This is a genomic window from Algoriphagus sp., from assembly GCF_029254265.1.
Taxonomy (GTDB): Bacteria; Bacteroidota; Bacteroidia; order Cytophagales; family Cyclobacteriaceae; genus Algoriphagus.
The window spans coordinates 1-44,801 of record NZ_JAQWXX010000024.1; the positions used below are offsets into that span (position 1 = coordinate 1).

Annotated in this window: 36 protein-coding genes and 1 pseudogene; 20 read left to right on the forward strand and 17 right to left on the reverse strand. The window is 39.5% G+C overall.

Features of this window, described 5'->3' with window-relative positions:
• Positions 1 to 132 precede the first annotated feature (132 nt).
• The 4 genes from P8O16_RS02410 to P8O16_RS02425 form a co-directional block, all read right to left on the reverse strand.
• Positions 133 to 1,230 (reverse strand): lipase family protein, encoded by a 1,098-nt coding sequence (locus P8O16_RS02410; protein WP_300310490.1) that lies wholly within the window; start codon positions 1,228 to 1,230, stop codon positions 133 to 135.
• A gap of 63 nt (positions 1,231 to 1,293) precedes the next feature.
• Positions 1,294 to 2,385, reverse strand: coding sequence for a formylglycine-generating enzyme family protein (locus tag P8O16_RS02415; protein ID WP_300310492.1), 1,092 nt, complete (start codon positions 2,383 to 2,385; stop codon positions 1,294 to 1,296).
• A gap of 121 nt (positions 2,386 to 2,506) precedes the next feature.
• Complete coding sequence (locus P8O16_RS02420; RefSeq protein WP_300310494.1) at positions 2,507 to 3,046, reverse strand: ferritin; 540 nt, start codon at positions 3,044 to 3,046, stop codon at positions 2,507 to 2,509.
• Positions 3,047 to 3,242: 196 nt separating this feature from the next.
• Positions 3,243 to 4,589, reverse strand: a complete 1,347-nt coding sequence (locus P8O16_RS02425; RefSeq protein ID WP_300310496.1) for a M20/M25/M40 family metallo-hydrolase — start codon at positions 4,587 to 4,589, stop codon at positions 3,243 to 3,245.
• Positions 4,590 to 4,657: 68 nt separating this feature from the next.
• Between P8O16_RS02425 and P8O16_RS02430 the strand changes: the two genes are divergently transcribed.
• The 4 genes from P8O16_RS02430 (at position 4,658) to P8O16_RS02445 (ending at position 8,250) form a co-directional block, all read left to right on the forward strand.
• Positions 4,658 to 5,173: a DinB family protein gene (locus P8O16_RS02430; protein ID WP_300310498.1), complete on the forward strand. Its 516-nt coding sequence runs from the start codon at positions 4,658 to 4,660 to the stop codon at positions 5,171 to 5,173.
• 2 nt (positions 5,174 to 5,175) lie between these two features.
• The gene (locus P8O16_RS02435; protein WP_300310500.1) at positions 5,176 to 5,970 is read left to right on the forward strand and encodes a PhzF family phenazine biosynthesis protein; all 795 of its coding nucleotides are present in this window, start codon (positions 5,176 to 5,178) and stop codon (positions 5,968 to 5,970) included.
• 9 nt (positions 5,971 to 5,979) lie between these two features.
• Positions 5,980 to 6,696: a potassium channel family protein gene (locus P8O16_RS02440; RefSeq protein WP_300310502.1), complete on the forward strand. Its 717-nt coding sequence runs from the start codon at positions 5,980 to 5,982 to the stop codon at positions 6,694 to 6,696.
• 75 nt (positions 6,697 to 6,771) lie between these two features.
• Positions 6,772 to 8,250, forward strand: a complete 1,479-nt coding sequence (locus P8O16_RS02445; protein WP_300310505.1) for a carboxypeptidase — start codon at positions 6,772 to 6,774, stop codon at positions 8,248 to 8,250.
• A gap of 75 nt (positions 8,251 to 8,325) precedes the next feature.
• Here P8O16_RS02445 and P8O16_RS02450 read toward each other — a convergent pair whose 3' ends face one another.
• Positions 8,326 to 9,213: a glutamate--tRNA ligase family protein gene (locus P8O16_RS02450; protein WP_300310507.1), complete on the reverse strand. Its 888-nt coding sequence runs from the start codon at positions 9,211 to 9,213 to the stop codon at positions 8,326 to 8,328.
• A gap of 36 nt (positions 9,214 to 9,249) precedes the next feature.
• Between P8O16_RS02450 and P8O16_RS02455 the strand changes: the two genes are divergently transcribed.
• The gene (locus tag P8O16_RS02455; RefSeq protein WP_300310509.1) at positions 9,250 to 9,909 is read left to right on the forward strand and encodes a DUF6503 family protein; all 660 of its coding nucleotides are present in this window, start codon (positions 9,250 to 9,252) and stop codon (positions 9,907 to 9,909) included.
• Between the two features lie 79 nt (positions 9,910 to 9,988).
• Positions 9,989 to 10,720 carry a carboxypeptidase-like regulatory domain-containing protein gene (locus P8O16_RS02460; RefSeq protein WP_300310511.1) on the forward strand — a complete coding sequence of 244 codons (732 nt, stop codon included), beginning with the start codon at positions 9,989 to 9,991 and terminating at the stop codon, positions 10,718 to 10,720.
• On the opposite strand, the gene P8O16_RS02465 is transcribed toward P8O16_RS02460, so the two are convergent.
• Positions 10,717 to 11,223 carry a DUF4442 domain-containing protein gene (locus P8O16_RS02465; protein ID WP_300310513.1) on the reverse strand — a complete coding sequence of 169 codons (507 nt, stop codon included), beginning with the start codon at positions 11,221 to 11,223 and terminating at the stop codon, positions 10,717 to 10,719. The two genes, P8O16_RS02460 and P8O16_RS02465, sit on opposite strands and share 4 nt — an antisense overlap.
• 80 nt (positions 11,224 to 11,303) lie before the next feature.
• On the opposite strand from P8O16_RS02465, the gene P8O16_RS02470 reads away from it, so the two are divergent.
• Positions 11,304 to 12,098 carry a M48 family metallopeptidase gene (locus tag P8O16_RS02470; RefSeq protein ID WP_300310515.1) on the forward strand — a complete coding sequence of 265 codons (795 nt, stop codon included), beginning with the start codon at positions 11,304 to 11,306 and terminating at the stop codon, positions 12,096 to 12,098.
• Positions 12,099 to 12,351: 253 nt separating this feature from the next.
• On the opposite strand, the gene P8O16_RS02475 is transcribed toward P8O16_RS02470, so the two are convergent.
• Together P8O16_RS02475 and murC are read right to left on the reverse strand one after the other, a co-directional pair.
• Positions 12,352 to 13,155: a 3'-5' exonuclease gene (locus P8O16_RS02475; protein WP_300310517.1), complete on the reverse strand. Its 804-nt coding sequence runs from the start codon at positions 13,153 to 13,155 to the stop codon at positions 12,352 to 12,354.
• A gap of 2 nt (positions 13,156 to 13,157) precedes the next feature.
• Positions 13,158 to 14,513 carry a Mur ligase domain-containing protein gene (murC, locus tag P8O16_RS02480; RefSeq protein ID WP_300310518.1) on the reverse strand — a complete coding sequence of 452 codons (1,356 nt, stop codon included), beginning with the start codon at positions 14,511 to 14,513 and terminating at the stop codon, positions 13,158 to 13,160.
• Positions 14,514 to 14,649: 136 nt separating this feature from the next.
• Between murC and P8O16_RS02485 the strand changes: the two genes are divergently transcribed.
• The 3 genes from P8O16_RS02485 (at position 14,650) to P8O16_RS02495 (ending at position 18,021) form a co-directional block, all read left to right on the forward strand.
• Positions 14,650 to 15,333 carry a lycopene cyclase domain-containing protein gene (locus P8O16_RS02485; RefSeq protein WP_300310520.1) on the forward strand — a complete coding sequence of 228 codons (684 nt, stop codon included), beginning with the start codon at positions 14,650 to 14,652 and terminating at the stop codon, positions 15,331 to 15,333.
• 96 nt (positions 15,334 to 15,429) lie between these two features.
• Positions 15,430 to 17,007, forward strand: a complete 1,578-nt coding sequence (dnaB, locus tag P8O16_RS02490) for a replicative DNA helicase (RefSeq protein ID WP_300310522.1) — start codon at positions 15,430 to 15,432, stop codon at positions 17,005 to 17,007.
• Between the two features lie 6 nt (positions 17,008 to 17,013).
• Entirely contained in the window at positions 17,014 to 18,021 is a 1,008-nt protein-coding gene (locus tag P8O16_RS02495) for a zinc-binding dehydrogenase (RefSeq protein WP_300310524.1), read from the forward strand.
• Here the strand turns inward: P8O16_RS02495 and P8O16_RS02500 are convergent.
• Together P8O16_RS02500 and P8O16_RS02505 are read right to left on the reverse strand one after the other, a co-directional pair.
• On the reverse strand, positions 18,009 to 18,494 hold the full coding sequence (locus P8O16_RS02500) for a hypothetical protein (protein WP_300310526.1): 486 nt from the start codon (positions 18,492 to 18,494) through the stop codon (positions 18,009 to 18,011). The genes P8O16_RS02495 and P8O16_RS02500 overlap by 13 nt on opposite strands.
• Before the next feature lie 87 nt (positions 18,495 to 18,581).
• Complete coding sequence (locus P8O16_RS02505) at positions 18,582 to 18,917, reverse strand: tetratricopeptide repeat protein (protein WP_300310528.1); 336 nt, start codon at positions 18,915 to 18,917, stop codon at positions 18,582 to 18,584.
• A 74-nt stretch (positions 18,918 to 18,991) separates the two neighbouring features.
• Between P8O16_RS02505 and P8O16_RS02510 the strand changes: the two genes are divergently transcribed.
• The 4 genes from P8O16_RS02510 (at position 18,992) to P8O16_RS02525 (ending at position 22,708) form a co-directional block, all read left to right on the forward strand.
• Positions 18,992 to 19,729 (forward strand): electron transfer flavoprotein subunit beta/FixA family protein, encoded by a 738-nt coding sequence (locus P8O16_RS02510; protein WP_300310530.1) that lies wholly within the window; start codon positions 18,992 to 18,994, stop codon positions 19,727 to 19,729.
• Positions 19,730 to 19,764: 35 nt separating this feature from the next.
• Positions 19,765 to 20,733, forward strand: a complete 969-nt coding sequence (locus P8O16_RS02515) for an electron transfer flavoprotein subunit alpha/FixB family protein (protein WP_300310532.1) — start codon at positions 19,765 to 19,767, stop codon at positions 20,731 to 20,733.
• Positions 20,734 to 20,739: 6 nt separating this feature from the next.
• Positions 20,740 to 21,336: a bifunctional nuclease family protein gene (locus P8O16_RS02520; protein WP_300310534.1), complete on the forward strand. Its 597-nt coding sequence runs from the start codon at positions 20,740 to 20,742 to the stop codon at positions 21,334 to 21,336.
• Between the two features lie 85 nt (positions 21,337 to 21,421).
• Positions 21,422 to 22,708, forward strand: coding sequence for a nucleoside transporter C-terminal domain-containing protein (locus P8O16_RS02525; RefSeq protein ID WP_300310536.1), 1,287 nt, complete (start codon positions 21,422 to 21,424; stop codon positions 22,706 to 22,708).
• An 81-nt stretch (positions 22,709 to 22,789) separates the two neighbouring features.
• Here the strand turns inward: P8O16_RS02525 and P8O16_RS02530 are convergent, their stop codons facing one another.
• The 5 genes from P8O16_RS02530 to P8O16_RS02550 form a co-directional block, all read right to left on the reverse strand.
• Complete coding sequence (locus tag P8O16_RS02530; protein ID WP_300310537.1) at positions 22,790 to 24,262, reverse strand: M28 family peptidase; 1,473 nt, start codon at positions 24,260 to 24,262, stop codon at positions 22,790 to 22,792.
• 189 nt (positions 24,263 to 24,451) lie between these two features.
• Complete coding sequence (locus tag P8O16_RS02535; protein ID WP_300310539.1) at positions 24,452 to 25,138, reverse strand: pseudouridine synthase; 687 nt, start codon at positions 25,136 to 25,138, stop codon at positions 24,452 to 24,454.
• Positions 25,139 to 25,195: 57 nt separating this feature from the next.
• On the reverse strand, positions 25,196 to 26,407 hold the full coding sequence (gene mnmA / locus P8O16_RS02540) for a tRNA 2-thiouridine(34) synthase MnmA (RefSeq protein ID WP_300310541.1): 1,212 nt from the start codon (positions 26,405 to 26,407) through the stop codon (positions 25,196 to 25,198).
• 122 nt (positions 26,408 to 26,529) lie between these two features.
• A complete protein-coding gene (locus P8O16_RS02545) occupies positions 26,530 to 28,188 on the reverse strand; it encodes a M1 family metallopeptidase (RefSeq protein ID WP_300310543.1) in 1,659 nt (552 codons plus the stop codon).
• A gap of 35 nt (positions 28,189 to 28,223) precedes the next feature.
• Positions 28,224 to 28,883, reverse strand: a complete 660-nt coding sequence (locus P8O16_RS02550) for an ROK family protein (RefSeq protein ID WP_300310545.1) — start codon at positions 28,881 to 28,883, stop codon at positions 28,224 to 28,226.
• A gap of 389 nt (positions 28,884 to 29,272) precedes the next feature.
• On the opposite strand from P8O16_RS02550, the gene P8O16_RS02555 reads away from it, so the two are divergent.
• From P8O16_RS02555 to pfkA, 6 genes are all read left to right on the forward strand, one after another.
• Positions 29,273 to 31,261, forward strand: coding sequence for a M1 family metallopeptidase (locus P8O16_RS02555; RefSeq protein ID WP_300310547.1), 1,989 nt, complete (start codon positions 29,273 to 29,275; stop codon positions 31,259 to 31,261).
• 220 nt (positions 31,262 to 31,481) lie between these two features.
• A complete protein-coding gene (locus P8O16_RS02560; RefSeq protein ID WP_300310549.1) occupies positions 31,482 to 31,805 on the forward strand; it encodes an AraC family transcriptional regulator in 324 nt (107 codons plus the stop codon).
• A gap of 303 nt (positions 31,806 to 32,108) precedes the next feature.
• Positions 32,109 to 33,182, forward strand: coding sequence for a class I fructose-bisphosphate aldolase (locus P8O16_RS02565; RefSeq protein WP_300310551.1), 1,074 nt, complete (start codon positions 32,109 to 32,111; stop codon positions 33,180 to 33,182).
• A gap of 19 nt (positions 33,183 to 33,201) precedes the next feature.
• Positions 33,202 to 33,954 (forward strand): polyphosphate kinase 2, encoded by a 753-nt coding sequence (gene ppk2, locus P8O16_RS02570; RefSeq protein WP_300310552.1) that lies wholly within the window; start codon positions 33,202 to 33,204, stop codon positions 33,952 to 33,954.
• A 14-nt stretch (positions 33,955 to 33,968) separates the two neighbouring features.
• Positions 33,969 to 34,409, forward strand: a complete 441-nt coding sequence (locus P8O16_RS02575) for a hypothetical protein (RefSeq protein WP_300310554.1) — start codon at positions 33,969 to 33,971, stop codon at positions 34,407 to 34,409.
• Between the two features lie 222 nt (positions 34,410 to 34,631).
• A complete protein-coding gene (gene pfkA / locus P8O16_RS02580; RefSeq protein WP_300310558.1) occupies positions 34,632 to 35,603 on the forward strand; it encodes a 6-phosphofructokinase in 972 nt (323 codons plus the stop codon).
• A 63-nt stretch (positions 35,604 to 35,666) separates the two neighbouring features.
• On the opposite strand, the gene P8O16_RS02585 is transcribed toward pfkA, so the two are convergent.
• Positions 35,667 to 44,366, reverse strand: coding sequence for a glucoamylase family protein (locus tag P8O16_RS02585; protein WP_300310556.1), 8,700 nt, complete (start codon positions 44,364 to 44,366; stop codon positions 35,667 to 35,669).
• 337 nt (positions 44,367 to 44,703) lie between these two features.
• Positions 44,704 to 44,801 (reverse strand): annotated as a pseudogene (locus P8O16_RS02590) (IS1595 family transposase); the annotation flags it as partial.

Sequence of the window (44,801 nt, forward strand, 5' to 3'; positions counted from 1 at the left end):
TGCAGTCAAGTTCAGTTTGGAAGCTTTTACTGAACTCTATGACTCCTTGACCTTTAAATATATCCATTTTGAGCGTTTGAAAAGCTATAAATATATGCAATTAAAAGGACACCTCTAAATCTTTATATGTTATTATTCAAAAAACTGCTTCTTAAATAAGTAATAATAAGGCTGCAGCATATGATGCTGGAAGATTTTTTCTTTGAGATCTGGAAAGCGTTTTTTGTATTCTTGATCAGGTTGTAGTACAATGAAAGTTCCTGCTCGAGAGTAATGATTACTTTCAACAAATTGAGGGGCTTGGAATTCAGGAATGGTTTTTAAAACCTGCTTTCCTGCCATTTCCCCTAGGTATTTTTCAAAATTCTGCTGTGATTTTTTTGTTGGTTTATCCAGCTTGTTGTAAACTTTCTTGAAGACAATGTTTTTGGGAAATTTTTGTTGTTTAATAAATCCAGAAACATCTGAAAATGGGTTGGTTTCAGAGAAATCATTTACAGTTTGAATAGAAAAAGGAACTTCAGGGACCCAATCCGCCGCATTTACTACATTGAAAGCCCAGCCACCCATTGTCCGGTTTTCATAGTCGTATGCAAAATTCAAGTTACCTGGCTTAGGTGCTGCAGATGCATATACTTTAATTCGAAGTTTTTCACCCCAAGCTCCAGCATCATTCAATTCCATGAGCATAGCTGCCATTAAATAAGTGATGGCGCCACCTTGACTATGTCCTGTGATAATAAAATCACGATATCCCATTTGAGTGAGCTCTTCCATTTTAGGTAAAAGGGATTCAGCCAAAGCTCCTGTAGAAAGCGTCCAACCCACATGAACATAAGCTTTTGGGTCTTTTGAAAAGTTATATTCAAATGTGTAATCTGTTCGAAATTTCATCTTACCCTGAGCGGGTATCATTGCTGAATAAAAATTAGCAAGCCAGGAAGTAGGATTAGGAATAGTACCACGAATAGAAAAAACTGCAAGTTTTTCTGTCTTATTAACCCAGAGATACCATTTGTTTTCTAATCCTACAGTTGGAGATTCAGATTCCTTGATTAGAGTTTTTGGTTTAGGAATTCCTTTTGAAAAACTGGAATCTGTAATGCTGTGTGCGAATATTCCGAGTATTTCTTCGTATTCATTTGGTTCAAATCCCTCTTTTAATTGGGCCTTTGAAGTGGTAGTAAATAGGAATATTAAGACGATAAAGAGGAAGCCGTATTTTTTCATTTTTTGGCAAAAGAAAAAGCGACATTTTGTAAGAGATGTCGCTTGATTTGGTTTTTTTATTCATCACTTCATACTAATGGATTTTTTTCCAGCGTCTTTCACTAGCCGGAAACCAACATTAGAAGTCCCGCTGTCAAATGATTGACCTTGGCGGGCAGAAGGTCGGTAATTCACGCAATAATTGTCAGCACAAAGGTAAGATCCTCCCTTGATGACACGTTCTTTTGCATAAGGGTTGTCAGGGTTATAGCATGGATTCATTCCTACATCGAGCTTGGGAGCCTGACCAGCGAGTCTTGCATATTTCAATGCATCATACCAGTCATCAGTCAATTCCCAGACATTTCCAATCATATCATAAAGTCCAAAGCTGTTTGGAGCAAAGGACTTCACAGGGGAAGTACCTACAAAGCCATCCATTCCCAAATTTTCATTTGGAAAATTACCTTGAAATGTATTTGCAAGGAATTGTCCATTTGGAGTCAGTTCATCACCCCAAGCGAATCGCTTTCCATTTGCTCCACCTCGGGCTGCAAATTCCCATTCAATTTCAGTTGGAAGGCGTTTGCCAGCCCATTCCGCATAGGCTTTGGCATCATCATAGGAAATATGCACGACAGGATGATTTTCTCTTCCTTCAATCGAACTTCCAGGACCTTCAGGATGCCTCCAGTTAGCACCAGCTACCCAACTCCACCACAACGAAATATCTTGTGTCGGTACGGCGTAAGGGGGAGGAGTAAAGACCATAGAGCCCGCAATAAGTACCGAGTCATCAGGTTTTGGTGTTCCTGGAGGAAGTTGCTGCTTTAAAAGTTCCCAATCTGGTTTTACCTCCGCAAGCGTCACATAACCTGTTTCTTCCACAAATTTCGCATATTCAGCGTTAGTCACTTCATGAACGTCCATCCAAAATCCTGAGACGGTAAGATCCACGGCAGGTTTTTCTGCGGCATACGCATCCATTTCATTGGTTCCCATTACAAATTCACCTCCTGGAATCCAAATCATCCCTTCTTCTTTTTCAGCAGGTTCTTCCTTAGAAGCTATAATCATCTTTTCCTCGTTCAATACCTCAGACTTTTGCTTTGAGTCGCAGGAGATGATCATTAAACTTAGAAATAGAACTGCAAGAATAGAATTTGATTTGGACATGATTTGGTACTTGTTTCTCTAAAAGTAAGTCATTCTTTCAAATTTTTGAAATTTGAGGTTCTGGATACGAATGGGAGTAAAAGAATTTTTGGCAAAAAAAAAGCGGCCTAGACCGCTTTAATTAACCTTCTGCAGCTGCAGCCGCAGCATGAAGTTTTCCAAGTTCCTGATCAATAGTCCAAAGACCGATTCCCTCTTCACCGATAATCTCGAATAATTCGAGAGCTCTCCTCGACATAGTCTCTTCTTCTCGCTGCTCAGTTACATACCACTGCATAAAGCTGAATGTAGCAAAGTCCTTTGCAGAAAAAGCATGATCTACAATGTTATTGATAGATTTGGTCACCTTGATTTCATGCTCCAAAATGAGTTCAAAGATTTCTCTCAAGGAATTGAAATTATGTCTGATTCCTGTAATCTCCGGCTGAATTGCATGTCCTCCAGCCTCATTGATGTAGTGGAATATTTTCATCATGTGCATCCGCTCCTCATCAGCATGAGTATAGAGATATTTAGATGCATTTTCATAGCCCATCATATGACACCAGGAGGCCATCGATAAATAGTAGGCTGAAGATTTTCCCTCCATTTCTACCTGTTGGTTGAGTAGACTTTCTGTATCCTCTAAAAGAGAGCGCTGAAGCGTTACAATTTCTTTCATCTGTTTATAATTTGATTTTTATGGGTCATATGGAATCTCGCATGTGATCCCGATAGCTATCGGGTTCCTCTGTGGATCGATTACAACATGCTCGATTTCATATTATTTCAATTTTGAATTAATTAAACTAAATATAGAGCTTATGGTTCCATCTTGTGCTGAATTAATTCAATTTGGAATTGATTTAATTAAAATTCTATCTCGAAAGCGGTGATGGGAAAACTGCCATACTTTCTTCTCCATCTTCCGCCACAGACTGAACAGCAAAGAAATAATTGTCTTTTGAATAAGGAAGTGTCAAAGTAGCTTCGGTAGTAAAAAACTTGCGTTCCCACATCGGAGAAGAGGTCTCACGCATTAACACATAGTAACCTTTTACTTTTCCGATCTTAGGTGCTTTCCAAAGTAAAATAGACTTGTTTGTTAAACCTCTTACGTCAATCTGTACTTCTTCAGGTACTCCTGCAGAATTTGCCAAAGAACTTAAAGACGCCAAGTTTACTGCTGACACTTTTCTTAAATATTCAAAGTCCATGAATTCCGGCAAGTCTCCGTACTGAATTCCGTTTTCTACCCGAACATTTTCGTGTTGGTGGTAAAAATTCTCATTCATTTCAGACATTCTCACTGCTGTAAAACCATTTCTGGCAAATGCAGTTTGATCTCCACCTCTCAAGAATCGATCGCTTCGATAGATTAATTTCACCTCGAATTGATCTACATAACGCTCTCCAACTTCCTTGATGTATCTGGCTAGTTGTCGTGATTTACTGTCATTTTCTGCGTTGGTGTAGGCTCTTTGTCTTGACATTTGCTCTGTTTCAAAAGCTGGGATCGTCTCGGAGAAAACCCGCATCTTGAGATTGTCACTTATCAAAGTCTCAGATGAATTACTGTTTCCAATAATGTCATTATTCAATACTCCGGCGATATTCCAACCCATTTCTTTGGCTTTGTCTGCTAAATAGGTGGCGCCTTTAAGTCCTTCTTCCTCACCTGTAAAAGTAACGAAAAGAATCGTAGCAGAAAATTCCTTTTTGGCTAAAACTCGAGCTAATTCAATAACAGCAGCTGTACCACTTCCATCGTCGTTTGCTCCGGGAGCAATGCCATCAGCGTCCATCACATTTTTATTCCTGGAATCCATATGACCCGATATCACAAAAATCCGGTCATCTGCGGGATTAGTGCCTTTCAAAGTAGCGATTACATTTGCAGCAGGAGAATCTTCTGTAATTCTACGTCCATCAGCTGGAATCGTGAAATTCTCAATTTCCGCTGTCATTCTTCCTCCGGATTGCTTCGCAAATTCATTGAATTTATTCAGGACATATCGTTGAGCAGCAGGCATTCCATTTTTTTCATCTCTATTCAAGGTGTGTCTTGAGGTGAATGAAGCCAAAGTCCTTACATAGTTTTCAAGCGAATCTGAAGATACTTCAGAAACTAATTGTGCGATCTCAGGATTTCGTTGCGTGATCGTCTGCGCAAAAAGCGATGGCGATGCTACCGCTAATAGAAGAGTAAGTAATTTTTTATACATCGTAGGGTCTGATTTATTCGATTGGCTTAAATTTATGGCATATAGTTAAGAGCTAAATCAAATTTTACATGAATAACATTCAAAAGCCCAGAGAAGGTGAATACGCAAATTATTTTAAAGGATATTTGGCATTGAATTCCACTGAACCCTATCAAAAACAGCTGATGACCCAAATTGAATCTTGTTTTTCATTGTTTGAAACAAAGGGTGAAGAATGGGCAAATAAAGCTTATGCAGAAGGTAAATGGACTCCTAAAGAAGTATTGGGACATATAATCGATACCGAAAGAATTATGACTTTTAGAGCGCTTTGCTTTGCAAGGGGGGAAAAGTCTTCTTTACCAGGATTTGAGCAGGATGAGTACGTGGCAAATGCTGAATTTAATCAAGTTCACTTTCAGGATTTGTTGGAAGATTTTAAAAATCAACGACTTGCTCTGCTGTCATTAATTAAAACACTTCCCGAAGACTCATTGTCAAATTTGGGTTTGGCAAGTGGCAACTCAATTTCACCAAGAGCATTGTTTTGGATAATTCCCGGGCATTTTGCGCATCACTTTTCTATTTTAAAAGAAAGATATTAATCATGAAAATTAAAATTGCTACTGTTGATGCCTTTGCATCTAAAGCATTTTCTGGAAACCCAGCTGCAGTTTGTCTTTTAGAAAACCCTCTTTCTAAATCAGAAATGCAGTCCATAGCTATGGAAATGAATCTCTCTGAGACAGCCTTTGTGGAACGTACCGAAACTCCCGGAGTATTTGGTTTAAGATGGTTTACGCCGACTCTTGAAATTGATCTTTGTGGTCATGCCACATTAGCTTCTGCATTTTGGATGTTTGAATCCGGCTGGGCCCAACCAGATCATTCCATTCGATTCGAGACTCTCAGTGGTGAATTGATTGTAAAGAAAACCGAAGATCAGCTGGAAATGGATTTTCCTTTGATCCCTACTTTCGAGGAAGTCCATCCATTTTTTAAAGAGTCATTTATGGGGAAGAGAATTTTCAGATCGGCTCAATTACGAAAAAATTGGATTTTTGAGTTGGAGAGTGCCGATGAGGTGGAAAATCTAAAGCCTGACTTTGATTTGATTGCGAAAAATAGTGAAGAAGGGATAATTGTCACAGCAACAGGAAAAGATTCTTTTGATATTTACAGTAGGTTTTTTGGACCTAATGTGGGAGTTCCTGAAGATCCGGTTACGGGTTTTGCTCATTGTGCATTGATGGACTACTGGAGTCGACATACCGGAAAGTTCCAATTGAAAGCTTACCAAGCGAGCAAAAGAGGAGGAGAACTCCATTTGGAAAAACATGATGATCGAGTAATCCTCAAGGGAAATGCGGTAAAAGTGCTTTTTGGAAGCCTTGAATTTTAAAAAAAGAAAATGGTAGAACCACTCTTAAATAAGCGAAAAAAAATAAGATATGCATTCCGCAACTTTACCAACTATTGGTTGACAGATGCCAGCTTTGGAGTGCTTTTATTGCTTTTGATTTTCACGGTTTTTGTACTTCCAATTCTAATTGAATACGGCCACGTACATTCAATTTTTGTGAATACAGTTTTCCTCTTTCTGTTTTTTACAGGTATTTGGTCTTCTAAAAACAATTCATTTATATTAATTACATCAATACTTTTTTTCGCTCAACTTGCACTTAGAATTCTTAGGTTTTCAGACTGGGAATTTGAATTTTATTTATCGGAAAGAATAGTCGGAATTATGAATATGATTGTTTTTATATTCCTGAATATTAGACTTTTATTTCGCGATTTTGAAGTAAATGTTTACCGAGTAATAGGGGCAATAAATGTCTATCTTCTTGTGGCTATTCTTGGAGCATTTGTTTTTGAGATTATTCACTTGATGACCGGATCCAGTATTTCTGGTGGTCCAAATCTGGCTGGAATAGATGAGGATTATGCCTATTATATTTATTTTAGTCTAGTATCACTTACTACTGTGGGTTTTGGGGATTTATATCCTGTCCAAATCATGGCCAAAATGCTCTCTGTCTTCCTTTCGACTATTGGCATTCTATACCCCGCAGTGGTCATAGCAAAACTTGTGGGCTCTAGTGGGCATGGGCAAAAAACTCCATAACTCCATTAGTGTAAATCTAGGTTTAGATTATTACTATGACTTGTAGATTTCAACTTAAGAATAAACCAAACAACCATGAAAAAACTAAATATTGCATTTCTATTGTTTTTGAGCATAAGCATTGCTTTTGCCCAGACTGAAAGACAAATCGAGATTGAATCCAAAGTAGAAACTACCCATGAGACGACAATCAAGGGTAAAAAAGTCCCATACAAAGCCACTGCCGGAACTCAACCGGTGTGGAACGAAGCAGGAAAGCCAATTGCTTCTCTTTTTTATACTTTTTATGAGCGTACAGATATAAGTGACAAGACGACGCGTCCTTTGGTTATTTCATTCAACGGTGGACCAGGTTCCGCTTCGATTTGGATGCATTTGGCTTATACAGGACCAGTTGTTTTGAAAATCGATGATGAAGGATATCCTGTACAGCCTTATGGAACCAAATCCAATCCCCATTCCATCTTGGATGTAGCGGATATTGTTTATGTTGATCCGGTAAATACCGGATATTCCAGAATCGTGGACCCTGAGGTTCCTAGATCCACTTTTTTCGGAATCAATCCTGATATCAAATATCTCGCAGATTGGGTGAATACTTTTGTGACTCGCCAAAATCGCTGGGCATCCCCAAAGTATTTGATTGGTGAAAGCTATGGTACTACAAGGGTAGCTGGTTTGGTTTCTCAGCTTCAAAATGCACATTGGATGTATTTCAACGGAGTAATTCTTGTTTCTCCTACCGATATGGGAATTGACCGTGATGGTCCAGTGAAAATGGCAAACTATCTTCCTTATTACACTGCTACAGCATGGTACCATAAGCAATTACCATCAGACCTTCAGAGCAAAGATTTAGATCAGATTTTGCCGGAGGCTGAAGCTTTTGCTGTCAATGAATTACTTCCTGCCATGGTGAAAGGCGGTAGTCTTTCTGATTCTGATCGCGATGCAATTGCTGCGAAAATGTCTCGCTATTCGGGAATCAGCAAAGAATCGATTTTATCTTATAATTTGATGGTACCGACCAGTTTCTTCTGGAAGGAATTGCTTCGAAAAGATGGATTGACTGTTGGTCGACTTGACTCTCGATATCGTGGAGTCGATCGAATGGATGCAGGAGATCGATATGATTTTGATCCAGCACTTACTTCTTGGAATCATGCTTTTGCGCCAGCTTTCAACATTTATGCAAAGAATGTCTTGAATTTTCAGACGGAATTAACATACAATTTATTCGGTCCAGTTTCTCCTTGGGATCGATCAAATGAAACTACTGGATACGACTTGGGAACTGCTATGCGTCAAAATCCATATTTACATTTGATGGTTCAGTCTGGATATTTTGATGGAGGTACTGATTTTTTCAATGCGAAATATAGCCTTCAGCATATTGATCCTACAGGAAAAATGAAAGATCGAACTTTCTTTAAAGGCTATCGAAGCGGACATATGATGTACTTGAGAGCTGAGGATTTGGCTACTTCAAATGAGGATATCCGACAGTTTATTGAGAATTCAAAAGTTGCTCCGGGAATGCCTGCTAAGTATTAGAATTAAGGAGCAAGATATCAGAATCAAGAAACTAGATATTTGAGAGCCAAGGATATAAATTATCCTTGGCTCTAATTATTTTATCCTGTTCATGAAATAATTCCGGAAGGTTGGGTAGTCCTCAATAGACTGCTCGCCTACGTATTCCCCCAATAGTGCATAAATGTCCGCTGGTTTTTTGCCGGATTTTCTTAGCGTTTGGATCGCTGCTGCTCCTTCAGATTTTGAAAGTTTTTTCTTTTTTGGGCCTTTTAGTAGCTGATGATGATAAAATGTAGTATCTAAAAACTCAGCTTTTGAAAGCTTTTCTGCAAGGGCAAGTTGTGCAAGGGTAGAACTGTAAAGGTCTTGTCCTCTTACAATCAGATCCACTCCAAAATGAAGATCATCAATCAAAGAAGTCAATTGGTAGGTAGGTTGATGGTCTTTCTTTCGAAGTAGAAAGAAAGCAATATCCGAAGGTAAAATCAATGAATTATCAAGTTGATTTGGATAGGATTTAAGTGAAACAAAATCTGTTTCCAATGCATTATATCTCCAAGTAACTTCTTTTCGATCTAAAGGTATTCGCCGGTCCTGGCAATGTCCCAAGTAATAGCCACTTGAATCCATCTCTTGGATTTTTTTTCGGGAACAGTCACAAGCGAATACGAGTTTTTTCTCTCGTATTTCTTCAAGAGCGTCTTGATAAAGAGAAGCACGGTGGGTTTGTGACCAATTACCTTCAAATTCATTCAAATTTCTGGGGCCCAAATCATATTCAAGCTCCAAGAAATCTAAGGTTTCAAAAATATCCTGAACATATTCTTCTCGATAGCGCTCCCGATCCAAATCATCAATTCGTAAGAGAATTTTTGCACTATGCTTTTCTGCTAATACTTTGGTTGCCAAAAAAGAATACAGATTTCCTAAGTGAAGAAAGCCGCTGGGTGTGGGAGCAAAGCGAGTGAGATTAAAATTCATTTCTCGAAAATAGTTAGATTCAGGAAAATAAGAACCATGAATAAAATCTACCTTTTATTTATTGCCGCAGTTATTTCAAGTTGTTCGACTCCATCTGATCAATTATCAGGACCGGAATTGATTCAGAAATCAATCGAATTTCACGATCCAAATCAATCATGGCCTAAGCTAAAAGCGACTTTCGAGTTTACAGATAGTTTACCAGCTCCAAGAGAGTCCAGATCATATTCTGTCAGTTTTGAGAATAATCTCTCCAAAATGGTTTACAGGAATCCTACTTTGAATTATATCGTTTGGAATGATTCAGTTCAGGTTTTTGAAGGTGAAATTGAAAATGAGCAGGCGATCCGTATGCGTAATTACTACACTTACCTCTGGGGTCTTCCGATGAAATTGAATGACCCAGCAACTCAAATCGATCAGGAGGTAAACAGGGAAGAATTGAACGGTAAAAGCTACCTCGTAGCACGAGTACCCTATGAAAAAGACATTTGGTATTTCTACATAGATCCAAATTCCTATCGATTGGAAGCCTATAAATTCTATCAAGATGAGCCTAATCAAAAAGGGGAGATAATCTATTTAGAGGGAGTAAAGGAATTCAAAGGATTGAAAATCCCCGCTAATCGAACATGGTATAGAACAGAGACTCCAGAGTTTTTAGGTACAGACAAGTTGATTGAAATCAAAGAATAGTGCCCTCAATTCTGACTATTAAGTTTCTTTAACTGATATAATTTTCTTTGAAAGTATAAAGCCCATAATTTTCGCCTTGATGAAAAAATGGGTTTTAGGCTTTTTCTTTTTACTGCATGCCAGTCTTGCTTTTGGGCAGTTATCCTATTCGGGAAATGTATTGGATTCCAATGATAAAAAATACCTTGAAGGTGTCTATCTCACGGTTTTGGGCACTTCAGCAAGTGATTCTACTAACGAGCGAGGCTATTTTAATTTGAAAGCAATCCCCGGTGATACGCTTTTGGTTAGTTTTCCTGGCTTTTTGGATCAGAAAATCCCGCTTACTGAAGACCGTTACCTGCAAATTCAAATTCAGGATAGAGCAAGATTTCTTCCAACTTTTGAGGTGAAATCAGAACCTTATGCTTTTCGATTCAAGGATGGTAAACTAACGGTCATCGATCCAAATGAAGTAATAGAAAAATCTCCCAAAGGACAAGTAACAGCCGGACCTTCAGGCTCTCCAAATGGTGGGTTTGCAGTCTATGGAGCGATTTCTTATTTCACCAAAAAGGCTAAACAAGCCCGGGAATATGAAAAAAAGAAGGAGTGGGATAGAAGGAGGGAAGGCTATTACGCAATTATTGAATCAGATTCAGTTAGGAGAAATCTGATGATAAAATATCAGTTAGATCGATCCCAGTGGGATAAAATCGTGATTCGATACAATGAAGGAAATGTGCATCATGAATTTTTGGATTGGCCAAAAGATCGAGTTTATGCACACTTTAATTCTTTTATAAGCAGAGAAAAAGACTGGATTTATTAAGTTTTTCGCTTGAAAGACCAGGTTACATAAAATCTGGCAACTTCTTCTCCTTTCGGATTTTTACCGCTTGAAACCATCATTAATTGTTCTGTGCCATTGACATCCATGCTATCGATGAGTTCGAATAATTCGATTCCCTGGTTGCAGGTGAAGGTGATCTTCTCGTTTGCTTTTTTGAAGTATTCAGCTCTAAAACCAACCACCAACATCGAAAATTTCCCTTTTCCTGCTAGTGCCAATTGGCAAAGTGCTCCCGTGCTAAGCTCGGCCGCACCAGCTAAAGCTGCGAAATAAATGGATTTAAAAGGGTTTTGTGAGCGCCAGAAATAGGGTATGGTTACTTCACATTTTTCTGTGGATAGACTTTTGATTTTAAAACGCCAAAAAACTGCCGAGGGAAGTTTGGCAAGCATAGCAAACCAAAATACTAGGGGATTGACCATTTTCTTTTGATAATCCAGCGCTTGGCTATTTAAAGAGATTTGCGTTTTTTGAGCTTCCATAAAATTCATTTTACCCTTAAAGTAAAGAAAAAAATATTCTGGTACTTAATTTGAATCTTACATTAATAAAATCAATCACGATGAAAAAAATTATCACTTTTATAGCATTAGGATTTGTGCTCTATGCCTGTTCTAAAGTTCCTTTAACAGGGAGAGCCAGACTCGATGCTGTTTCTGATGCTGAGATTATGCCCTTAGTCAATGAACAATACAGTCAAGTGTTGAAAGAAGAAAAAGTTGTCACCAATACCTCTCAAGGACAAGCTGTAGTCCGAGTTGGAAAGCGAATGGCAGCAGCAGTAGAAAAATTTTTGGTTCAGGAGGGATATCCTGAAATCGCCGCTTCATTTGATTGGCAATTTAATTTAATTCAAAGTGACCAAGTCAATGCATGGTGCATGCCAGGAGGGAAAGTAGCATTCTACACGGGTATTATGCCTATTACCCAGGATGATACTGGGATTGCAGTCGTGATGGGACATGAAATTGCCCATGCGGTTGCTTCACATTCCAGAGAGCGAATGTCTAATGGCCTGTTGGCAAATTTTGGAATGAGCATGCTCTCCTCAGCAATTGGTCAGAATCCTACGTTGACTCAAGCCATTTTCCTCCAATCGATAGGTATTGGAAGTGAATTGGGAATGCTAAGCTTTTCAAGAAGGCATGAATTGGAAGCTGATGAATTGGGGTTGATTTTTATGGCTGTTGCCGGGTATGATCCTCGTCAAGCACCTATATTTTGGGAAAGAATGTCCGCAGTTGGGGGAGGTTCACCCCCAGAGTTTCTTTCCACTCACCCTGGTCCAGAATCAAGAATTGAAAAATTGAATCAGCAGATGCCAAAGGCGATGCAATATTATGAAGCGGCGAAATAATACAGAAAGAGACATACTAGTATCAAGAAGCTAGAATCAAGATTCAAGAAATAGAGTCAAGAGTTGAGAACCAAATTGCAAATCCCCTTGGAATGCGCTCAAATATCGGAGAATGATTGTGAGCAACATTACCAAGGGGAATTTGATTAAATCAAGTGGTGCTTGTTGATTGTAAGAGTTTTGTATGAAAACAAAAATCCTTCAAGCCAATCTATTAGGAGGTGCTTTTTTATCGAAATGATGAAAGTGAGTTTCACTGATTAAATCCTCTCAATTTCACTTGAGTAAGTTTTCGCTTTGTGTCTAACGGGAAATCGCCACGCATCATCCAATCATAATAACCCGGTTCTTCTTTCAAAACTTGGGTGATGGTTTTTCCTTTTTGCTTCCCAAAGTTGAATACCTCTTCGCCTTTGTCATTGAAGACAAAGCGTCCAGCCAGATCAACCATCTTTTCATTGAGTAGCTCATGAAGCTTTTTCATATCATTTTCAAAAACCCCTAGTTTATTTCCTTGCAAATCCTCCATTTCCTCCCCGAGGTATCGCTCGACTTGAGCCTTGAACACATCTAAAGTTGCAAGTGTATCTGCTTCGGCACTATGGGCGTTTTTGAGATCTTTTCCACAATAGAATTTGTATGCTGCCGTCAAATTCCTCTTTTCCATCATATGGAAGATCTTTTGAGAATCCAATAGATTTCGTTTATCGAGATCAAATTCAATTCCTGATCTCAAAAACTCTTCTACTAAAAGCGGGATATCATATTTCAGCACATTAAAACCGGAAAGGTCTGATTGGCCGATAAAGGTGAATATCTCTCTCGACAAATCCTTAAAAGTGGGTTTGTCTTTAATGTCTTTATCATAAATACCGTGAATCAAGGATGCTTCCAAAGGAATGGGTATTGTAGGATTAACCTGTCTGGTATAAATATCTTGCCCTCCGTCAGGATGAAGTTTAACGATCGAAATCTCTACGATTCGATCTGTGGAAATATTTGTCCCGGTAGCCTCTAGGTCAAAAAATGCAATGGAGTTTCTTAAATTTAATTTCATGATTAGTTGAATTTTGCTTTGATTACTTCGAGATCCATATTGTCGTAGTTTCCCGAACTCATCAAGAGTAGGTTGGAATTGGAGTAGTCCAGCGATAAAAGAAAATCCTTTAATGCTGAGCTATCAGTGAATAGTTTTAGGTCAGGTCGCTTGAATCCGGCTCTGAGAGTTTCCTGATCCATTAATTCAAGTTTTTTTAAAGCAACAGCATGAGGATTGAGATAAACCACTGCAATATCTGCAGGATTCATCGTATGTGCGTAGTTAGGTAGAAAATCCTTATTCAAAGACGAGTAAGTATGTAATTCCTGCACGGCGATCAATTGACGATCCGGGAATTGAGTTTTTACTGCCTTGACTGTGGCCTGAAGCTTAGATGGAGCATGGGCAAAATCACGATAAATAGTACTGGATCCAGTGTCTAGGATGACCTCTTGCCTTTTTGCTGCACCTTTGAATGTTTGGATACTCTTGTAAAATGCTTCTGGTAAAATCCCAATTGACTTACAGATATTCATAGCTCCCTGCAAATTTTGAAGATTATGCTCTCCGAAAATTTGAATTGGTACAAGTCCATTTTCTGTTTTTAGAAAGGTTTTTCCTCCTTCAATCAAAGATGGATGTGCGATGTATGGAGTTTTCTTTCCTTTAATCTCTGCATTCTCAGCGGCAGTTTTTACTAATGGATCGGCTTCACAATAAATCAACTCACCGTTTGCTGGAGTCATTTCCATAAACTGGCTAAAGAGTGATTTGTATCCTTCAAAATCCGGAAAAACATTAAAATGATCCCAGGCGATCCCACTGACAAGTGCAATATCATGCTTGTAGTGAAAAAATTTGGAGGTTCGATCCAATGGTGAGGTCAAGTATTCATCTCCTTCAATAATGATGATTGGCGCATCCGAAAGTCTAACCATCAGGTCAAAACCTTCGATTTGAGCACCTACCAAGTAATCAAAATCTACATTTTGATCTTTCAATACATGAAGAATTATCGAGGTAATGGAAGTTTTTCCATGTGAGCCTCCAATTACTACTCTTTTTTTATCCTGACTTTGATTGAATATGAATTCAGGAAAAGAGTAAACAGGAATTCCCAACTCCTGTGCTTTTTGAAGTTCTGGATTTTCCAATCGGGCATGCATTCCCAGAATGATGCCGTCTAAATCTGGAGTGATCTTATTGGGAAACCAACCATATTCTTTTGGAAGAATGCCTGCTTTTTCGAGTCGAGTTCGTGATGGCTCATAGATTTCATCATCAGAACCTGTGACTTGATACCCTTTTTCTACCAAGGCTAAAGCCAAATTATGCATCACAGCCCCTCCAATCGCGATGAAATGATATTTGTTCATTCTTTTGGTTGGTATAGTTTTATTAATTTTCCAAACTTAAAAATAAAAGATGGCCTACTCGAATCGAAAGCTCTTTAAATAGAAAGATTTTTTGAAGCAAGCTATTTCATTACTTTCGCGGTCCTAATAATTCAACATGCTCCCTGATAAATTTGCCTATCTCATACTAGCCTTACTTTATATGATTCCTTGGGGTATTATTTACTTCAAGAGTCCTTGGAAAAGTGGTATGATAAAAGTAGGAGCCGTCGGGGGATTGATGGGGATAGTAGCAGAAGTTTGGTATTTCAGAGATTATTGGCGTCCACCTACACTTTTTGGTGAGGGAGTAGTTGGGATCGAGGATTATATTATTGGCTTTGCCTTGTTTGGGGTAGGAGGTTATATTCATTCTTCTTTTACAAAAAAAGAGATCAATTTCAGCAAACAAACGCCTGCCAAAAACCGAGATTTCTTTTTCTTGTTTCTTATCGGCTGCGGCAGCTTAACGGTCTTTAGCATGCTTTTAGGCATTCATTCCGGATATGTGACTTTCCTGACGTTTTTTCTTCTATCCGTTTACATTTGGATTCAGCGACCAGATTTGATTGGATTATCAATTATTTCGGCTTTTGCCACTTTAGGGATTTCATTTTTGATTTATTACATCAATTTTAATTTATTCTTCCCGCATTTCTGGGATAAATACGGAATGCTCAAAAAACCCATTTTAGGGATAGAGATTATGAATATTCCATTTTCTGAGATGCTATGGCACTTTACTTGGGCAATGCTTTGCAGTATGTTTCGAGGTTATAGAAATGGTGTTTATTATAAATAGTTAAGGCTCATGGGCTTGATTTTTGCTTTGATTGATGTTGATAACTTTTGTAAAAGTTGTTCAAAACTCTTGATTTAAAGCGAATACATTTGTTTTATGACCGAAAAGAATCCAAACCCAAGAATCACACGAAAACCCAATTTTTCTAATCCTCCTTCTCAGTTAGGTAAAGTACCACCTCAAGCCACTGATCTTGAAGAGGCTGTTCTTGGTGCTTTGATGCTTGAAAAAGACGCGCTTACCAATGTGATTGATATCCTTAAGGTAGAAAGCTTTTACAAGGATTCACACCAAGTGATTTTTCAAGCTATTTTGGATTTGTTTACTGAAAGTCAGCCAATTGATTTGCTTACTGTCACTTCCCAGCTTCGGAAAAATGGTGCTTTGGAAGTTGCTGGCGGAGCATTTTATGTCACTGAATTGACTTCCAAAGTAGCTTCAGCTGCCAATATTGAATACCACGCTCGTATCATCACAGAACAATCTATTAAGCGTGAAATGATTCGAATCTCTTCTGATATTCAGCGGGATGCTTACGAGGAAACTACTGATGTTTTTGAGCTCTTGGATAAAATGGAGCAGAGTCTTTTTGAGATTTCTGAGAAGAATATTCGAAAGAACTATTCCGATATGAAGTCTATTATGCGCGAAGCAATTATAGAATTAGAAGCCAGAAAACTTCAAAAAGATGGGTTGACAGGGGTTCCTTCAGGTTTTACAGCATTGGATCGTGTGACTTCCGGTTGGCAAAAATCTGACTTGGTTATTATCGCCGCAAGACCTGCGATGGGAAAGACTGCATTCGTTCTTTCAGTGTTGAGAAATGCCGCTGTGGATCACAATAAGCCAGTGGCAATTTTCTCCCTGGAAATGTCATCAATTCAGCTGGTAAATCGATTAATCAGTTCGGAAGCTGAACTAGATTCTGAAAAAATCAAAAAGGGATCATTGGCAGAGCACGAATGGGCTCAGTTGGTACATAAAACAGCAAAACTCTCTAAAGCTCCGCTCTTCGTAGATGATACTCCTGCTCTTTCAATATTGGAATTGAGAGCAAAATGCAGAAAGCTTAAAGCTCAGCATGATATTCAAATGATCGTAATTGATTATTTGCAGCTTATGTCAGGAGACTCCAAGGGTGGAGTAGGAGGAAACCGAGAGCAGGAAATTGCGAGTATTTCCAGAGCATTAAAGAAAATCGCTAAAGAATTAGCGGTTCCTGTTATTGCCCTGTCCCAATTATCCAGAGCAGTAGAAACTAGAGGGGGAGATAAGCGTCCACAACTTTCAGATTTGAGAGAATCAGGAGCTATCGAGCAAGATGCGGATATGGTAATGTTCCTTTACCGCCCAGAATACTATGGGATTACTGAAGATGAGGATCACAATTCTACCCAAGGAGTAGGTGAAGTGATCATCGCCAAGCATAGAAATGGTTCTTTAGATACCGTGAAGCTTCGATTTATTGGTAAATACACCAAATTCACCGATTTGGATCACTTTGGGAATATGCAAAACCCTGCTACTGCCAATGAAGTTTACAGGCCTTCATTCTCTAGTCAGTCCAGTGGTGTTTCGGAATTTGACAGTGGCAACACAATCAAACTTCAAAGTCGAGCTAATGATGATTCCGATGATCTTTTAGATCGAAATGATCGTCCAACATCCTTCTAAAAATCCATGAAAGCCATAACGCTAGACCAATCTACTGAAGAGAAAATTAATTATACCGAGATCCAAACACGGATGTTAAATCCTGGAGAAGTTCGGATTTTAATAAAAGCAGCTGCTTTAAATCATCGAGATGAATGGTGTAGGCAAGGTCTATATCCTAATTTGAAGGATGGAATTATCTTAGGTTCTGACGGAGCAGGAATTATCACTGAACTTGGTGAGGGGGTAAATCCTGATTTTTTGGGCAAAGAAGTTATCATCAATCCAGCTTTGAATTGGGGTCAAAACCAAAAAGCCCAAGGTTCGGATTTTGAGATCTTGGGAATGCCGAATCACGGTACTTTAGCCGAATCGATTATAGTGCCTGTAGACCGTGTTCATTCGAAGCCAAATCATCTTTCTTGGGAAGAAGCTGCTGCTTTGCCTTTGGCGGGTCTGACGGCTTATCGGGCCGTTTCCTACCAAGGTCAACTTCAGAAAGGCGAGACGTTATTGGTTACTGGGTTTGGTGGAGGAGTAGCTCAATTTGCTGCACAATTCGGTTTAGCACTTGGTGCTAAACTTTATGTAAGTAGCAGCAATCCTGCAAAAATTGAAAAAGCCTTAGAATTGGGAGCTATAAAAGGTTTTAACTACCAAGATCACAATTGGATTTCTCAGGCTCAGGAATCAGTCGGAGGATTTGATTTAATTATTGACAGTGCAGCTGGAGATACCTTGAATCACCTTGTGCAAGTAGTGAAGCCGGGTGGAAAGATCGTTTTTTTTGGAGCGACCCTTGGAAACCCATCCAAGCTAGAAGCCAGGAAAATTTTCTGGAATCAGATTAAAATTATTGGGACGACGATGGGGTCTGATGAGGATTTCAAAGGAATGCTGGATTTGGTTAAAAACCATAAAATTAAGCCATTGGTAGATTCCGTTTTCACTTTTGATAAGGCTGTGGAGGCATTTAACAGAATGCGAGATGGAAAGCAATTAGGAAAGATTGTGCTGGTTCCTCAGACTTCCTGATAAGTTTCCATAAACTCCTTTCGTGCTACTCGATAAATTTCTTTGTTTTCTGGAGGAATAATTAAGAAATCTCCCGTCCTCACCAACATGGTGTCTTTCCATGGTGCCTGAAATTCAAGTCGATCGCTTCCTCCAAAGTGTTTCAAATCATCGGCTGTAAATTCATAGCCTCTCATAATCCCTTTTGGTTTGTAAGAAGCCCAACCTTCACCTAATGAGTGAACCATTTCATATTTAGATTCAAAAATTTCCGGTTTGATCAAGTATTTTTCCTCTGAGCTAGTCTGGTTTTCTACGAGCCAATCTCCTTCTTCAGCAGTATTTCTAGTTTCCTCTCCATCACTTGTCTTGGTAACTACTAATAATCCAGGAACTGCTTTTTTGGCTCGTATCAGACTTTTTTTACGATATTTCGCCCCCTTAGCTTCAAAAATCGGAAGAAAATAATCAAGCATATTTTGTTGTGTAATCATTTTTTTGGGAGGATTAAATGGGAAAGGAAAGAATAATAATTTACGAACAAAGAAGCTAACACTGGTAATTTATGAGCCTGATTTTGATCAGTCTTCTAAATCATTTTCGAAACAAAAATTTTGAAAAGCATTTTGGAGTTCACGGTAGGCTTTTTCATTTTCTTGACTTCTTGCTAGCTCAATTCCATCCCTAAAAACTTTTTCGGACTTTTTCAATTCATCACGTTCAGCAAAAAAGTGTGCCGCGGTGAAATAGGTTGGCAAATAACTATTATGAGATGAAAGTAGTTTATCAAACAACTTACTTGTCTTTTCAGGGTCAGAATCTTGATATTCCAATGCTAAGGCATACCAGTTAAAAGGATTTTCAGGTTCTTCTTCCGAGAATTGTTCGAGAAGCTTGATTCGTTCCAAATTGCCCATGAATAGTTTTTATCTTTAAGTCCTTACTGTTAATTTCACGTGAAATAAATCTAAAATAATATAATCCTAAACCAATGAAGATTCTTGTTTGTATCACCCACGTACCAGATACGACCTCTAAGATTCAGTTTACTGCCGACAATACCAAGTTTGATAATACCGGAGTTCAGTTTATTATCGGTCCATATGATGACTATGCATTAGCAAGAGCGGTGGAATTGAGAGATCAAACTGGAGGAAAGCTTACTGTTCTTAATGTCGGAGAAGCTGAAACAGAACCAACTTTACGTAAAGCACTGGCTATTGGTGCTGATGAAGCGATCCGTGTAAATTCCAATCCAAAGGATTCATTTTTTGTGGCAAAGCAAATTGCGCATTATGCCAAAGAAGGTGGATATGATTTGATCTTGATGGGAAGAGAATCCATTGATTTCAATGGAGGTATGGTTCATGGAATGGTTGGTGAGTTATTAAATATGCCATCCTTCTCGCCTGTAATGAAGCTGGAAGTGGAAGGTAATATGGTGAAAATGGCAAGAGAAATTGAAGGTGGAAAAGAGCTTTTAGAAGCTTCATTGCCATTGATCGCTGGTTGCCAAGAGCCGATTGCAGAATGGAAAATACCGAATATGAGAGGGATTATGTCAGCCCGAACCAAGCCTCTGAACGTAGTTGACGTGGTGTCTGATGAAACTCAAGCTGAAGCTACAAGCTACCAACTTCCCCCTGCAAAAGGATCAGTAAAATTGGTTGATAAAGATAACGTGGAGGAGCTGGTAAGGCTTCTGAAAAACGAAGCGAAAGTACTTTAGTCAACCTATTTCAACCCATTATAAATTAAGATATTATGTCAATATTAGTATACATAGAACATTCCGAAGGAAAAGTTAAAAAGACAAGTTTGGAAGCAGTTGCTTTTGCCAAAGCATTAAGCCAACAGACAGGAGAAGGAGATGTAGTTGCTGTGGCACTTGGAACTGTTTCCAATGATGAATTAGCAGCAGTCGGCGGAGCAGGTGCAACAAAGGTATTGCATGCTGAAGATTCCAGATTGGATGCGGGTGTTATTCAGGCACACGCCTCAGCAGTAGCCCAAGCCTTTCAAAAAGAACAATCCAAAACTTTGGTTCTAGCGAAATCTTCTCTTGGAGATGCTGTTGCTGCCCGATTGGCAATTAAATTGGAAGCTGGATTGGTTTCTAATGTAGTAGAATTGCCTAAAACAAATGGTGAGTATCTTGTGAAAAGGAGTATCTACACAGGAAAAGCTTTTGCTGAAACAAATGTGACAACTGATCATAAAATACTAGCAATAAAGAAAAATGCAATCGATTTGAAATTGGATGATTCCAAAGCTACTGTAGAGTCGTTTGCAGTTAATCTCTCTGATTCAGACTTTGCTTCAAAGATTACTTCAACCGAGCGTGCTACCGGCGAAGTGCTACTTCCAGAGGCTGATATTGTAGTTTCTGGAGGAAGAGGTCTGAAAGGTCCTGAAAACTGGGGAATGATTGAAGATATGGCTAAAATTCTTGGTGCTGCAACTGGTTGTTCTAAGCCTGTCTCTGATATAGGATGGAGGCCACATCACGAACATGTGGGACAAACAGGAGTGAAAGTCGCACCAAGTTTATATATTGCTATAGGAATTTCAGGCGCGATTCAACATCTTGCCGGTGTTAACTCTTCAAAATGCATCGTAGTGATCAATAAGGATCCTGAGGCACCTTTCTTCAAAGCCGCAGATTATGGGATTGTTGGAGATGCTTTCGAAGTAGTACCAAAACTAAATGAAGCGCTTAAAGCTGAATTGTAAATTTTTGTGGAAAAAATTATAGAACTGGAGATTTTGGGACTTTCGTCCAACCATTCGCAATCGGGGTCATTTACTTTGATATTAGGAGAGGTAAATGGTTCTCGTAGATTGCCGATAGTGATTGGAATGTTTGAAGCCCAAGCAATTGCACTTGAAATAGAAAAAATCATCCCGAATCGACCGATGACTCATGATCTTTTCAAGTCTTTTGCAAGTGGGTTTAACTATGAAATCGACAGAATTATCATCACAGATATGAAAGAAGGGGTCTATTATGCCAAGATCAAATGTAAAAGCGATCTGATTGAAGCGGAGATAGATTCCAGACCATCCGATGCGATTGCGATTGCGATTAGGTTTGGAGCTCCTGTTTACTGCACAGAAAAAGCAATGTCTGAGGGTGAGGTAGATAATTTTGAATTTGATTCTAAAGAAGAAAAAAGTTCTGCAAAAAAACCAACTCAAAAGTTTGTCACGAAAAAAGAACCCTCATTGAAGGACTTCAGTCTGGATAAGCTTAATCAGATGCTGGAAAAAGCAATCAATAATGAAGATTATGAGCGAGCGGCCCGCATTCGAGATGAAATAAATAAAAGAAACTAAAAGAAAAAAAGCCTGAAGAAATTCAGGCTTTTTTTCTGACCGTGACTTCCTTATTTTTACGACTTCCTATTTTAAAAAGTACTTAATGGATTATTTGAGAGGTGTTTTTGGTTTGGCAGTCATCGTCTTGGTGGCTTTTATTTTTTCAAGTGATAAAAAGCGGATCGATTGGAGACTGGTAGGAATCGGAATCTTACTTCAACTGATTTTTGGCTTTTTGATCACTAAGGTTCCTATCGTTGCAACTGGATTTGGTTTACTAAGTGAGGCTTTCGTTAAGTTTTTGAGTTTTTCCAGAGATGGAGCAGCATTTATTTTTGGAGATCTGGCTGGTGATGGATTTGGATTTATTTTCGCTTTCCAGGTATTACCTACAATCATCTTCTTTTCTACGGTATCCGCAGGTCTGTATTACTTAGGGATTCTTCAAAAAGTTGTATTTGGAATCGCTTGGGTAATGGCGAGGACCATGCGATTATCAGGCCCTGAAAGTCTTTCTGCTGCTGGAAATATATTTTTGGGACAAACTGAGGCTCCTTTGTTGGTTCGTCCATTCATTCCCAACATGAGCAAGTCGGAATTGATGTGTTTGATGACGGGAGGAATGGCTACGATCGCAGGGGGGGTACTTGCGGGATATGTCGCCTTTCTAGGTGGTGATAGTCTGGAGGAGCAAAGCAAATTTGCAGCTTATCTATTGGGCGCAAGTATCATGAATGCTCCAGCTGCTATCGTGATGTCTAAGATGTTTATTCCTGAGACTGAAAAGGAACGCGTAAAGGAAAAACTTGAAGTAAATGAGGAAGCAATGGGAGTGAATCTTATTGATGCAATGTCTATAGGGGCTTCCGAAGGCTTGAAATTGGCACTTAATGTAGGTGCAATGCTTTTGGCTTTCATCGCTGTGATTGCAGCTGTCAATTACCTTTTGATGGGAATCTTGGGAGATGTCACAGGATTAAATGAGTTTGTCGTAAACAGCACTGGAGGCCAGTTTAAAGGCTTTTCTCTAGAGTATTTATTTGGTCAGGTATTTCGAATTTTTGCCTGGGTAATAGGTGTAGAATGGGTTGATACACTACAGATTGGAAGTTTATTGGGGCAAAAGACGGTTATTAATGAATTTGTGGCTTACCTAAGTTTATCCGAAATGAAAGAACTGGGAACACTCAGCCCCAAATCAATTGTGATTGCAACCTATGCACTTTGCGGGTTTTCCAATTTCAGTTCGATTGCTATTCAGTTAGGAGGAATAAGCATTATCGCTCCAAATCAACAAGGAAACTTAAGTAGGCTTGGTCTTCGCTCTTTGCTTGCTGCTTCTCTGGCTTGTCTAATGACAGCGACCATAGCAGGAATGCTTTTTGGATAATTAATCTAACAATAGATCATAAAAAAACCTGAGTCTACTGAAGACTCAGGTTTTTTTATATTGAAATGGATTTAATCCTTTTTACTGAATACCATAAAGTTCTTTTCCTACGCTTTCGTATTTGTCACCGGCAGTCCAAAATGGTCTTTCAGGATTGTTTGAAATATTTTGCGCAGCTAGAATATAAGCTTTCCAATATAGAGTCACATAATCCAAGTCCAATGATCCGATATGATCACCTGCTTTATGGTAATACTTGTTGATTTCATCGTCAAATGCAGTAAAACCAAGGCTGAAAGTAGGAGCTGGAATTCCTTTTTTAGCGAAACTTACATTGTCTGACCGATCATAAAGCCCTTGCTCAGGAGCGGGATCAGCAATCGCTTTTAGACCGAATGCAGAAACAGCATCACTGACCAAATTATCGGCTGAAGTTCTTCCTAATCCAATAACTGTAATTACTGAAGTATCATTGTATCCTGCACCATCAATGTTTAGGTTATAGATAATTTTTTCCAATGGAATTAATGGATTTTCAGCGAAAAACGCAGAACCCAAAAGCCCTTTTTCCTCAGCAGTCCAAAGTGCAATCAATATGGAGCGTTTCGGACGATTTTTAGCAAAATATTTAGCCGCGTTCATCACGGCTACAGTACCCACTGCATTGTCTCTTGCACCATTGTAAATGCTGTCACCTTCAGCATCTGCTCTACCTACGCCCACATGGTCATAGTGTGCAGAAAGTAAAACAAACTCATCTTTTAACTCAGAATCAGTTCCTTCAATCCAAGCCAATACATTTTTTCCTTCAATCGCCTTATTGGTTTTTCCTTCAATCGCCAGTTCTGCCATTGCTTTTCCCTCAGTTAATTGATTCTTGATTGTATTCTTAACATCCTCCATCCACATATATGGCATTTTGCTGGAATCATTGTTATCGATAACCATCTGAGTTCGATTCAAATAATTTGAGATCAATGGCCAAGGAATGGAAGGTATATTGAAGCGCTCAATCACTCCAATTGCGCCAGCAGCCTCTGCAAGTATAGCTTTCTCAGAACCTAGGCTAAATAAATCAGCAGGAGTCATTCGATCCGGTGCACCGACATTGGTTAATAATATTTTTCCTTTCAGGTCTTTTCCTTCCAAATCAGACGCTAATCCAAATCCAACATCCACTAGTTCGAATTTTCCAGAAATAGCTTCTCCATTGATCACGAGTAAGTTTTTACCTTGGATATAAACTGAGTCTCCCAACTTAATTTCTCCCTTTTTTGGAGGGGCGGACATCATAAATGGGATATTTTGAAAATAGCCATCTGCACCTGGTACTGGTTTTGCGCCGAATTCTTTGAGTTGATCAGCAATAAAGTTATACGCTAAAGAGATTTCCGGGCGAATAGGATCTCTTCCCATCAATTCATCAGAGGTCAGGTACGTAAGATCTTTTACTGCGGATTTCCGGTCAAATTTTTTCTCAATGTCTTTTTGCTGCGCAAAAGTGGTAACAGCAAAAGCACAACCAAGTGCTACGGTTAAAATTTGTTTTTTCATATGATTAAAATTGTTTATTGATTGCCATGTGGAATGTCGCAGAGATTTCAAACATCCCAGTGTGTGACGTTTTGAGTCATGCTCGATTTCATAAGATGTTGGTATTTCAGTTCTAAAGTAAATAAAATCCTGATAAGCATAAGTCACTTTTTTATACTTTAAGGACTCATCTTCCTTATAAAGCCTCATTCAAAATTCTAAATCCACTAAAGTTTTTTGGAAATGGCTTGGGATATCAGCTTCAATTAACAAAGATTCATTATTAGAAGGAAGTTTTAGCTTGAGGCTCTTAGCATGTAAAAGAAGGTTTCCCATCAAAAATTGAGTTTCAAAAAACTGGTTTTGCTTATTGTCTCCATGCTTTTTGTCCCCAATTATATAATGCCGCAAATGGGCCAGATGTCTCCGGATTTGATGCGTACGGCCTGTTTCTGGTGTTAATTCCAATAGCGAATAACGACTAGTGGGATATCTACCGGTTGTATTGAAAGGTATTTCTGTCTCCGCAATTACTTTATAATAAGTTCTTGCTTCCTGTTTCTTATTGGATCGCTCCGTAGTCAGAGGGTAATCGATCAACGCTTCTTTGATTTCAGGTATTCCTCTCACTATTGCTAAATAGGTTTTTTCCACTGTGCGATCCATAAACTGAGCTTTCAGCAACGGAAGAATTTCTTCTCGCTTTGAAAAAAGCAAAACTCCGCTGGTCGGTCGATCCAATCTGTGAACCGGAGAAACCCGCTGCCCGATTTGATCCCGAAGTGATTGAACAGCAAAGACGGTTTCATCAGCTGCTATGGAAGTGCGATGGACCAGCAAGCCTGAAGGCTTATTGATTGCGATAAGGTTTTCGTCTTCGTAGAGAATTTCGAGCACAGGAACGTTTAGAGAGGAGTGAATAGAAATAAGAGATTTAGGAACTGAGATTGGCGATTAGAAGATAGTACCGGATCCGATACATTCTTCGCCTTGATACCAAGCCACGAATTGACCAGATGCGATTCCTTTTTGTGCTTTCTCGAAGAATACGTAAAGCCCATTTTCTTTTTGGATCAAAGTCGCTCCACTCAAAGGTTGGCGATATCGAATTCGGGCTTCATACTCCTTACTTTCTCCCGGAGTCAATTTTAAATCTTCTCGAATCCAATGAACGTCTTCATTTTTCACAAAAAGTGCATGACGAAGCAAACCGGGGTGATCCTCGCCCAAGCCGGTATAAATTACATTTGTCTGAGTATCTGTTGCTATTACGAAAAGGGGTTTACCTGTGCCTCCAACTTGTAATCCTTTACGCTGACCTACGGTAAAATAATGAGCTCCATTGTGCTCACCTAGCACTTTTCCCTGCTCAGCTGTGTAGTGAATAGGAAAAGCTAAAGCATCCAAAAGGTAATCATCATATTCTTCAGGCTCTATTCGAGCTGGAATCTGAGTTTGTTGATAGATCGGTAAATCCTCAGGAATGACGATAATCTTTCCCTTTTTTGGTTTTAATTGCTGCTGAAGGAATTCTGGAAGTCGAACTTTTCCGATAAAGCAAAGTCCCTGACTATCTTTCTTTTCTGCGGTAATCAAATCAAGTTTTTTCGCAATTTCCCGAACTTCTGGCTTTTGTAGATGACCTATTGGGAATAAAGCTTTTGATAATTGACTTTGGTTCAGTTGACAAAGGAAATAGCTTTGGTCTTTGTTGGGATCAGCACCGGCTAGTAATTGATAGACTGGTTGGCCTTTTACTTCTATTTCTCCTTTTTGGCAATAATGACCTGTAGCCACAAAATCTGCTTTGAGTTTTTCGGCAGCTTTTAAGAAAATGTCAAACTTGATTTCCCGATTACAAAGGATATCGGGGTTAGGTGTTCTGCCGGCTTTATACTCAGCAAACATGTAGTCTACGATTCTATCCTTGTATTCCTCGCTAAGGTCAATGGCTTGAAAAGGGATTCCCAATTTTTCCGCGACAAGCATGGCATCAGTGGAATCTTCCATCCAGGGGCATTCGTTGGAAATGGTAACTGATTCATCGTGCCAGTTTTTCATAAACATCCCGATGACTTCGTAGCCTTGCTCGAGGAGAAGGTGAGCGGCTACCGAACTGTCAACGCCGCCAGATAGGCCGACGACAACTCTTTTCTTTGATTTCATATGCTGTAATAAGTAATGAATTCAAGGTCCATTAGGTTACAATTAGGAGCAGAACAGTAATTATTGATAAAATGGTTCTACGTAAGTCAAAATTACGATAAGTCTCAGGAAATCATAAAGACCTATTTCTTCACGATCATCATTCCTACATAAAAATTCTGGTCAACTTCAATGGAATTTATTCCGTTTTGAATTTCCATTTCTTGCCATTTCGTAGTAGGATTTAGCCAAACTTCTTTTTCATCCAAGTAAACTCGAACTGGCATATCTAAACTCAGAATTGCATTTTCCCAACGGTAACGCATCGTTTTTCCATCCTTTACCACACTCAAAATAGGAATTCGAATATCCCTTAAATATTGGTCAAAAACGGGACTAAGATCAATTCCTGCTTGCTGACTGATGTAATTTTCGATTTGTGCGGAAGTGACAGTTTGATGGTAAAACTCAGTATTCAATCCTCTTAGGATCATTCTCCATTTCTCATCGTCATGTATGATTTGTCGGATCGTATGCAATAGATTTGCCCCTTTATAGTACATATCGGAGGAGCCATTTTTATTGACTCCATATGGTCCAATAATAGGTTTGTCGTTGTTGATTCGCTTTCTGGTGCCTATTACATAAGCATTGCTGGCTTCAGTTCCATAGAAATAATCTAAAAACAAGTTTTCTGAATAAGCTGTAAAGCCTTCATGAACCCACATATCCGCTACATCTTTATTCGTGATATTATTCGCAAACCACTCGTGTCCAGATTCATGGATAATTATAAAGTCAAACTTTAATCCCCATCCTGTATCGCTTAGGTCTGTCCCTCTATAGCCGTTTGCAAAGCCATTTCCATAAGTAACCGAACTTTGATGCTCCATGCCGAGGTAGGGAGCTTCCACTAGTTTAAATCCGTCTTCATAAAAAGGGTAGGGACCAAACCAATGCTCAAATGCTTCCATCATTCTAGATGCATCTTTAAACTGGACTTTAGCTTTTTCTAAATTCTCTCGAAGGACATAATAGTCCATGTCAAGCATTCCTTTTTCACCTTGATACTGCTCTCCAAAATGTACGTAATCACCTATATTGACATTGATCCCGTAGTTGTTGATCGGGTTTTTGACCTCCCAGTGATAGGTTTTGGTTTTGGCAGCTTTATTATGGTCAGTTTTGATCAAGCGACCATTTGAAACATCCATCAGGTTTTCAGGAACTTCTACAGAAATTAAAACGCCCAGATCAGGCTCGTCAGCTGGGTGATCTCGATTTGGCCACCAAATGCTAGATCCAATTCCTTGATTTGAATTGGCTATAAAAGGCAATCCATTGCTGTCTTTGGTCCAGGTGAATCCTCCGTCCCAAGGAGGTCGAACAGCGACTACAGGTTTTCCCGAAAAATGGAATTCAATTTCATGGATTTTGCCGATCTCCTGATTTTTTGCAAGTTGTACAAAGTAGGCCGAGCCCTCGTTAGATACCTGCAATTCTTGACCATCCTGCATTACTTTTTCAAGTGACATTGGTGCTTGCAGGTCTACCTGAAGCATATCCTGATCAGCAATCACTTTGTACTTCATGGTGTTTTTTCCAGAGATCATTTGTGACTCCGGATCGACTTTTACCGAAAGGTGATAATGAAGTAAGTCCCACCAGGCTCTTGCAGGGCCAATGGAACCTCGGAGCGAATCCTGTTTTGAGAATTGGGAAGTTGATTGAAAACTCTGTGCTTGAAGTTGAACTATAGAAAAGTAAATGCAAGTGGTTATAATCCAGTTTTTTAATTTCATTGGATACTCAGAGTTTTAGTAAAATTAGATTGAAATCAGAAAATATAATCGTCCTCCCAAAGGCGAAAACCTCCTATGAAAGCATTTTGATTTGTCCCTAATCGACATCCTTCAGGAACTTCGCTGATTAGTTTTGAGTTGCCTCCTCCCAAGACAATGTCATCTGGCTGGAATGCATCTGCAAAAGTTTCAATTGTTTTTAAAACATGCTTTTCCCACCTCTTAGAACCACCAGAGGTTAGGTATTCTTTACCTACATATCCTTCAAATGTGGATTTTTTATAAGGTAAATGTCCTCCTTCAATAGGGAAAATCGTCTTACCTATTACCATTGCAGTTCCCAAGCCAGTACCGAAACCCAAAAAGAGTAGTTTCTTACCTTCATAACTTCCCAAGGCTTGCATGGCAGCATCATTTATGATCTTTACGGGACAGTTAAATTCTTTTGCAAAATCATAGCTTTCCCAACCTTTTCCAAGATTGACAGGCTCACTATGAATCTGATTGTTTTTAACTACACCGGGAAACCCAATCGTGATACGATCATATGTCCAACCTGAAGCAGCTTCTTTAATAAGGGGGATCATAGTTTCTGGTGAAAAATCACTTCCTGATGGGATTTTGATTCGTTCAGGTTGACCTTTTGCTAATATTTTGATGTTTGATCCTCCGATGTCGATTACTAATGGCTGCAAGAGTGTTTGAGTTTAGTTAATAATTTGATTAATAAGATTTCATTTCGGCACTTGAAGTTAGGATTTTTGTCGATTGGAAGGCAGAAAAATCAGCTAGAATTTCCTTTCATTTTCAAAATATGACCTGCGATTAAGTATTGATATTCGATCAACTTATTAATTTCTAGACCATTTGGAAATATTTATGACAAATTATTGATTTTCTAAAATCAATAAATCTTTTCTTTTTTATGATAAATATGCCTGATTGAAAATGGAATGGTATGCTTCCTATGGAGAATAGAAGTTTATTTCTGATCTTTTAGATCGAAAATCAAATTTGTCGCTCTTCGAACAGCACATTATTTCAAAATAGTATAGAATTCTTTCAGATTTAAAATCCATCACAAATGAAAAACAGCTTTTTACTCTTGCTTTTTCTTTCTGTTCAAACTTTTGCGCAGCAAAAAGCTCCAATACCCCAGCGGGAAACTGTAGAAACTCAAAATAGGGCCATCCGCATGGATGTTCCGCTGACCAACTCTATTCGAAAAGCTTTTGAAGCTGGTACTCGGGATTTTTCAGGAAAGCCCGGAGCAAACTATTGGCAGTTGGAGACAGATTTTACGATTAATGCGAGGCTGGATCCCTCCACACAGACGATTACGGGATCTGAAAAAATCCTAATACATAATTCCAGTCCAGACGATCTTGATCAAATTGTGCTTCGTTTGGACCATAATGTTTTCCGGGGAGATGTGCCAAGAGGAACTTCTGTTCCTGCTGAAAACACCGAGGGAATGATCGTAACGTCAATTAAAATAGATGGGAAGGTAGTGGATTTAAATCCCGCACCTTCGAGAAGAAATGATCCACCTACTTTAAAAGCAACTGGTCTGAAAAGTACCATAGCAACGATTTCGCTTTTGGATCCAATCAAAGCTGGCAGTAGCGCTGAATTGGAAATAGAATGGAATACGAAGCTGCCGGGAGGAGAAAATGGTCGAGGGCATCGAATGACTCAACGTTTTGACAGCACGCTTTTTCAGCCTACCCAATGGTTTCCAAGATTGGCAAAATATGATGATTTGAGAGGTTGGGAAAGGAGTTTATACCTTGGCCCGGCAGAATTTTTCAATAATTTCGGAAAGTTTGATGTGTCTATAACTGTACCAGCAGGATGGATCGTAAGTGGAACGGGTGTATTGCAAAACCCACAGGACGTTTTAACTCCGATAGCCATTCAAAGGCTTAGTTCGGTTTTGAATTCTGATGAAGAAGTAACGATTGTCTCAGAGGAGGAGAAAGGTCCTGGAAAAGCTACTCTTGACGGAGAAATGTTGACATGGCGCTTTGTAGCAGAAAAAGTCAATGATTTTGCATGGGCGACTTCTGATCGTTTTATCTGGAAAGCTACACGTGCGATGATTCCTGGTAAAGGACCTATTCCAATTCATGAAGTCTTTATCCCTGAGCGTGCTCGCTTTTTTGAAAATGCTTTAAGTAGAACAAGACATGCATTAGAGTTCTATTCTGAGCTTTGGGCACCTTATCCTTTTCCACAATTAACCCTTCAGGATGGCCCAAGTGCCGGGATGGAATATCCAATGGTAATCAATTCCAATCAGGGGGCTGCGGATCATGAGACGGCTCATCAATGGTGGCCAATGATGTTGGGAACAAACGAAACCCGCTATGGCTGGATGGACGAAGGTTTTAATCAGTACATGAACATCTTATCTTCTGCAGCTAGCCGAAATGTACCTTATAATCTAGATGGACTAGGGCAGAGCTATGGCCGAATCTCAGGATCGGAAGATGAAGCTCCGCTGATGTGGAGTGCCAATGATGCGGGTTCGGGTTACGGATTTCAAACTTATCAAAAAACTCCACTGATGCTTTCCATGCTTGGCGGAGTTGTAGGGGATGAAGCGGTAATCAATGCCATGAAAAAATATACGGATACCTGGGCATTTAAGCATCCTTCGCCTTGGGATTACATGTTCTTTATGAATAATGCTTTGGGTGAAAATCTCGAATGGTTTTGGTATTACTGGTTGTTTACCACCGAATCAGTTGAAGGTTCAATTGAAAAAGTGAGTTTTGATAAAGGAAGAACTGTGGTAACGGTAAAGCAAGCAGGGGAGATGCCTTCACCAGTGGTGCTAAAAGTTGAATTTGAGGCAGAAGGACCTGCTATTAAATCAATTCCAAATGGTAAAATGATTGATGATACCACAGCAGAAGTCACCTGGCCGGTTTCGGTTTGGTTTGAAGGAAATCGAACGTTTGATGCAGTAATGGAATTTGGAGATCGTAAAATCAAGAAAATCACCTTGGACCCTTATGGTAGATTCCCGGATAAGGAAACAAGTGATAATGTATGGGAAGTGAAATAGGTTGGTTCCTTTTTCTTTTTACAATTTAGATAACCAACAATTCTGCTTCCATTCCTTCAAGAATTGATGGATCTGCGCTGAAGATTCAGGATGTTCTTGTCTGGTATTATTGGAAATCCTTAACTGTGGTACTTTACATGCAGGGGGTGAAACTTGTGTAAAGATTTATGATTGTATCGAAAGCATTTTGATTGAAAAGATTTAAAATGTCATTATCGAAATGATCCATTACAATGATGAACTACCAATTGTAAACTACTCTGATTTTATCAGTGAAAAAGTGGGCTATGATTACACGTATTTGTCCAATGCCTTTTCAAAGGTAAGAGGAATAACCATACAGCATTTTATCATCATTCATAAGATAGAAAAAGTCAAAGAATTGCTGATTTACGATGAGCTTTGTCTTACTGAAATTTCCTACAGGTTGAATTATAGCAGCGGAGCACACCTCTCCAACCAATTCAAAAAAATAACGAGACTTACTCCCACTTTTTATCAAAAACTAAAGAATAAGCGGAGAAAGAATCTGGAAGATTTGTAATTTTTATACTAAAAATCGCTTTTACGGTATTAGAATAGAAGTGTAGGGAAGTTTTTTACTAATTTTTTGAATCATTCGATGCCCTAGTAAAGTCAATGAAATAATTTTTGTTGATGACTTTGCACGTGTAAAGCAAGCGACTCAAAACATGTAAATGATGTAACATAGTTCTGAAAATGTGTAACGCATTTTTAAAGGGGAATACTCAAATTGACATCAGCCTAAAACAAACTAAATCGCTATTCTTAGAATCTCAACTCTGGAATCTAATGAGCCTGCGGTGAAATAAGAAAAGTAAAAATTATGAGGTACCCCGAAATAGTCGAGCTTCTGGGAAAAGAAAGCGAATCATTGCTCACACATCAATGCGATACAATTCCGAAGTCATCTTTACAACTTCCTGGTTCGGATTTTACAGAGCGAGTTTGGGTAGGATCTAACAGGAATATTCAAACCATACGAAGTCTGAATACCATTTTCAATTCTGGAAGACTTTCCAGTACAGGATATCTTTCAATCTTACCGGTTGACCAAGGAATCGAACATAGTGCAGGTGCATCTTTTAGTCCTAACCCAATTTATTTCGATCCCGAACAAATTATAAAATTAGCTATTGAGGGAGGATGCAATGCCGTGGCGAGTACCATCGGTATACTAGCGACCGTTTCAAGAACCTATGCCCACAAAATTCCTTTCATTGTAAAGCTTAACCACAATGAATTACTTACTTATCCGAATACCTATGACCAGATTTTTTTTGGATCAGTAAGAGAAGCCTGGAACTTGGGAGCTGTAGGAATTGGAGCCACTATCTATTTTGGATCTCCTGAATCGGACAGACAAATCCAAGAAGTATCTAAAGCATTTGAAGAAGCCCATCAATTGGGTATGGCTACCGTGCTGTGGTGCTATTTGCGCAACTCAGCATTCAAAGTTGACGGAGTTGATTACAGTTCTTCGGCTGATCTTACCGGGCAGGCAAACTATATCGGCACGACTATTCAAGCAGATATTATCAAACAAAAATTACCGGAAAATAATGGCGGCTATAAAGCACTCAACGCAGATGGCAATCAATTCGGAAAATTTGATGAACGCATCTACAGCAAGTTGACGACTGATCATCCCATAGATTTATGTAGGTATCAGGTCGCCAATTGTTTTATGGGAAGAGCAGGGCTGATCAATTCAGGAGGCGCATCAGAAGGAAAGTCAGATTTAAAGGAAGCCGTTCGTACCGCGGTTATTAATAAAAGGGCTGGTGGAACAGGTTTGATTTCAGGCAGAAAATCATTTCAACGTCCATTTAAAGAGGGAATAGCCCTACTCAATGCCATTCAGGATGTTTACCTGGAAAAGAAAATTGATGTAGCCTGATTAAAAAGATATTCTAAAAATGAAAAAAAAGGAAAGCAAGAAAATATTGCATGAACTCTATATAGAATTAGTCAAGCTGCAAAAAGAAGTTATCTCATCCAACCTCAAACTTTTTGTGATCTTGGAGGGAAGAGATGCTGCCGGAAAAGACGGGACAATAAAAAGAATTACTAAACACCTCAGTCCACGCGAAACGAGAATAGTGGCATTGGGGAAACCATCTGACCGAGAGGAAATGGAATGGTATTTTCAACGGTATGCAAGCCACTTACCTATCTCAGGAGAATTCGTGTTATTCAACCGAAGCTGGTACAACAGGGCGGGTGTGGAAAAAGTAATGGGGTTTTGCAATGAGAAGGAGTATAAATCTTTCTTTAAGGAAGTAGAGCTGTTTGAAGAAATGCTAGTTGACGCCGGTTTTACAATTCTGAAATATTACCTCGATATCAGCAGAGAAGAGCAAGAAGCTAGATTGAAGGATCGTAGAGATGATCCATTGAAACAATGGAAAATAAGCCCTATTGACAGGGAAGCGCTACGCTATTGGAAAGACTATTCCAATGCCCGTGATGAAATGCTTACAAGAACAAATTTTAAAAATATACCATGGTTTGTTATCAATGCCGATAACAAGCGGGAGGCCCGCATTGCTATCATTTCACATTTATTGCATCAATTGAAATATCATAATAAGGATGTGAAACTAGTATCAGAAGATTACGGCCTGGTATATCCAGTAACTGATAAATCGATTAAAGAAAAACTGTTTTGATAAAAAAAGCTATTATGACTGTAGATTTCAAAAACCTAAGTAAACGAGAGTATCAATTACTCCTCAATTTCCCAGTTTATGTTTCCTTACTCGCTGCGAATACGGATGGGAAAATGGATAATGCTGAAAAATTATCAGCTATTGAATTCGCTCATATTAAAAGTTACTCCTGTGATCCTTTGCTGGCTGATTTCTTCCAAGAAGTCGATAAGAGTTTTGAAAAGACCTTGCAAGAATTGAATAATTCACTTCCTCAAAGTAAAGCCAAAAGGGATGTTGCTATCAAAGCTGAATTACTGAAAATCGAAAGCCTTGTTTCGAAGTTAGAACCCGAGACAATAGCTGTCATCCATAAAAGTATGAAAGCATTTAAAGAGCATATATCCCTGGCGCACCATAATGTCCTGATTGATTTTCTATTTCCATTGCAGATATTCGGTATATCCGACTATTAAGAGTTTATTTTATTTTTATAGGTAAAAAGCGTCTTTGAAATTTATCTTTAAAGTTTAAGAAACCCAACCCAAAAAGTTGATGGGTGCATAGCAACATATCCCACTGGATCAAAGCTGCGATCCTCCGATAACTTTCTAGGATGGATGAGCACAATAATGTAATGCTTGGGAAATGAGTACTGTTCCATTGTCTTAAATTAAAACCTGAAACCCATGTCATCTATTTCTAAAATAGCCATACTTACCTCTGGTGGCGATGCCCCTGGTCTCAATGCCTGTATCAGGGCGGTGGTTAGAGCAGCTATATTTCATGGACTGAAAATTATTGGAATCCATCGAGGCTATGATGGAATAATTGAAGGTGATTTTTTTGAAATGGATGCAGCCTCTGTGAGCAACATCATTCAAAGAGGTGGAACCATTCTGAAATCCTCAAGGAGCGAGCGCTTTAAAACCCCCGAGGGCCGAGAGACTGCCTTTCAACAGCTGAAAAAAGCAGGCGTTGAAGCTGTCATAGTAATAGGAGGGGATGGTTCCCTGGTGGGTGCCAAATATTTTACAGCAACTTATCCAATTCCCTGGATCGGCATTCCGAAAACAATTGACAATGATATTTCAGGAACCGATTATGCAATCGGTTTTGATACCGCATCCAACACCGCTATGAATGCCATTGATAATATCCGTGATACAGCTGAATCACACAACAGGATATATTTTGTGGAGGTGATGGGACGCAACTCTGGATCAATTGCTTATAAAACCGGTATCAGTGTTGGAGCTGAAGCGATCTATATACCCGAAACAAATACTGATTTGCAACATCTTTTTAAAATTTTTGAAAGTGGTTGGAGTAGAAAGAAAAGTTCATTAATCGTAGTTGTTGCTGAAGGAGATGAGGCTGGTGGTGCTTTTGCCATTTCGAAAAAAGTAAAAGAAAAATTTCCTCAATATGACACCGCTGTATGCATCCTCGGGCACGTGCAGCGAGGCGGCTCACCCACGTGTGCCGACCGGGTTTTGGCTAGCAGACTCGGAGTGGCTACTATTGACGCACTTTTATCAGGGCAGAAAAACATCATGGTTGGAGAAGTGAAAGAAGAAATTCTCTACACGCCATTAGAGAATGTTTTAAAAAGACAATTGAAAATAACGCCTGCCATGACAGAGTTAATAGATATTTTATCCATTTAAAAAGAAAGGCAGGCGTGATCTCAATTATCCAAGTCAGTGCAGGATTTTAGCTGTTTTTTTAAATCAGGTTTCTGAATTTGTAAAGAATAGCACCTGTACTTCGTGTTCCGTACCATCATCGAAAAGCCTTATTATTTTACCTTCCTGGGCAATACCATCAACAGTTACGGTCATTCCAGATTCGCCATCCTTTTGGATAACAGTAATATGGTAAATCGCACTTTTATAGGAATAATGGATTTTAAATGACTCCCATTCTTTTGGAATACAAGGATTGATTTTAAGCTGATTTGCTTCCAGTTTTAACCCAAGGAATGACTCAACTATCATTCGGTACATCCAACCTGCCGAACCAGTATACCAGGTCCATCCTCCGCGTCCGGCGTGTGACTCGTTAGCATACACATCGGCTGCGATTACATAAGGTTCTACTTTATAAATAGCTATTTCTTCGGGAGTTTTGCCGTGGTTAACCGGATTGATCATATTCAATAATTCCCATACCCGTTTGTTATCACCCAATTTTGCAAAAGCCATAATCAACCATATGGCAGCATGCGAGTATTGCCCGCCATTCTCTCTTATGCCCGGAACATAACCTTTGATGTAACCAGGGTTCAAATCCGATTTATCAAATGGAGGTTCCAGTAACTGAATAATCCCGATATCCTTTTGCACCAAATTTTTATATGCTGACTCCATGGCCACATTTGATCTTGAGGCTTCTCCGGCTCCTGATAGTACCGACCAGCTTTGTGCAATCGAATCTATTACGCATTCAGTATTTCCCGAAGAACCAAGTGGCGTGCCATCATCAAACCAGGCACGTTTATACCATTCTCCATCCCAAGCATGTAAAGCAATATTTTCTTTGAGTTGCTGAGCCTGTTTTTCACATTCATCCGCAAAAGGGGCATCATTCTGGCGCTGAGCAATTTCTGCGAATTTGATTAGTATATCATAGAGAAAAAATGCCATCCAAACACTTTCTCCTTTTCCTTCAATACCCACTCTGTCGAATCCATCATTCCAATCACCGGCTCCCATTAAAGGCAGTCCTTTTTCACCATAATTGAATCCATTCTTTATTGCCAAAACGCAATGATCATAGAGTGAAAGTGAATCATTGGATTGAATGGGAAGGTCGTAATACGATTCTTCGTTCTGGTTCAATCTCCTTCCTTCCAAAAATGTTACAGCCTGCTCCAAAATAGCAGTGTCAGCGGTAAATGAAATGTACTGAGCCGTGACAAAAGGCAGCCAAAGAAAATCATCAGAGCATTTGGTACGAACTCCCCGGCCACTTGGCGGATGCCACCAATGTTGAACATCTCCCTCTTTGAATTGACGGGATGCGCAGAGCAATATTTGTTCGCGTGCCAATTGTGGCGCTACGTGAAGTAAGGACATGACATCCTGTAGCTGATCCCTGAAACCGAAAGCTCCTCCTGATTGGTAAAATCCGCTGCGTCCCCAAAGCCTAGAAGCAAGTGTTTGGTAAGTGAGCCAACCGTTTGTAATGACATTGATGGCAGGATCCGGTGTTTCCACCTGCAAAGTTCCAAGCGTTTGTTCCCAATAATTTTTTACTCTTTGAAGTGAATCAAACGCGGAGGTATTTCCACGGTATTGTTGTGCGATGTCTTTTGCATTACTGATATTATACCCAGCTCCAAGCGTGAAAACAATTTCCCGTTCTTCGCCAACGGCCAAATCGAATGGTACCTGGATGGCGGCACAAGGATCTAAAGCAATCCCGGTTCTTCCAGAAAGTTTTTGCCGGTTCATCGCATCGGGGTTTTTCAAGGTTCCGTTTCGGCCTATAAACTCTGTTCGGTCAGCTGTAAACGTCTTCCTTACTGCATCCACATCGAAAAATGCAACCCGATCAGAAAACTCCATGCTGTATGGATTTTTTGCAAATATGGTCCTGTTATCTACATCCACTTCGGTGTGGATATGCATTGCTGTTTTTGTTCTTTCGTCACCCAGTACCCATTCGACGTAGCCAGTTGCAGAAAGTTTACGCCTCCTCCCTGATTGATTACGGATTTTTAAAACCGTGAATTTAACAGTAGCTTCCAAATCTACATACACCAACACTTCTGAATAGATGCCGTCTTCAATGTGTTCAAAGGCACTGTAACCAAATCCATGACGTACAATGTATGGGGATTCCCCACCTGCAGGTAGTAGTGATGTGGACCAGAAGTGCCCGTTTTCTTCATCCCGCAGATAATAGGCTTCTCCTGGATCATCACTTACTGGGTCATTTTTCCATGGAGAGAGTCTTAACTCATGCGCATTTTCAGTCCAGGAGTAAGTACCTCCGCTTTCAGAGACAACAGTTCCAAAACTCGGATTGGCAATGACGTTCACCCATGGAGCAGGTGTATTATTCTTGCGGTCTATGACGATTACATATTCGCGTCCATCTGATGAAAAACCACCAATTCCATTGTAAAAATGTAGGTCTTCAGGTCTTGGAATGGATGAATAAACCGGACGATATTTTTGTGACGCATTCAGGTATGGGATTGTCAGTTTTGCAGGCGCTTTACGCTGAACTTGGTCTGATAATGTTCCGCCACTATCTGAAATATTTATTCGAGCAACAGTTTGAAATAAAATTCGGTCTTCATTGGATATCTGGTCAGCCGCTCTTACAAAAACTCCTCCCGGCCGATCTCTTAATTCCATCGGAACCAATGCCATAATTTCATTCTGAAAAATCTGTCTATAACCGCCATGGTCTTCATTCCAGATGACAAGGTCAACGATCAGTCCTTTCAAACGCCAGTAAGCATGAGCTTTTATCAGTTGCTTTACCAATAACATGTTGGCTTGCCTTTCAATTTTCAGCAGGACAATGGGTAAGTCGCCTGATATGGAATAGCCCCACAAACCAGACTGTTGTCGGCGATTACTGATTAGAATGGAAAGATCTGCGCGAAATGCAGGGTTTGTAAATAGTATAGAGTTGGCAAGGCTAGCATACAATTGTGCATCTCCTTCGGAAGCATTGATTTGACGAAGAATCACCTGGCTGTGCGTCCAGGCTAATTCAAAAATACGGTCTTTATGATGTTTGTCTTGGTATTTATTGATCAATCCTTGACAAATTTCCTCCGATTCGGCAACACCGGTAATCATGTCAATTGTAATTGTTTCTGCCGGTTCAAGTATGATTTTATACCGGATAGCCACAATAGGATCTAATACTGCTCCCTGATTTCCTGCTAGCGGACCCGGATGATTCATCACTTGCGGATTCACAATTGAGTTGCCACGGCCGATAAATTGCATCCGGTCGGTTTCATAAGATATTTCTTCAGCAATTTTTCCATGCATGGTCATCATATGGCACATCCATGGTGGATGCTCTTCCGCAGATCGTGGCCTGCGTGTACATGTTATAGCATGTTGCTTAGGGATGATTTCTGTTTGTACAAAAAGATTGCTGAAAGCTGGTTGCATCCTGTCGGAGGAGGCAAGTGCCAATACCACTTCTGCATAACTGGTTAACTCAATTGTTCTGCGATCAGAAGAATGGTTTGATATGCGAAGCCTGCGCATCTCTATATCATCCTCAGGAGATACCACTATTTCCGTATGTGTTTCTATATCGTTATTGGACGTACGAAAATCCACATGACCATGCGCAAAACCTGTTTCGAATTTATCACTTTTTTGGAGTGTTGGTTGTTTCGTATTTGACCAGAAAATGTTACTATCCAGATCACGTATATAACAGAACGTTCCCCAATTATCACGGGTGCCATCCTCTCGCCAGCGCGTGACTGCAAAATCTTTCCAACGACTATAACCCCCTCCGGCATTAGTAACCATCAAATGGTATTTGCCATTGGATAATAATTGTACTTCAGGAATAGGCGTATCAGGAGTATGGATTATTCTGGTTTCGGTAGCAGTTGGAGGAGGAGTAATGCTGAATATATCAGTAGTATGGGCAAAGTAGGTGGTTGCTTTTGGAATTCGCTCCTGCAGTAATAAAAGTGCTGCCTTAAACTGAGGTTCAGCTTCAAATAATCGCTGCATGGGTTTATCCAGCAGAAGATATGCTAAAGAGAGTAAACTCATCCCTTGGTGATGCGCCATGAAGGAATAAACAATAGCATGATTTTGTCCTCTTGGTAAACGGGATGGAGTATAATCTATAGCTTCATAAAAGCCGTATCGACCTTCAAAACCTTGTTTTTTGAGCAATTCCAGATTTTTACATGCTTTTTCTGGAGCTACCATTAGCGCAAGCGCAGAAGCATAAGGCGCTACAACAAAATCTTCTTCAAGACCGCGCTTCAATCCCAAACTGGGAACCCCGAAAGCACTATACTGGTAGTGAGATTCAGTACTGACCATATTATAACCTGACTCCGAAACTCCCCAAGTCTGACCTGAATTGCCATATTTCATTTGGCAATTAATCTGACACATTACTGCTGCATTTGAAGTTTGGTCAAGCAATGTGTTTTCATAGGTAGGCATGACTAATAGCGGCATCAGGTATTCAAACATCGAACCGCTCCATGAAAGTAGAATGGGTTCACCCATGATGTTAGTAAGCAATCGTCCTAATGCAAACCAACTCTCCTCAGGCAGATTTCCCTGCGCAATACCGACGAAAATCCCTAACCTAACTTCGGATGCCAGCAAGTCATAGTAACTAGCATCAGCGTGACCCTCTTGAACATTATACCCAATACTGAGCAGTTTACTTGACTTGTTATATAAGAAACCCCAGGATATATCTGCCAATTCTTTACATTCTTGGGCAAGCATATGAGAAGAAGTAATTTGTGCTTGCGCCAGATGAATAGTGTTTCTCAAAGCAGCTTGAAATAATTCTAACCATTTATTTTCTCCATTCTTATTATTTGTTGCACGGTGAAGAACTATTTCTTCTTGTAGCTTTTGTGCTGATGCTAATAACCCGATCAAGGTTGGATTTTGATTCAAAGAGTCGAAATCCTTGAATTCAGGAGGAGCAGATTTTAATAATTCCCAAGGGGTGAAAATTTGTAGCGCTTCATCCAATTTTTCCAATTGGGTTTTTAAAGCCACCTTCCACCAAAAGGTTTCACTCTCCGGTTCATTGTTTAAATACTGAAAAACAGCGGCAAAGCTTTTTGTCAGTTTTGCTATTCCCAATTTTACTTCGCAAGGCTTATTTGAATCTAGTTCAGAAACTGTTTTCAAATCTTTATCGAAGGCATTTAATATCTGCTTTTCTTTTTCCTCCAAGGTGTCCTTAAGTACGTTGAGCGTATCCTGGATCCCTTCAAATATTTTTGAACCGATTATTTTTTGATGCGAAATAGCCAGTAATCCTTGTCGCAACACGAGTAAGTGGCCTGCAAGATTCCCACTATCCACCGTTGAAATGTATTTTGGTAATAAAGGCTCTAAAGTTTCCGTGTCATACCAATTGTATAAATGGCCTCTGTACCATTCCATTTTTCTCATAGTGCCAATGGTATTCGATGTTCGTTCAATCAGCTGACCCGTGGAGATGTAGCCAAAGTCATGAGCAGTTAAGTTTGCCAGCAATGAAATCCCGATATTGGTGGGGGAGGTACGATGCGCCAATGCCTCTATTGGTTGTTCTTGATAGTTGTCAGGTGGCAACCAATTGTCCTGAGGTCCAACAAAATGTTCAAAGAAACGCCATGTTTTTCGGGCCATTTTTCTAAGGAATATATTTTGTTGTTCCTTAAGTTCCACCGGCTTTTTAACGCGAGGTCTGCTTGCCCACCAGGTAATAAATGGAGCGACAAGCCAGAGAAAGGCTACAGGTGCCGCAGAGGCAAATTTACCAGGAGAGAAAATAGCCAAATGAGAAAGCACTATAATTGGGAGCGCGATCACTATCCACATGGAAGCATATGAAGCTGCCAAGCTTGTCCTATTACCACTCCATTGGTATGCTGAAGGGTTCCATTCTAGCAGGTTTTTTTTGCTTATTAGTTTCCTCCAAAGTGTTTTACTGATAGCGATGGTATTGACATATGCCTCATAGGGTAGGCATATGATACCAAACAGCATCGTAATTGAATTGTCTGCAACGCTTCGAATAGAATTCCTGAGATGGTAGATTAAAAATACGTCCTTAGGCTTACGAATTGCGTTCCATAGCGATGTGAAAATGATAGGAACAATAATAATCCCGGTAACTACTACAGTCCATAAAAAAGAGGAATGTAGTAACAACCATCCTAAGAGCAACAACACTGTAAGTGCGATAGGGACTAGACTTCGCCTAATGTTGTCAAAAATTTTCCAACGTGACAATGCTGAAATTGGGTTTTTAAGCCATTTCCCATCAGCTCCAGGAACAAAAGGCAAAAACCAGGAGAAAATCTGCCAGTCACCGCGAACCCATCGGGAGTGCCTTTTCATATCCGCATCATATCGTGTGGGATATTTCTCAAACAATTGCACATCGCTTACCAGGCCTGATCGCAGGTAACAACCTTCTAAAAGGTCATGACTCAGAATAGTGTTTTCTGCAAATTTTCCATCCAGTACATTCCTAAACACATCTACTTCATAAATTCCCTTTCCAATAAAAGATCCTTCCTGAAATAAATCCTGATATACATCCGAAGATGCACGGGTGTATGGGTCGATTCCTGGCTCATTTCCGTGCATGCGGGCGTATAGTGAACCGCTGACTTCCGGTAAGCTGACTGCTACCCTTGGTTGTAGGATACCATATCCTTTGGTTACGCGTTTTTTCTGCTCATCATAAAAGGCATGGTTCAGAGGGTGCGCCATGGTCCCGATTAATTTCCAAGCCGTACCCATGGGCAGTTGGGTGTCCGCATCGAGGGTAATCACATATTTTAGTTCTGGAAACACAGATTGATCTCCAACAATATGCGAGAAGCATTCTTTTGAATTCCCGCGAAGCAGTGCGTTCAGCTTCGCTAGTTTTCCGCGTTTTCTTTCATAACCCATCCACACATTTTCTCGAGGATTCCAAAGTCTCGGTCGGTGAAAAAGAAAAAACAAATCATTATTTTCTCGATGATACTTTCTATTCAGCGCTTTAATTTTCTCAATTGCTGATTCAACAAGCTCCTGGTCCTCGGGAAGTGTTTCCTGCTCTGCATCGGTATAATCCGTCAATAGGGCAAAGTGTAAATTTTCATTCCTATTTGCCAGAAACCGGATTTCCAGAGACTCTGTTAATTTTTCAATTTCCTTTATGCTTGAAAGCATAGCGGGTATAACAACCAACGTCCGGGAGCCTTCAGGGATTTTCCGGGAAAAGTCCAGACGGGGAAGCAAATGAGGCTTAGCCAACAAAGTGGAAATGTAATTGACCACTGACACAGAAAGCTGGCTGACAGAAAGCAGCGTAAGAAATGAGATAATGATCAGAAGCCAGATACTTTTGATATCAGTATTAACTTCAATTAAAATACCGCCACTTATTAAAAAAGTGATTAACAGTATAAATGCCAAATAAAATAGGATCCCATTTCTATTTAAGAAATAGCGAGACTTTCTAAAAAGTGAAACAGGTGTTTTCGTCACTTTCTCCATTTGAATGATTCCCGGCCCTATGAGATAGTATCCAACATGTGTTGATCTAACATCTTCTTCTTTATCGGTAGCATTTTCATGCGCAAGTTGAATAGCTATACGGGCTACTTCTTGCTCTTCCAGCTTGCTTTTTTTGGAAATATCCTCCACAACATGACGGTACCTATCTCTTGTGGCAAAATCCATTGCAGAGTAGATACCATTGATGTCCTGGCGTAGCGTTTTTTCAACTATACTATGCTTCTCCACAAAATCCCGCCAATTGATTGCATCAAGCAAACGAAGGCTGTTGATATTGTTACTCATAGAAACCTGATGGGCAGCTTGCTTTTGAACTTCAGCATTCACCAACTCCTCGCTGGTCAAGCCGAATTCAGCTAATTGCTGCTCAATCCAGTTCAGAGGCATTGCCAAATCTGGTCCTCTTCCTCTTAGTTTTCGAACCAGTTCGGCTACGAAAGCATCTACCATCGGAGGGTTAGACCGGGCCATGTCTGCGATAATAAGGATTAGATTTTTTGGGTCTTTTTCGGATATTTTTATCATTTTCCGCGCCCAATGATTGGCAAGATTAGAATTCATCTTATCTACAGCTACATGGGATGCAACATGTCCCAGATTCTCGATTAATGCTAGTCTTAGCATAATGGGGATCGCCCATAATTCCCCTAATTTCAGATTGGTTACCGTCTGATAAGCATTTACAAAATTGCTCAGAGTTTCAATATCTACTCTTCCGTCACCGTGACAAATCACTTGTTGGATGATGTCATATACCCGGGTTAAGCCTTTTGGGGATACATTTGAAAGTTGAGGGAGCTCTTCGCTATATTTTTTGGGAAAATTGGATTTCGCGTTTCGAATATTCTCTTCAATCAGGTAGAAATTATCAATTAACCATTCTCCCGCAGGGGAAATTTGATGTTTCTTTTTGATGGAATCGGTGAGCACTTTTCGGACATCGCGCAAAATAGTTTCATTTTCTGCAAGGCGTTTGAGCAATTGATCCTTTGAGGGGGTTGAACTCAATCTATGTGTTTCTGCCAGCTCTTTTCCAAACTGTCTCATCTGTTCAGAGCTAAATAGCTCCGTGTTCAGTTGTGGCTCATTCTGGTAACTTGGAGGTGTACTCTTGGGCCGGAAAAAAGTCTTCATATTTGATATGAATTCCTTTGCTCTAGAAATTGATTTCATATTACAAAATTCTGTTTCTGATGGTATATTTGTTTACCAATTCCATTAAAAATATGCTTTTTTTATAAGGTTTTTACATAATAAAATCATCATTTTCAAAATGTGATAATGATGTAAATATTTTCTAGAATTATGTAAAATATGTTTTAGCTAAAATCCTTATATTAACAAATTGCCTTTACAATTAATTTGATTATTTGTAACATATTAAGATAGAGATTAATATGAAATATGGAAAAAATATAAAATTTTTATATGAACCCTATATGGATTTGATCAAATTGCTAAAAGAAATTACAGCTTCTACATTTAAGTTAATAGAGGTGTCCGCTTAACATCATATCATATTTGAGATATACATTTTATCTGCTTTTACCATTCTGATGATTAGATTATTGAAGATGGTGTCTTTGTTCTGGGAGCGATTAATTCGGT

Bases quoted from the DNA above. Each gene is read 5' to 3' on its own strand.
- P8O16_RS02430 (WP_300310498.1), top strand. From the start codon at position 4,658: ATGAATAACATTCAAAAGCCCAGAGAAGGTGAATACGCAAATTATTTT.
- P8O16_RS02425 (WP_300310496.1), bottom strand. From the start codon at position 4,589: ATGTATAAAAAATTACTTACTCTTCTATTAGCGGTAGCATCGCCATCG.
- P8O16_RS02470 (WP_300310515.1), top strand. From the start codon at position 11,304: ATGAAAAAAATTATCACTTTTATAGCATTAGGATTTGTGCTCTATGCC.
- P8O16_RS02555 (WP_300310547.1), top strand. From the start codon at position 29,273: ATGAAAAACAGCTTTTTACTCTTGCTTTTTCTTTCTGTTCAAACTTTT.
- P8O16_RS02565 (WP_300310551.1), top strand. From the start codon at position 32,109: ATGAGGTACCCCGAAATAGTCGAGCTTCTGGGAAAAGAAAGCGAATCA.
- P8O16_RS02460 (WP_300310511.1), top strand. From the start codon at position 9,989: ATGAAAAAATGGGTTTTAGGCTTTTTCTTTTTACTGCATGCCAGTCTT.
- P8O16_RS02410 (WP_300310490.1), bottom strand. From the start codon at position 1,230: ATGAAAAAATACGGCTTCCTCTTTATCGTCTTAATATTCCTATTTACT.
- P8O16_RS02500 (WP_300310526.1), bottom strand. From the start codon at position 18,494: ATGATTACACAACAAAATATGCTTGATTATTTTCTTCCGATTTTTGAA.
- dnaB (WP_300310522.1), top strand. From the start codon at position 15,430: ATGACCGAAAAGAATCCAAACCCAAGAATCACACGAAAACCCAATTTT.
- P8O16_RS02465 (WP_300310513.1), bottom strand. From the start codon at position 11,223: ATGGAAGCTCAAAAAACGCAAATCTCTTTAAATAGCCAAGCGCTGGAT.
- P8O16_RS02445 (WP_300310505.1), top strand. From the start codon at position 6,772: ATGAAAAAACTAAATATTGCATTTCTATTGTTTTTGAGCATAAGCATT.
- murC (WP_300310518.1), bottom strand. From the start codon at position 14,513: ATGAACAAATATCATTTCATCGCGATTGGAGGGGCTGTGATGCATAAT.
- P8O16_RS02575 (WP_300310554.1), top strand. From the start codon at position 33,969: ATGACTGTAGATTTCAAAAACCTAAGTAAACGAGAGTATCAATTACTC.
- P8O16_RS02585 (WP_300310556.1), bottom strand. From the start codon at position 44,366: ATGAAATCAATTTCTAGAGCAAAGGAATTCATATCAAATATGAAGACT.
- P8O16_RS02560 (WP_300310549.1), top strand. From the start codon at position 31,482: ATGATCCATTACAATGATGAACTACCAATTGTAAACTACTCTGATTTT.
- P8O16_RS02505 (WP_300310528.1), bottom strand. From the start codon at position 18,917: ATGGGCAATTTGGAACGAATCAAGCTTCTCGAACAATTCTCGGAAGAA.
- P8O16_RS02475 (WP_300310517.1), bottom strand. From the start codon at position 13,155: ATGAAATTAAATTTAAGAAACTCCATTGCATTTTTTGACCTAGAGGCT.
- P8O16_RS02530 (WP_300310537.1), bottom strand. From the start codon at position 24,262: ATGAAAAAACAAATTTTAACCGTAGCACTTGGTTGTGCTTTTGCTGTT.
- P8O16_RS02485 (WP_300310520.1), top strand. From the start codon at position 14,650: ATGCTCCCTGATAAATTTGCCTATCTCATACTAGCCTTACTTTATATG.
- P8O16_RS02510 (WP_300310530.1), top strand. From the start codon at position 18,992: ATGAAGATTCTTGTTTGTATCACCCACGTACCAGATACGACCTCTAAG.
- P8O16_RS02495 (WP_300310524.1), top strand. From the start codon at position 17,014: ATGAAAGCCATAACGCTAGACCAATCTACTGAAGAGAAAATTAATTAT.
- P8O16_RS02455 (WP_300310509.1), top strand. From the start codon at position 9,250: ATGAATAAAATCTACCTTTTATTTATTGCCGCAGTTATTTCAAGTTGT.
- P8O16_RS02515 (WP_300310532.1), top strand. From the start codon at position 19,765: ATGTCAATATTAGTATACATAGAACATTCCGAAGGAAAAGTTAAAAAG.
- P8O16_RS02415 (WP_300310492.1), bottom strand. From the start codon at position 2,385: ATGTCCAAATCAAATTCTATTCTTGCAGTTCTATTTCTAAGTTTAATG.
- P8O16_RS02435 (WP_300310500.1), top strand. From the start codon at position 5,176: ATGAAAATTAAAATTGCTACTGTTGATGCCTTTGCATCTAAAGCATTT.
- P8O16_RS02545 (WP_300310543.1), bottom strand. From the start codon at position 28,188: ATGAAATTAAAAAACTGGATTATAACCACTTGCATTTACTTTTCTATA.
- P8O16_RS02450 (WP_300310507.1), bottom strand. From the start codon at position 9,213: ATGAATTTTAATCTCACTCGCTTTGCTCCCACACCCAGCGGCTTTCTT.
- P8O16_RS02420 (WP_300310494.1), bottom strand. From the start codon at position 3,046: ATGAAAGAAATTGTAACGCTTCAGCGCTCTCTTTTAGAGGATACAGAA.
- mnmA (WP_300310541.1), bottom strand. From the start codon at position 26,407: ATGAAATCAAAGAAAAGAGTTGTCGTCGGCCTATCTGGCGGCGTTGAC.
- ppk2 (WP_300310552.1), top strand. From the start codon at position 33,202: ATGAAAAAAAAGGAAAGCAAGAAAATATTGCATGAACTCTATATAGAA.
- P8O16_RS02525 (WP_300310536.1), top strand. From the start codon at position 21,422: ATGGATTATTTGAGAGGTGTTTTTGGTTTGGCAGTCATCGTCTTGGTG.
- P8O16_RS02440 (WP_300310502.1), top strand. From the start codon at position 5,980: ATGGTAGAACCACTCTTAAATAAGCGAAAAAAAATAAGATATGCATTC.